This window comes from Prochlorococcus sp. (assembly GCF_965655815.1).
In the GTDB taxonomy this organism is placed as follows: domain Bacteria; phylum Cyanobacteriota; class Cyanobacteriia; order PCC-6307; family Cyanobiaceae; genus Prochlorococcus_A; species Prochlorococcus_A pastoris.
Genome location: NZ_CBFHHZ010000001.1, coordinates 515,770 through 572,012, shown reverse-complemented (window position 1 = coordinate 572,012; position 56,243 = coordinate 515,770). Strand labels below are relative to the sequence as shown.

Here is a 56,243-nt window from a genome sequence, read left to right as displayed (position 1 = left end):
ATTGTATTTTATTTCCATTTAATGAAATGGAAAGAAGAATCTTTTGAACCTTTAAAGACTCTTTGTAAGATGTTTATTGATAGAAACTTACTAAAAGCATCAGATATAAGTTTTCTCACAAAATTAAAAAGACTAGAAATTTTAGCTTTTGCCAGAAAAAAATGTAAATTAAATAATTATGATTCAGAGATATTTTGCGGAATTAAAGAAAGAGCTTTTAAAGGTTTTAAGTCTGATAATTCTCTAAAAATATGGGATGGTAAATATCAGAACCTATTGGAAAATCAATCAGATTTAATAAATACACTAATGTCTTCAAAGGATACTTCACTAATTATTTATCCAGGAGAATTTAGAAAAGAGATAGAGGATCAGATTGCAATAGAAAGAGCTAATGTATAAATGAAGTTAATTTTAAGAGGTATTGCTAATGAATTTATAAAATCATTTTCTTTCAAAAATTTTGAACTTGATCAAAAATTTTTCGACAATTTAATTACTAAAGAAGCCCCAGCTGCAGCAAATCTAATTACAGAAAATGAAAAAATTAATTCATACGAATTAGCAAAATTAAAACTTATCCTTGAAAAACATTTCATTAAGCTTTCAGATATTTATTCTAATAATAGAGAAACAGTCTTAAGTGGAAAGTCTTTAAAAATCAACTCAACGTTTTTAAAAATCAAAGACCTTGAAGAACAATTTCTACTAGATCCTTCATATCTAAAAAAGGACATACTTCACAAAGGCACGGTTAGATCAGGGGATCGAATATCTTCAAATGGTGATCTTTTTATTATTGGTGACGTAAATCCAGGAGCTATTATTTCCGCAAATAATAACGTTTATGTATGGGGGAAATTATATGGTATCGCTTTCGCCGGAAAAAATGGAAATAAAAATGCTTCTATTGCCTCGCTTTATCTAAACCCTCTACAACTAAGAATCTGCGAAATTGTAGCTATAGGTCCAAAAGAGAAGCCTAAGGGTCAATATCCCGAAGTTGCAATTTTGGAAGACCATAAAATAATTATCAAACCTTATCTTCTAAATCAAAACTTGTAGTAAATAAATATTTTGAAATAAATTTATTTATAAGTAATAAATTTAAGAATTACTTAACTTTTACAAAATTTCAATTTTTTAAAACTAGCTTATTATTTATGAAATTATTCATTTTCTGTGTCGAAAAATACTCGCACTATTTTGATCTGTTCCGGCAAAGGTGGGGTTGGTAAAACCACCCTAACGGCAAACCTTGGTATTGCCCTAGCAAATAGTGGAGCTACAACAGCTGTTTTAGATGCTGATTTTGGATTGAGGAATTTAGATCTTCTTTTAGGTTTGGAGAATCGTATTATTTATACAGCTCAAGATGTTTTAGATAAGAAATGTCGTCTTGATCAAGCATTAGTTAGACACAAAAAGGAGCCGAATTTAGCTCTATTACCAGCTGGTGATCCTAGAATGCTTGACTGGATGAAGCCTGAAGATATGAAACAAATCAGTAAATTACTTAGTGAAAAGTTTGATTACGTTTTAGTAGATTGTCCTGCAGGAGTTGAAGATGGTTTTAAAAATGCTCTTTCAGCATGCAAAGAAGCCATAGTAGTTACAAATCCAGAATTATCTGCAGTTCGTGATGCAGATAGAGTTATAGGAATTTTAAATACTTCTGATATAAAGCCAATACAGTTAGTAATTAATAGAGTTCGCCCTAATATGATGGCTAATCAAGAAATGCTCTCGATAGAAGATGTTCAAAGTATCCTTTCATTACCATTGCTGGGTATTGTTTTAGAGGATGAACAAGTAATAATAAGTACAAACAGAGGGGAACCCCTTACTCTTTCTGATAGTAAATCTCCTGCTAAAAAATGCTATTTAAATGTATCTCAAAGGCTTACAGGAAAAGATATTCCAATTATCGATCCAAAGAATGAAGGGAAAAGCCTTAAAGATAAATTCATGAGATTAATGCAAACAAAGATTTTTTAAAAATGATGACTCTCAGAGACCTAATAAACAAATTACTAGGCAGAGAAACGGCTAGTGCCAATACTGCTAGAGAAAGATTGCAATTAGTTTTAGCTCATGACAGAGTTGACATGAGTTCATTGACAACTGATCTTTTGGATAAAATGAGAAAAGAAATACTTGATGTGGTTGCTAAATATGTTGAGATTGATTTTGAGGAAGTAGCTGTAAGTCTAGAAACCGAAGATAGAATGACAGCATTAGTTGCTAATCTTCCTATAAAAAGAACCCTTACTGGAGAAATTGAATTTAAAAAAAATGAAGACACACAGAAAAAGAAATAAACGTTTTAAAATCAAAATTAATAAATTATCAAATACCACCTGGTTGTATGTAAAATAAAATTTATGCCGGCTTAGCTCAGCGGTAGAGCAGCGCTTTTGTAAAGCGAAGGTCATCAGTTCAAATCTGTTAGCCGGCATTTTCAAAGTTCTATATTTGATTCCTCTTTTTTTGTCCAAAATAGAAAAGTAAAAAGGGATAAAAGAAAAATTGGTAAAAACTTTATTTGAAATAAATCAGTTAAAAAAAATGTTAAAGGTTCAAAAATCCAGTAAGAAAAAATTTGTGTTAGAGAAATAAAAAATATAAGAAGAATCATAACTTTATACCTGGGATTGAAACTTCTCCTTCTCTTATTATTTTCCATTTACCATGATTCACCCAAGTAATTATGGTACTCGCCTTACCACTACATTTTTCCCAGGGAATTGGTCCTAAAATATTTACATTAGGTAAATTAATTGAAATTTCTTTTGCGCTTGTAGCGGTAGGCAAGCCTGATAGATTTGCACTTGATGTTAGTAGTGGTCCACTTTCCTTTAAGAGTAATTTAGCCATTTTCGAATTTGGTATTCGCAAACCTAATGTAAAATTACTGGTGGATGTAAATGATCTTCTTTTTTCAGAGCACGGAATAATGATTGTTAAGGGTCCTGGCCAATAACAAGAAGCAATATATTTGAAATCACCTAATGCCGATTCATGAACAAAATCATCAAATTCAAAATTTTCAGCTCCCATTAAAATTAAAGGTTTTTTAATATCTCTTTTCTTTATCTTATAAATCATTTCTGAAAACTTTGGTAAGCATCCAATCGCAGGTAAAGTATCTGTCTGAAAAACTATAGGGGATCCACTATTTAGTTTTTCTAAAGCTAATTTTTGATCTATGACATTCATTAAAATTATTAACTAATAATTTATTTATATCTTCCTATTGTAAATCTTCCAATCCCAGAAAAATCTTTTAAAACTTTTACAGAAGTAAATCTATTTTCAAGAAATAATTTTTTAACTTTCTCACCTTGATCAAAATGATTCTCAATCAATAACCACCCTTTATTTTTTAAATATAGGGGCGCATTTTGAACTATTTGATTGATATGATCTAGACCTTCTTTCCCTCCCAAAAGAGCAAGTTTAGGTTCAAAATTCTTTACCTCTATTGGTAAGACTTCATAAGTATCTTGCGGAATATATGGAGGATTAGCTACAGCGAAATCAATTTCACCTTTAAAATTTTCCAGAGGATCCCACCAATTCCCATTATAAAATTTTAAATTTGATTGATTAGAATTAGTTTTAAAATTTCTTGAAGCAATCTCAATAGCACTTTTATCTATATCAGTTGCAATCCCACTCCAGTTTGGATTCGCCAGTGCTAAAGCTATGCTAATAGCACCCGAACCAGTTCCTAGATCGACAAAAGTTATTTTTTCTTTCTTATTTTTGAATATGCCCGAAACGATATCAATAAAAAGTTCTGTTTCTGGTCGGGGGATAAGAATTTTATTTGAAACTTCTAATTTTAAATCTCTCCAAAAAGAAATTCCACTTAAATATTGTATGGGTATAGAAGTATTAAGGTGTTTATCCCATAAAGTCTCAATAAAATCTAAATCTAAATTTAAATTTAAAACTTTTTCTGATTTTATTTTAAGTAAATTTAATTCTATATTTGATAATCCACCTAATGAATCAATCAAAAGATTGAGAGAATGGTTATCTCCTCCTTTTGATATTTGTTTTTTTTTCCACAATGAAAATTTTTCAGCAGAAATAAGAAACATTAAGGGATTAATTTAGCGTTTTGGGCCAAGTTTACCCTTGCTAGAATCTGAATAAAAGCTTGATTTTTCTCCATCTTGGGTTGAAATAAATAGACCAATAAGGAAGATAGTTGGTATTCCTACAAATAAAAGACTTGCTACGAAACCAAAATTTGTTGTTTCCATTTAAAGATACAAATTTAATAATAATAAGACTATAGACATTCAAATAGGAATTAAGTGAAAAAAACCAAAAAGTCGACTAACTCATTAACAGTCTTAAACAATTTATCTAGGTAATTTTTTGCTTTCAGCAGATTCTTTCAAATCTTTCAAATTTGATGGAGGAGATTGAGGCTTTGTAAGTATTACCGCAGATGAATTGATGAGAGTTTGACAGGCAAGTCTCCAGTTATCAGGTCTATTATTGAGTTTTTCTTCCTCAACAACAGTTAGAGGACTTAGCGAGTTTTTCACTCCTCCTTCAACAGAAACAAAACAAGTACTGCATTGCCCAACACCACCGCAATTTCCAAGTATGCCCTTTAGTCCATAAAGTTGTAATTTCTCTCTAATTACTAACTCTCTCAAATTTTCTCCAGGTTTGCATTCGATATCTATTCCTTCACGGATGAATCTGATAATTGCCATTTTTTTTGTTATTTTTTTCTATTTTGGCGCTTTACTTTGAGAATTGTGACCAAAATATTAACATATTTTTGCTAAAAATTCCCTCAAACTAAAGTGATACAAGTTTATCTGACCAGTTTTACTAAGGAAATTAATTTATTTACAAAACTCTCTCAACGCCCAAAAAACCCTTACTATCATGATGTTTAGCTGTTTATTCAGCATTGTCACAAGAATTTAACCGATGGGATTGCCTTGGTATAGAGTTCACACAGTAGTTATCAACGACCCCGGTCGACTACTTGCTGTGCATCTCATGCATACTGCATTATTAGCCGGCTGGGCCGGTTCTATGGCTTTATATGAATTAGCCATTTTTGATCCTTCAGACGCTGTTCTCAATCCAATGTGGAGACAGGGAATGTATGTCATGCCATTCATGGCGAGATTAGGGATCACAAGTAGTTGGAACGGATGGGATATAACTGGTGCTACAGGGGTTGATCCAGGATTCTGGAGCTTCGAAGGTGTTGCAGCAGCTCACATTGTTTTTAGTGGACTTTTAATGCTTGCTTCAATCTGGCATTGGACATATTGGGATTTAGAGCTATGGGAAGATGAAAGAACTGGGGAACCTGCTCTTGATCTTCCAAGAATATTTGGGATTCATCTTCTTTTATCAGGTATTACTTGCTTTGGATTCGGAGCTTTTCATTGCGCAAATGTCGGCATTTGGATTTCAGATCCCTATGGTTTAACTGGTCATGTCGAACAGGTCGCACCATCTTGGGGAGCAGATGGATTTAATCCCTTTAATCCTGGTGGGATAGTTGCAAATCATATTGCAGCTGGCCTTTTAGGTATCATTGGTGGAATATTTCACATCACAAATAGACCTGGAGAAAGGCTTTATAGAGCCCTTAAGCTTGGAAGTTTGGAAGGAGTATTAGCTAGTGCTCTTGCCGCCGTTCTATTTGTATCTTTTGTTGTCGCAGGAACAATGTGGTACGGCTCTGCCACCACTCCTATTGAATTGTTTGGACCAACAAGATATCAATGGGACTCTGGTTACTTCAAAACTGAAATAAACAGGAGAGTTCAAACAGCTATTGATAATGGAGCAACCAAGGAAGAAGCATATGCTTCAATTCCAGAAAAGCTTGCATTCTATGATTATGTAGGGAACAGCCCTGCGAAAGGAGGATTGTTTAGGGTTGGTGCTCTTGTAAATGGAGATGGTTTACCAACAGGTTGGCAAGGGCATATTGCGTTTACAGATAAAGAGGGCAATGATTTAGAAGTAAGAAGAATTCCAAACTTCTTTGAAAACTTCCCAGTTATTTTGGAAGATAAGGAAGGGAATGTTAGAGCTGATATCCCATTTAGAAGAGCTGAAGCAAAGTATTCATTTGAACAAACTGGCATCACAGCGACTATTTATGGAGGTGATCTTAATGGTCAAACATTCACAGATCCTGCTGTAGTTAAAAGATTAGCTAGGAAAGCACAACTTGGTGAAGCATTCAAGTTTGATAGAGAAACTTATAAATCTGATGGTGTATTCCGAAGTTCCCCAAGAGCTTGGTTTACTTATGCACATTTATGTTTCGGCTTATTATTCTTATTTGGTCATTGGTGGCATGCTTCAAGAACACTTTACAAAGACTCCTTTGCTGGTATTGACTCTGAAATAGGTGATCAAGTTGAATTTGGTCTCTTTAAGAAACTTGGAGACGAAACCACTAGACGAATCCCAGGAAGGGTTTAATTTAAACTTTATTATTTTTTCTCATGGAAGCTTTTGCTTACGTTCTTATCTTAACTCTCGCAGTTGTTACTCTATTTTTTGCAGTCGCTTTTAGAGATCCTCCTAAATTTGACAGAAAATAAAGTAAAAAAACCCTCTTATAAATAGAGGGTTTTTTTTTGCCACTTTTCATAATCGTGATATTAATCTACTATTAGAGTTGAAGATAGTATTAATTCACTATATGCAGTGTCCCACCTGTCAAAATACAGATAGCAGAGTTTTAGAATCAAGATCTGCTGATACAGGGAAAAGTGTCAGAAGAAGAAGAGAGTGTTTAAATTGCAGCTTTAGATTTACCACATATGAAAGAGTTGAAACAATGCCAATTTCTGTTCTTAAAAAAGATGGGAGCAGAGAATTATTTAATAAAGATAAATTAGTTACTGGAATATCTAGAGCATGCGAAAAAACAACATTTTCGAGAGAATCGATTATTAATTTTGTTGACTCAATTGAATCGCAAATCGTACAAGACTCAAATAAAGATATTAAATCTTCTCAAATTGGAGAATTAATTCTTAAAGGCTTAAGGAAAGAAAACGAAGTTGCATATATAAGATATGCATCAGTCTATAGGAAATTTAATGGGGTAAAAGACTTTGTCTCCACTCTAGAGTCCCTAAAAGGTAATTCAAAAAATGAATTAGCTTCAATTTTATAAATTTAGCCTTCTAAAGTGTAGAATATAACTTACAAATAATTTGCTCTTTAGTTTGCAGGCTAAAAGCGTTCCTTTCTAACCATCTTAGGTGGTCTGCGTTTTAACAAATGATCAAAAATCCTTCCCAAATCGTAAAAGAAATTTCAGACGAAAAAGAAATTGAAAATACAACCCTAGAAGAAAATACTTCAGAGACTCCAAAAGAGGAAGATTTATCATTTGACCATAAAGATATTCCCTCTGCAGATTCTTCTTCAAGCAGACGAAATAATGATTTGGATACAGCAGGATTTACTCAAGAAGAGTTTGCATCATTATTAGGAAAGTATGATTATAATTTTAAACCAGGTGATCTTGTAAAAGGTACAGTTTTTGCTTTAGAGCCTAAAGGAGCAATGATAGATATAGGAGCTAAAACTGCAGCTTTTATGCCTATGCAAGAAGTTTCTATAAATAGAGTTGAAGGACTTAGTGATGTTTTACAACCTTCAGAAAGTAGAGAATTTTTTATAATGAGTGAGGAAAATGAAGATGGGCAATTAGCTTTATCTATTAGAAGGATAGAATATCAAAGAGCATGGGAAAGAGTAAGACAATTACAAAAAGAAGATGCCACTATATATTCCGAGGTTTTTGCCACAAACAGGGGTGGGGCTTTAGTCAGAGTTGAAGGACTGAGAGGCTTTATCCCTGGATCTCATATTAGTGCTAGAAAAATAAAAGAAGATTTGGAAGGAGAATATTTACCTTTAAAATTTCTTGAGGTGGATGAAGAAAGAAACAGATTAGTTTTAAGTCATAGAAGAGCTTTAGTTGAGAAAAAAATGAATAGACTTGAAGTCGGAGAAGTTGTTGTTGGTTCTGTAAAGGGAATAAAACCTTATGGGGCTTTTATTGATATAGGCGGTGTGAGTGGTCTTCTACATATTTCTGAAATTAGTCATGAACATATTGAAACACCTCATAATGTTTTAAATGTTAATGATCAGATGAAAGTTATGATAATAGACTTAGATTCCGAGAGAGGTAGAATCTCTTTATCAACCAAAGCTCTAGAACCAGAACCGGGCGATATGCTAACTGACCCACAAAAAGTTTTTAATAAAGCTGAAGAAATGGCTGCAAAATATAAGCAAATGTTACTTGAGCAAACTGATGAGAATGAGGAGCAAACAGTAGAGATTGCAGAAAGCGTATAAACTCTTATTTTTAATTTATTAAAAACTAATAAATAAATTTTAAATTATAAAAATTATTGTAATTTCAAGTTAATAACTATTGATTAATATTTACGATTTAATTTAGGATTAGTTTATTCCTAAATTAATAATAAATGAGTGATTTTATTTTTACTTCTGAATCTGTAACGGAAGGTCATCCAGACAAGATATGTGATCAAATCAGTGACGCTGTTTTAGATGCTTTATTGAGTGAAGACCCAGAAAGTAGAGTGGCCTGCGAAACAGTAGTCAACACAGGCCTTTGCTTACTTACAGGTGAAATAACTTCTAGAGCAAAGCTTGATTATATAAAACTTGTCAGAAAAGTAATTAAAGAAATTGGATATGAAGGTTCAAAAGCTGGAGGTTTTGACTCAAATAGCTGCGCCGTTTTAGTTGCTCTTGACGAGCAATCACCTGATATTTCCCAAGGAGTAAATGAAGCAGATGATATTAATGAGGACTTGGAAAATAATACTGGGGCTGGTGATCAGGGGATAATGTTTGGCTATGCATGTGATGAAACACCTGAATTAATGCCATTACCAATTAGCTTGGCTCACAGATTAGCAATACAACTTGCAAAAGTAAGACATGAAAAAGTTCTTGATTATCTTCTACCTGATGGAAAAACTCAAGTAAGTATTGATTACAAAAAAGGGATCCCAGTTTCAATAAATACCATTTTAATTTCTACTCAACATACGGCTGAGATTGATGGAATTACAAATGAAGAAGAAATTCGTAAAAAGATAAAAGAAGATTTATGGATCAATGTTGTATTGCCAGCGACAGAAGATTTAGAAATTAAACCATCAAGTCAAAAAACCAGATTCCTGGTAAACCCCACAGGTAAATTTGTAGTAGGGGGACCTCAAGGAGATGCGGGACTTACTGGTAGAAAAATTATTGTAGATACTTATGGAGGATATGCAAGGCATGGAGGGGGGGCATTCTCTGGTAAAGATCCTACTAAAGTTGACAGGTCTGCTGCATATGCTGCACGTTATGTCGCTAAAAGTATTGTTAAAGCAAAATTAGCAAAAAAAGCAGAAGTACAATTAAGTTATGCCATTGGAGTTGCCAAACCAATTTCAATTCTTGTTGAAACATTTGGTACTAGTGTTATTTCTCAAGATAATTTGAAAGAACTAATTAAAAACAACTTTGATTTAAGGCCTGCAGCAATAATTAAAGAGTTTGATTTAAGAAATCTTCCCAAAAAAATGGGTGGGGAATTTTTCAGAAAAACTGCATCTTATGGACACTTTGGTAGAAATGATCTAAATCTTCCTTGGGAACGTGTTGAAGAAAAATCAGCCCAATTAGTAGAGGCCTCAAAAATACTTTTGTAATTATTTATGCCAGATGATTTTTTTGGGGGCTTAGATTTTGGGACTAGTGGCGCAAGAATATCCATAATTAATTATAAAAAGGAATTAAAATATACGAATTCAGTTCCATATCAATATGGCTTTAAAAATCCCAACTCTTGGATTAATTCTTGTGAAAAACTTCTAGATAATTTACCTCTAGATATTAAAAAAAATATTGTTAATTTAGCAATCTCCGGTACTTCTGGAACTTTAACGGCTTGTACTTTAAGAGGGGATCCAATAGGGGAAGCTATACCTTACGACCAAGCATGCAATGAAAACAAAATACTCATTGAATCCATAACGGGTGGAGAAGATCATTTACAAACCCCATACAGTAGTTTGGCTAAAGCATTAAAACTAATAGATAAATTTGGGGAAAATATTATTTTAAGACATCAATCTGATTTGATAACTGGCTGGTTTTTGAAAGATTGGAAATATGGAGAAGAAGGTAATAATATTAAACTTGGTTGGAGTCTAATAAAAGAATCTTGGCCAAAAAGCTATCTCAAAACTTCATGGCAAAAATGCTTACCTTTAATAATTAAAAGTGGGAAAATATTGGGTCAAATCGATACTGACTTAGCCGAAAGATTCCACTTAAATAAGAAAATATTATTAGTCTCGGGTACAACTGATTCAAATGCAGCTTTTTTAGCTGCAGGATTGGGAGATGAAGAAGGTCTAACAGTTTTAGGAACCACAATCGTAGTTAAAAAAATTAATAAGACCCCGATCAAAGAAAAGGGAATTACAACCCATCGAGTAAGTGATAACTGGATATGTGGAGGGGCATCAAACGCTGGCTGTGGAATTTTATCTCAATTTTTTTCTGATTTAGAAATAAAAGAACTTAGCAGACAAATAAATCCCTCAAAAAAAACTTCCCTAAATCTTTTGCCACTTAATAGTAGGGGTGAAAGATTTCCTGTTAATAATCCTTTTTTGGAGCCAATTCTTAGCCCTAGGCCAGTAAGCGACTCACTTTTTTTACATGGATTGTTCGAGGGGTTAGCAAGAATTGAATTAAAAGGTTGGGAAAAACTATATGAGCTGACAGGATCACTTCCAAAAAGAATTGTTACTACTGGTGGAGGCTCAAAAAATCCTCAATGGAGAGCAATAAGAGAACGGATTATTAATATCCCAATAATTTCATGTAAAAAAACGACTTCATTTGGGACTGCTTTATTAGCAATTAATGCAAAATAATGCATTTCCTTCATTAAATCTTTAGTCAAGATATGAAAATTTAATAAATGGGTTTCACAAACTACACATCTTAATTTAAAGTATATAAGTTAGAGCCGGGATAGCTCAGTTGGTAGAGCAGGCGACTGAAAATCGCCGTGTCCCCAGTTCAAATCTGGGTCCTGGCACCTTTATAAACCTGTCTTTGACGGGTTATTTTTATGAATATTTAAAAATTTAAATTTTTAGTTATCAACTCTACATACTTGGCCAATCACACCCAAGATTAATTGGTCTCCATTTGGATCTTGCCAATCAGCAAGCTTATTTAAACGACTATTTTTCTCATCTGTATAGACATTAACATCTCTAAAAGATTTCTCAAAACAGTTTATGTCCATTGTATATAAGATATCTTGTGTTATTTCACTTTTAGTTTTTGGGATAAATTTGCTCAATACTCTAACAGAACCATCTTCATTCCTTTTTATACTCTTTCTATCCCATAATTGTTCACCGTATTCACTAATTGGGACTCCAACCCATTCATGAGATAAAGCATATGATTGTTTTATTAAAATGCAAAAAGAGAAAATTATATAAACAACCAAAGAAAAAATATTGACAACAATTATTGATGAAAATTTATTATTGGCTTGAATCATAAAATAATCGAATATGAGAAATCAATAAATTGAATTTTAAAATTAACAACTATATCTTAATAATTTTCAATTTTGATTCAGAATTTACAAATGAAGTTTGCTTAAAATCTATATTGAAAAAATAAGAATAAAAACTTTGTAAAAAATATTATTGATTAGTGCTTTTATTATAGAATCAAATATTAATTAAAAAAGTTAGCTCTTAAAGAATTTTCTGAAAATAATGAATAAAATTCAAAAATTCCTCTCAGTAGTTTTTTTTATAGCAATATTTATTGTATTAATTTATTTCATACAAAACTATGGCATCGAACCTCTAAGGAACAAGGTAGAGAGTATGGGAATATGGGCACCTTTTGGAATATTTGTTCTTAGAGGAGTAAGTATAATTTTACCTGCTCTACCAAGTTCGGCCTATTCACTTTTGGCTGGCTCCTTATTAGGATTCCAAAAGGGTTATTTAACAATTGTCTTTTCTGATATCGTTTTTTGCCAAGCAGCTTTCTTTATAGCAAGATATTTTGGTCGTGGCCCTGTACGTGGTTTAGTAGGCTCAAAAGCAATGAAAAGAATTGAAAGTTTTAATCAAAACCAATTAGAAGAAAATTTCTTCCTAATGACAGGTCTTCTTATGACCGGACTTTTTGATTTTCTCAGCTATGCAATCGGCATTGGAGGAACTCGGTGGAAAATATTCACCCCAGCTTTACTAATAAGTCTTCTAATCAGTGATTCAATTCTTGTTGCTGTTGGAGCTGGGGTCAGTCAGGGAGCAGGTTTATTCCTAGGAATAGCTCTCTTAGGCATGTTTGCTTTAGCAACTATTTCAGGTTTAGCAAAAAGAAAAATCCCAAAACAAGGCAAAAATTAAAAATCCTTAAACCAAGCCATAAAAGATATAACATTTTCGCAAACAACAACATTAAAATGAATATTCATGTAAGAATATAAATCTGTTGATTTTAAAAATTTTTAGATGACTCCATTTAGACCTACATCATACGATCGTCCTGGAGAACAAATATCAACAACACCTTCCGGATTAAAAGTGACTTCTGCAAAAAGACTAATGGTAGATTCTATGGTAAGGATGATTCAAAAAGCTACCAATCATTCAGTAGAAGATAAACTTGACGAAGAATCTAATAACAATTAATCAATTTATTCAAAAAAGTTTAGGAGAGTGGAAATCCATAAGAAGCACTCACTCTTTAGCTTTTCAGGAAGTTGAAAATTCAACTAGCAAAATAGAAATAAAAGAGTTAGAAAGCAATAATAAAAAGGTTTTAGGACTTTTAGAAAAATATAATTACACCTCTAAACCTTCTTTTATTGCATTATCAATAAGTTGGAAGGCAATAAGTGATTGGGAGATTGATCAAAAAATTGAACAAGATAAAACTATATTATTATTTTTACCAAAGGATAAAAATAAGGGGATTGTTCTACGTAATAAGGGATATACTGAATCCGTGATTTCATCATCAGAATATTTGATTGATGAAAATGAGAACTTAAATATTAAAACTATTTACAGTTCAACAGCTTCTGAAGAGAGAATTTGTTTTTTATCAGATCATATTAGATCCAGATATTCAGTAATTAGAAATAATGAAAACAATACCGTAATACAAACCTCACACACATCAGAGATAAGAAATATGTCTATCTTAAAAGATTGATTATTCTTTCAAATTGAAACTCTGTATTAGAAATTAAATCAGGAAGAAATTCTTTTTCTCCTTTCATAGAATTTACTGTAGAATTTAAATCAGAAATCGTTGCATCTCTCATCAACTCAAAAACTCGGATAGCATTTTTCAGAGGTACACCAAGGGCCAAATAAGTATTTTTAAGATCCTTTAAACAGTTTTTAGATAAAACTGATTCGTCATCAGAAATCAAAAGGTATGAAACAATCCTTAAAATTATTTCTCCATCTCTTAGACAAATAGACATCTTATTGGTGGTATCTAAAGATATTTTTGTATTAACTGAATCTTGATTTTCACAAATCATTGCAGTTACAGCATCAGCGGCAATTGCGTGAGAATTATTAGTTATTGAATTTATTGCATCTAATCTTGAGTTTGCAGTATTAATAAATTCTTTTATGTCTTCAATATTTTTATTACTTATATTTTCTAAACCTCTATCATTTGATAAAATTTGATTGCTCTTTGAAACTGTCATTCTTAAATTTAAAAACTTGAAATTTCTACTTATTTATAATAGACCAGAGCAAATTAAAATAATTAACACTTAAAATAAACGAAATGGTTCTTAATCAAAAACTACCTTTCGAAGTGATATTCCAAATACTGTAAATAAAAAAAATTTTTCGCTAAGATAGAATTATTATTTTTTAAAACTTTGGATAAACAAGAATTAAAATTATCAAAAAAACTTGTTACTTCTTATAAAAAAAGATTAGAAAAAGAAATTCTTAAGAGAAGTGTTAAATTAAAAATGCCTCAGAATAAGTTCGAAGAAATTATCAATAATAATAATGAACTAATAAACCTAAAAAAAGCATTACAACAATTAGAGACTAACCCTCAATCTTCAAATTAAAGTAAGGTAAAAATTTTTAATAATACAACCTATAAAAAGTGCATCAAACTAACAACTTCCTTTTTAAATCCTTAAATAATGCACAACTAAAAGCTGTAAATCATATCAATGGGCCACTGCTAGTTGTAGCAGGTGCAGGTAGTGGAAAAACCAAGGCTCTTACTCATAGAATTGCTAATTTAATTGAGAATAACTCTGTAGATCCATATAACATTCTCGCAGTAACTTTTACAAATAAAGCTGCTAAAGAAATGAAAGCAAGACTTCAAGTACTACTTGCGCAAGAAATAGCTTTAAATCAATTTGGGCAGCCTTGGTCAACCCTCAAGGAATTTGATCAGAATCAATTAAGAACAAATATTGATCAAGAGAGACTGAGGGACCTATGGATCGGAACTTTTCATGCATTATTTTCAAGACTTTTAAGATACGATATAGAAAAATATCAAGATCCTGAAGGCCTAACCTGGACACGGCAATTTTCTATTTATGACGAGACAGATTCTCAGACCCTAGTAAAAGAAATTGTTGGTCAAGATATGAGTCTTGATCCAAAAAGATTTGATCCTAAGAAAATTAAGAGGGCTATTAGTAACGCAAAAAATCAATGTTTTACAGCTAACGACCTTGACGAAAAAGCTGATAATCATTTTGATAAAATAATTGCAGATGCTTACAGAAGATATAGGATATCTCTCTCAAAAAATAATGCTTTAGACTTTGATGATCTTCTACTACTTCCTGTGTTTTTATTAAGGCAAAATGATTTAGTTAGGGATTACTGGCATAAAAGATTCCAGCATGTATTAGTTGATGAATATCAAGATACAAATAGGACACAATATGAACTGATTAAATTAATTACGGCTGGGAATACTGAACCAAACAAATTTTGCGAATGGAATGATAGATCAATTTTTGTTGTCGGAGATGCGGATCAAAGTATTTATAGTTTTAGGGCAGCAGATTTCAGAATATTAATTGGATTTCAAGAAGACTTTAAAAATTCATCTAATAATGATCAGAAAGCCTCTCTAGTTAAATTAGAAGAAAACTATAGATCTTCATCAAATATTCTTACCGCTGCAAACTCTTTGATTGAAAATAATACTGAAAGAATTGATAAAGTTTTAAGGTCTACAAGGGAGGAAGGAGAACTTTTAAAGTTGCTTAGCTGCGATGATGAGATATCTGAAGCTGAGGCAATAACAACAAAATTAAGGTCTCTAAATAATTACAATAAGCAACCAATCTGGAAAAATTTTGCAATCCTCTATAGAACTAGGGCTCAGTCTAGAGTATTAGAAGAATCTCTTGTAAGGTGGAGAATTCCATATACAATCTTTGGCGGATTACGATTTTATGACAGAAGAGAAGTAAAAGATGCTGTCGCTTATTTAAAAGTCTTAGTAAATTCTTCAGATAATATAAGCCTTTTAAGAATAATAAATGTCCCAAGAAGGGGAATAGGAAAAACAACTATTCAAAAGCTTAATGAGCTATCAAATAAGTTGAACATTCCTTTATGGGAGGTCATAAATGACAAACAAAGCTTAGATGAGACTATAGGCAGATCATCAAAAGGCATTAATAAATTCACAGAGCTTATGAATGACCTTCTTTGCTATATAGAGAACTCGGGGCCTTCTCAAATTCTTCAATTAATTCTAGAAAAAAGCGGTTACTTAAGTGATTTATTAACAAGTGGTTCAGAGGAATCTGAAGATAGAAGAAATAATCTTCAGGAATTAATAAATGCTGCTACTCAATTTGAAGAAGAGACCGAGAACCCAGATGTAGAGGGATTCTTGTCAACAGCAGCTTTAACAACAGACAATGATACAAAAAAAAATCATCCTAACTCTGTCACTTTAATGACTCTCCATAACAGTAAAGGATTAGAATTTCAAAATGTATTTATAACTGGACTAGAACAAGGTTTATTTCCAAGCCACAGGTCAATTGATACTCCTTCTCTTCTAGAAGAAGAAAGAAGATTATGCTATGTAGGCATAACAAGAGCTAAAGAGAGAGTTTTCTTATCACATGCAAGAGAGAGAAGATTGTGGGGAGGCATGCGAGAAGCAACAATTCCTTCAATATTTCTCTCAGAAATACCAGAGGAACTAATTGACGGGGAATTACCTCAATCAGGTGGTGCTTCTATCAGAAGGGATCGTCATCTTGACCGTTTAACAAGAGTGGATAGAAAAGATTCAAATGAATTTATTAATAGACCTATAAATGCAGTAAGAAAACTATATTCAGGACCCAGTAAAGGAAAAAGTTGGTTGGTTGGAGATAAAGTAATTCACTCTAAATTTGGCAAAGGTGAAATTATACATATTTTTGGCAGTGGCGAAAAAATATCCTTAGCAGTAAAGTTTGGTGATAAAGGGAGCAAAATTTTAGACCCAAGATTAGCTCCAATAAGAGCAATAAACTGAAATTTGCATGAATGATATTTCTGCTTATATAAATTCAGCAATATTAAAAATTCCTTTTAATTTATTTAATATAATTTCTCAGTATATTGAATTGAATAGTAGCGTTAAAGTTGCAATTGTGGGTGGCTATATAAGAGATTTATTAATCACTAAAATTCATAAAAAGAATTTTTTCAATCCACTTGATATTGATATAGTTACAGAAGGATCTTCTGTTGATTTAGCAAAATTCATAAAAAAAAATATCTCAAATGTTGAACTTTGTTTGATAAAAGAATTTGAAATATACGACACTGTAGAACTAAATATTAATGATTTAAAAATTGATATAGCTTCTGCAAGAACAGAGAAGTATGAGGCTCCAGGATTAAATCCAATCGTAAAACATGCAAATATTAAAGAGGATTTAAAAAGGAGAGATTTTAGTATAAATGCAATAGCTTTTGAATTCTCAAAGCAAGAAATTTATGATTTCTTTGATGGTATAAAACATATACAAGAAAAAGAATTGCATTTGCTGCATGAAAATAGTATTCAAGATGACCCTAGTAGATTAATAAGGTGCGCAAGATATGCTTCAAGATTAGATTTTAAAATTTCAAATAAATCACTTCAACAATCGCAAAAAGTTATCCAAAGATGGCCCTGGGTTATGATGAAGGATGATGTTAAATCTAAATTTCCGCCTGGAATAAGTATAAGAATCAGGATGGAATTGGCAGAAATATACAAATACGATAATCTCGCAAAAATAGTTTCTTTATTAAATGATTGGGAAATTATTTCTATTCTAAATAAAAATATTAGTATAAATAAAAAATTTTTAAGAGGTTTAAAGTGGATTAAAAAACTTAAAGGTAATTATATTCTCTACCTATTAAAAAATTCAGAAAATTTAGAGCTTACTTGTCAAAGATTTTTTATTAATAGCAAGGAAAAGAAGATTCTCAAAGATTACTTAAATATCACAAATCAATTAGATAATGAAAAAGAAAAATTTCTCTATTTAACTCCCTCGCAATGGACTGAATTTATTGAAACAAAAAATCTAGATGAAGAGACAGTGAAATTATTAATTTGCAATGAGGGTTTATTTTGGAAATCTTTTTTTAAATGGCTATTTGTTTATAAATTTATTAAGTCAAAAAAAAGTGGGGAATTTTTAAAAAGTGAAGGATGGCAACCGGGTAAAGAAATGGGGGATGAAATTAAAAGGTTGAGATATATAGAGATCGATAAGACCAAAAAGAAATAACTATCAATTTATTACTTCTCCAACCTTATACCATTCATCCTTTAAAAATTTTTCATACTTAGGAGCACAACATATCAAAAGCGGTCCACAAGTTTGTGGATCTAATAATAATGATATTATTTCTTTAAAGCTGTCACTATTAACTTTATTTTTTTTTGAAAATGCGATAATTCTATCATTACTTTTTTCTGCAATAATTTGATCAAATATTTCTTTATTCGATTCGAATAGAGAACTTTTGATTCCTTTGTGTATTAAATCAAATACTCCTGGATAAGCTTTAAATGCAAATAAATCTAATAAAACCCTAATAGGTTTAAGCTTATTATCTTTCCTTAATAAATTAGATGAATCGATCATCTCTTTAAGGTGACCTATAAATCCATAGCCAGTTACATCAGTAGCTGCATTTATAAATGTTTCTCCAAACTTATCTTGAAGCAAATAAATTTTATCAATTAATGGTTGCTGACTTGTAACTAAATTTCTCATTATCTCCTCTGAACTATCTTTCAAATTGATATTTTGCATTTGAGCAGCAAAAAAAACTCCCACTCCTAGAGGTCTTGACATTAGTATAATATCTCCTTTTTTCATACCGGATTTTAACCATGGTTTTGCTCCATTTTTCAAAACTCCCTGAACAGTTAAAGAAATATCTATTCCTAAAGAATAAGGTTGATCAACTAAACTTCTTGACTCAAAAGTATGCCCTCCAATTAACTTACCCCCTTGTTCTTCAACTGTTGTTTTTATCCCTTTTAGACAATGAGAAAAAAGGTAGCTTTGAAAATCTTTTCCTACTTTTGGAAGAGATATTAAGGCCTGTACAGATGAAAGTTTTACTCCGCAAGCCCATAAATCTGAACAAGCATGCAACACAGTAATTTTTGCATTTAGCCAAGGATCGCTTATCAACGCTGGAAATCCATCAACACTTTGAAGAATAATATCTTGATTATTTTTATAAATTTCAACAGAATCCTCAGGAGAAGTTGCAAAATTTTCAAGTTGAGCACTTCTTAAGGATTTATTTAAAGTGCTTTGAGGAATTTTAGCGGCACACCCTCTACATTCTTCCATCCCACCTTCGTTGACTTTTTGACTCATATTCGAATCTAAAATACGAAATTTCTTTATGAAACCTTCATCAATTTTATTTTTAAGGTACCAAATCAGAAAAGAAGGCCCAATAACAACATCCCTATAAAAAGCAAAAGCTTTCGGAAGCTTTCTAGGATAAGAATTTACTATTTGCAATCCAAATTTTTGAGGAGACCAATTTTTTAATGATTCACCTTTTATTTCCTTCTGAATATTAGTTGCCAATATATTTAACACTTTTACTGCGAATATTCCAGAAGAAGGTCTTTTAGAGGTTTTTATGACTGCGCAATCACCAGTTGCAAAAGTTCCGAAAAAATTTTTCAACCTTAATTTCTGATCTGTAAAAAATCGTCCTTTTGAATCCAATTCTGAATTATATTTTTGTACCCAATATGGTGATGAATTTCCTGTACATAAGAGAATCTTTCCATATTCAACAGGAAGTTTACCAACTACTTCTATATTCGATTTGTAAAAAGTTTTTAAGATTTTATCGTTTACTTTATTTGATTTGCATAGAATTTTTAAAGATCTTTTTTTCCATCTTTTTCTCAAGGCAAAAACAACTTCAATTGCTGCGAGTCCACTTCCTACAATTACAAAAGATTGTTCAGTTTCAGAATCATGCTTATCTTCGTTTTCAATTAACTGATAAGCCTTAAAAAAAGGTTTAATTGGGAAAGCAATTTGATTATTGACTAAATCTTCAAATTCTCCTGAAATTTTGGTTTGACTTCCATAATTAAGCACTAATTTTGAGTAACAAATTGATGGTCTATTTTTTAAAAAAATTTTTTTTAACTGAAAATCAATATTAATTACCTCTCCTTTTATGAAAGCTACTCTTGACTTTTTAGCTAAAGATCTAATATTGATTAAGCTTTCATCTAAAGAAATTGATTTAGAAATAACAGAAGGGAACATAGCTGAATAAACTAAATGAGTATCTCTGGATATAATTGATATAGGGATTTCTGGTATTAATTTCGGATACATCAACCATTTTCTCATCAAAAGAACATTTGTATGTCCGCCTCCAATTAGTACTAGATGATTAATAGTCATTTCATTACAATGAATAAACAGCATTTATTACCCATTAAAGAATCAAAATTAGGAGTAATTGGTGGGAGTGGTTTCTATTCAATTGACAAAATAGAATGTCATGAAGAAATCGAGGTCAATACACCTTATGGTAAACCTTCTGATTCAATTAGGCTCTTTAAAACTGGTAATTTAGAAATAGCTTTTATAGCGAGGCACGGTAGAACACATAAAATGAATCCGACAGAAATACCATACAAAGCTAACATTTGGGCTCTCCGATCAATTGGTGTGAGGTGGATAATCGCTCCATCAGCAGTTGGCTCACTTCAAGAACAAATCAGGCCTCTTGATATTGTTATTCCAGATCAATTTATTGATCGAACTCATAAAAGACCAGCAACATTTTTTAATGAAGGAGCAGTAGCTCATGTAACTATGGGGGATCCTTTCTGTATGAACTTGTCAGGAATTTTATGCAATGTTAGCGAAGAAAATATCCCGGGAGGAAGACAATTACATAGAGGAGGAACATATCTAGCAATGGAGGGGCCCGCCTTCTCTACTAGAGCCGAATCTAATTTATATAGAAGTTGGGGTTGTTCAATTATAGGTATGACTAATCACACTGAAGCAAGATTAGCTAAAGAAGCTGAGATAGCTTATTCTTCTCTTTCTATGGTTACTGATTATGATTGCTGGCATCAAACTCATCAGGAGGTATCAGTAGAGATGGTTTTGGAAAATCTCAGAGCAAATACTGAAGTTGCTAACAAAATTGTCTTTGAAATCGCTAAAGTTATCGATAAAAAGAGACCTCAAAGCAAATCCCATAGTTCTTTAAAGGATGGTTTAATAACTCAAAAAGAAAATATCCCTAATTTTACAAAAGAAAAACTAAAGATATTTACAGATTCTTATTAAAACTAGATACTAAATAGTTAAAAAGGAATAAAAGGTTTAACCTGCACCTACTCCTTGGTATGAACCGTAGAAAAATATACCTAAGACGAAAATAACAGCTATTCCTCCCGCCGTAGCAACTAGCCAAAGGGGAAGGGTTCCTTCTGTCCATCTTCTTTCCCATGCCACAGCTGGTCTACCATCAGGTAATCTATCGGGAATTCTGCCATCAGGGCCTTTTAATTTACTCATAATTTTAATTTAGTTGAAAAAGTAACTGGAAAATAAAATTCCTAAAACAAATACTGCTAATAAGCCTAAATAAAGGCTTGTACGATTAAGTTCTACTGGAACTTTATTCGGATTTTCGTTTACTTGCATAATTAATAAATTTATCTTAAAAATTGCATAGCTGCTATAGCACCTAAGAAGAAGACTGAGGGAATCGCAAGAGCATGAACTGCTAGCCAACGAATGGTAAAGATCGGATAAACGCGGACTTCAACAGCCTGCATTGGAGCTTGAGAATTTGACATAATTATTTTGTTCTTAAATCCAATTGAGATTTAGCGTCATATCTTTGCGTTACAACAGGTGCTTTTGATTCAGAAGCCTGGAAATAACTATCCGGACGTGGAGTCCCAAAAGCATCATAGGCTAAACCTGTATATACAAATAGGAAGCCCGCTATAAAAATAGCTGGAAGTGTTACTGCATGAATAATCCAGTATCTGATACTGGTGATTATTTCAAAGAATGGGCGTTCACCCGTTGAACCTGCGGCCATAATCACAATTATTTACCCTTTGATCTTACAAGGAAAAATCCTAAGTTTGTGAAGAAATTTACAGCTTGGTTACAGACAGTTGTTAAATTACAAGAAAATTAAGGATTTTTTTATTTTTTAATTAGCTTGAACTTAACCGTTCCACCTCAGGATGTAACCCCTTTCTCCAAGAATAAAACCTTTTTTATCATCTAATTCATCTTTTTCCAAGAATTGAATCTTGATAAAGTTAGTTGGCAAACTTGAAGCAACAGGATCAGAATCCCATGTTTTACCATCATCTTTACTAACTATCAAAGTCCCATTACCACCTCCGGCCCAGATATTTCCTTCAGGGTCCCAACCCATATCTAAATAGTTATAGCCATTTAGAATTGGAACTATTGGTTTAGTCCAACTTTCCAAATCATTACTATCGTCATTAAATCTTATCTCAGCACCTCGAGATAACATCCATAAATTTCCGTCTGGATTAAATCCTATACCTTGTACTCTCTTACTACTCGCTCTTTGATGAGCTATCCAAGTATCACTTCCACTTTCGAGAGTAGAGAAAAAATTACCAAGACTACTTACACTTACATAATCTCCATTAGATGTTCTTCTTAAATCTCTAATCCCTCCCTGCTCGGAAGGGTCTGATACCTTAGCCTCCCATGTTTCACCACTATTTGAAGTTGTATAAATAGCAGCTGAGGTTGTTGCCAATTCAGCAACCCCATCATCAACAGTTGAGACTAAAAAAGGCTGGCCAGGGAGCTTACCTAGTGATAACCTTGTCCAATTCTTACCTTCATCAGTCGTATGCATAACTAAAGAGGGTTGTCCTATCAACCAACCTTCAGAACCCCTAAAATCTATATCAAGTAAACGAAAATTCTCCTCTGCAGCAATATCTAACGATCTTTTTTCCCATGATTTTCCTCCATCATTAGATTCCATAATTAGCCTATTTGATCCAACTAAAAATCCATGATTATTGTCTATGAAATCTATATCTAATGCATTTGACTGATCTTCAAATTGAATTGTTTCCCAGGGACTACTCTCGCTCATTTTTACACCTGTTGAAGAACAACTACTTAAAACAAAGCAAAGTGTAAAAGTTAGAAGAAGGTTTGGAATACTAGTTAAAAATTTTTTCATGGATATATTTTAGTGCAAAGAGTACAAAGAAAGGAAACATGCAGCTGCAAATGCTAAACCACCAAATATTAAAATATTTTTCTGACCAGGTGGCAAACTATTGAATCCAAAGCCATAAGTTAAATTCTCTTCAAAACCACTAGGTTTTTCTCTTGGTCCTATATCTTTATATAAATTTTTACCTGCTCTACATACTGGACAAGCAAAAGTATTTCCATCTATTGCCGAGAAAGGAGTATTTTTAGGTATGTTAAGTTTCTTGTTACCTTCTATAGGATCATAAATGTATCCACAACTTCTACATTCGAATCTATTTTGTTCTAAATTATTAATGAGTTCTTTATCTTTAAATTCTAGAAGTTTTTCAGAAGATTCTTTATTTGTTAAATCCTCAACTATTTGGTTTTCCTCAGAAGATGGTTGAATGTTTTCACTCACGATTTAGTATCTAACTTTAGAGACTCTAAAAGATTTTGCTAAATTAAGCGAATTTTCCAACAATTTTTTTTAAATGTTTTCATTACCAGGCTACGAATATTTTTTAGGTTTTTTAATAATTGCTGCGGCAGTTCCAATTTTAGCCTTAGTTACTAACCTAATAGTTTCTCCCAAAGGAAGAACCGGCGAGAGAAAACTCACCTATGAATCAGGGATGGAGCCTATTGGGGGGGCTTGGATTCAATTCAATATTAGATATTACATGTTTGCATTAGTATTCGTTATATTTGATGTAGAAACAGTATTTCTTTATCCTTGGGCGGTTGCATTCAATAGACTAGGCTTACTAGCATTTATTGAGGCTCTAATATTTATTACGATATTAGTAGTTGCTCTTGCTTACGCTTGGAGAAAAGGAGCTTTAGAATGGAGTTAAAAAGTTGAACAATTCACTTTCACCAAAAGCAATAAGAGAACTTAGAGAAGAAACTTGTAATCCTCTGGGTGCCCCCCAAGTCACAACTGACTTGAGCGAAAATATTATAATGACAAGTTTAGATGATCTTCATAACTGGGCAAGATTAAGTAGTCTATGGCCACTTTTATACGGAACTGCATGCTGTTTTATAGAATTTGCAGCACTCATAGGGTCTAGGTTTGATTTTGATAGATTTGGCTTAGTACCTAGAAGCTCCCCAAGACAAGCAGACTTACTAATTGTTGCTGGAACAGTCACAATGAAAATGGCACCAGCATTAGTAAGATTATATGAACAAATGCCAGAACCAAAATACGTCATTGCCATGGGAGCTTGTACCATAACTGGTGGAATGTTTAGTGCAGATTCAACAACAGCAGTAAGAGGAGTTGATAAATTAATCCCAGTTGATTTATACCTTCCAGGATGCCCCCCTAGACCAGAAGCTATTTTTGATGCCGTTATAAAATTAAGAAAAAAAGTTGCTAATGAGAGTATTCTTGAGAGGAGTAAAGCTGAGCAAACTCATAGATATTTAACTATAGATCATGAGATGAATCTTGTTTTTTCAGAAAATACTGGTGAATATTTAAATAAAAAATCTGAAAAGTCAATTGAATCTTCTAAACTTAATCAGATAGAAGAAAGTAGTGAAAATATATATGAAACAAATTCTATAGATGAAGAAATAAAATAATGGAAAATAATAGTTCACCTGAATCTTCAGAAAAAATTGTAAAACAAAATGGGATAGTAAGTAATCAGCTTTCTGAAGATGGAATTACCAACGAATCTTTAGGGAATGATCATATAGGTGTTGAGATACTTTCAGTCAAACCAGAAAAATTGTACGAAGCAATATCTACTTTAAGAGGGTATGGCTTTAACTACCTTCAGTGTCAAGGAGGTTACGATGAAGGGCCAGGAAAATGTCTCGTAAGTTTTTATCATCTAATCTCACTTGGAGATATTCAAGATATAAAAGAGATTAAAGAAATTAGAGTAAAAGTTTTTTTAAATAGAGACTCAGATTTATCTGTACCTAGCCTTTATAAAATTTTTAAGGGAAGTGATTGGCAAGAAAGGGAAACCTATGACATGTTTGGAATCAATTTTGCTGATCACCCAAATCCCACAAGACTTTTAATGCCAGAAGACTGGAGAGGATGGCCATTAAGAAAAGATTATATACAACCTGACTTCTATGAATTACAAGATGCTTATTAGACAAATTTATTAATTTAATTTCTTCATTTTTTTATTAATAAACATTACTGCCCTTGCAAGTCTTCGGGGGTCATGTCTAAGTGTTGGTGTTATCTTTCTTGAATAAAGGGGAGCTTGCAAGACATAATATCCATCTGAAATTAATTCTTCTTTATTACAAATCACTGGCATGGCACCTCTACTTTGGTAGTAATCAACAAGCGGTGACTTTTCAAATTTAATTTGAGAAAGTATTGCATTAAATATTCGATTTTTTACACCAAAATTTGATAATTGCTTTTCTATTGCTTTGATATGTTGATATACGTCAAGATTATCCGTTTCCCCTGGTTGAGTCATCAAATTACTTATGTAAATTTTGGGAGCATTACTTTTCAGAAGAGCATCTACAATTTCAGGGACCAGTAAATTAGGTAGCAAAGAAGTATAAAGACTTCCTGGACCAAGTATTATTAGGTCTGCTTCTTTAATAGCTTCAAGAGCGCTAGGAAGAGCTGATGGATTTTCGGGCAGATAACCAATCCTGGAAATCACCTTTTTTGATTGACTTATTTTACTTTCACCAAATATTTTCTCACCGTCTTCAAGTTCTGCCCAAAGCATTACATCTGTATTCGTTGCTGGCAATACTTGCCCTTGTACTGCCAACACTTTACTGGAAGCCTGAACCGCCTTTTCTAAACTCCCCGTAATTGTTGTTAAAGCAGATAAGAATAAATTGCCAAAACTATGTCCCTCTAATCCACTACCTCCAGAAAATCTGTATTGAAACAATCTTGTTAATATTGGTTCTTCATTTGATAAGGCTGCCAAACAATTTCTGATATCTCCTGGAGGTTGAACTCCTAATTGTTTTCTTAAAACTCCACTACTACCTCCATCATCTGAAACTGTAACTATTGCAGTTATATTACTGCTGTAGTTTTTTAGGCCTTTCAATAATGTTGACAAGCCTGTTCCTCCTCCAATAGCAACAATATTCGGGCCTCTATTTAATTTACTTTTAACTCTTAGTGCATCTACTAAAAATGTATTTTTTTCTGGAACAAGAGCTTTTTGTATAGAATTAATACTTCTATTTTGCCCAATACCAATCAAGAGAAGGCCAAACAAAAGGATTAATGGTCCCAAAACTGAAATAGGCAAAATTTTTGTTACCACGTTCATTATCGAGAAAAAGACTTCTATTAACCAATAAAGAGGTCTTAAATTAGTCCAGATTGCAATCCCTAATAAAGAAGTTAATAATCCAATAGCAGAAGTTATCATCCATCTTTTGATTACTAACCCTGGCAATAACCAACTTAGAATTCTTATAATTTTATTTATCAAACCTAAATTTGATTTTTTAAAATAAGATAAAGTTCTCTTTATTCTTTTTTTCTTCTTCTGCATCAAAATCCTCTTAAATTTCTTAAGATTTAAATATATACATTGATTATAAATCAAATACATACATCCTTTTTTATTTTTAAAAAGTAGGCAATATGTATTTAAAGACAAATTGCTTTATATACATTTTGAAAAAAACAAAACATGTCGTAGAAACCAATAATCTCTCAATTAGTTGGGGAGAACTTAATGTACTAAATAAAATCAATTTAAAACTATATGAAGGCGAAAAATTAGCTATTGTTGGCCCTTCAGGTTCTGGGAAATCAACTATATTAAAAATCTTGGCAGGTTTGCTTTTACCCACTGCGGGTGAATTAAGTATATTTGGACAAAAACAAACTTACTTAAGATTAGATCAAACTAACCCTCCAGATGTAAGGTTAGTTTTTCAGAATCCTGCTTTATTAGGATCTTTAACGATTGAAGAAAATGTAGGCTTCCTACTTCAAAAGAATAAAAATTTATCCAAGAAATTTATTCAAGAAATTGTAAGAGAATGTTTGGAAGAAGTGGGATTATTTAATGTTGAGAAAAAGCTGCCAAATGAATTAAGTGGCGGTATGCAAAAAAGAGTAAGTTTTGCAAGAGCATTGATTACAGATCAAGATTTAGATAAAAAAAGTCAACCATTATTACTTTTTGATGAACCTACTGCTGGTCTTGACCCTATTGCTTCATCAAGAATTGAAGACTTGATTAATAATACAAATAATAAAGCCAATGGATCATCTATTGTTGTGAGTCACGTTCTTAGTACTATAGAAAGGACTTCAGAAAAAGTTGTTATGCTCTATGGAGGTAAATTCAGATGGGCTGGTTCTATTGATGAATTTAAAGAGAGTAATGATCCTTATGTTTTCCAATTTAGAAATGGGAACCTTGCAGGACCAATGCAACCAAAAGACATTTAAAAATTATGCGTAGAAGCTTAAGAGATTCAATAGTAGGATTTTCCTTATTAGGAGGTTTATTAGTATTTACATTTTTTTCATTCTGGTTAAGAGGTGTAAAGCTGTCTTCGAAAAATTGGTATCTTTTTGCAGAATTTAACAACGCAAGTGGTTTATCAAAAAAATCTCCAGTAACTTACAGAGGGATCTTAGTAGGTTCAATTGAGGATATTCTTTTTACTAATGAATCAATCAAAGCAAAAATTGTTTTAAATAATCCAGACATTGTTCTTCCCAAACCTGCATTCGCAAGAGTTGTTACGAATTCATTTTTAGGGGGAGATGTTCAAGTCGCATTAGAAACTAGTGAAAAAACAATTCCGAAGAATACTCCAAAAGCCATATCAGACAAATGTGATAGTAAATTAATTATTTGTCAAGGAGACACTATTACTGGAAAGCAACTATCGAGCCTTTCAAATATCACTAACAGGATAAATCAACTACTTAAAGAATCAAATCAAGAAAATTTAATTGAAAATGTAGTTAATTCAATAGATCAATTTGATAAAACACAAGAAAATCTTGATGAACTAATTTATTTGTCAAAGCAAGAAATTATTAGAGTTAAACCTCTTATAAAAGAGGTAACCATAGCAGCAGGTCATTTAAACAATATTTTGTCCACTATAAATGACGAAGAAACTCTAAAAGATATTAAATTAACAATCGAAGCTGCCGAATCAATATCAGGCAAATTTGATAAAATGAGTGATGATTTTGAACAACTAACGAAAGATAAAGAATTTACTAAATCCATAAGAGATTTAACAATTGGACTATCAAAATTTCTTAACGAGATTTACCCATAAAAAATTTAAAATTCATTAATTGCATTTAAGGCCATGGCGGCAATTGTCTTATCAGTAGCTTTAGGCAATTGAACATATTTTCCTTGTGCAGCTTCTGCAAGTTCTTTTCCAAAGCCACTAGCTATAAATTTCCTTTCTGTATCTATAATTAATAACTTTATTCCTAACATGGGGTATTTAGCGGCAATATCTAATACTTCTTGTTTTAAATCCACATTTTCGTTTTCGTTAACTTCTGCTTGACCTAATGATGTACCTAGAGGGACATTCCCCCTACCATCAGTTATTCCAACAACAATGACCTGACCTATATCTCCTGTAGAAAGAGCATTTTTTGCTACTTTTGCTGATTGAGTTAACCCATGAGCTAAAGGAGATCCACCTCCACATGGCATAGTCTCTAACCTTCTTTTTGCTGCAGTAATAGATCTTGTTGGTGGCAAAAGAACCTCTGCTTGATTCCCTCTAAATGGTATGAGAGCGACTTCATCTCTATTTTCATAAGCCTCAGTCAAAAGTCTTATGACAGCACCTTTAGCACTTTGCATTCTATTAAGTGCCATAGAACCACTAGCATCAACTAGAAAAATAACCAAAGCTCCTGCCTTTTTTTGAAGGAGCTTTGCCCTAAAGTCATTTTCTTCAATAATTATAGTTTTATCAGGATACTTTAATCTTCTAGATTTCTGATATGGAGCAGCGGCTCTTAGAGTTGCATCAACAGCAATTCTTTTTACTTTACCTCTTGGAATTAAAGGTCTGACATATCTACCTCTGCTTTGACTTAGAATTACTGATCTGCTTCCACTATTTCCTGATTTAGATTTTGCTGATGAAAAAAGCAATAAATCAGGATCTACCATGCATGATTCAGGATCAAGAATAAATTCTTCTGGAATATCAGGAGTAGAATCTTCTTCCCCATCAGAATTATCTTGTTCTTCTTCTTGATTATCCTCATTTTCGTTAGATTCAGGTTCAGAATCTTCATTATTTGACTGAGGTGGGGGTGGGCTTTGATCCTCAGGCGGTGGTGGTTGAATATCATCATCCTGAGGTGGTATTTGCGTAGCTCTTGGAAGAATTACTAACCTTACTGCAATCTTTAAATCATCAGAATTAACATTCTCATCACCTCGAAGGGCTGCATTTGCTTTGGCAACTTTTACTGCAAACAACTCAGATCTATGTCCTTCGACACCACCTCTAAGGGCTTCATTTACTAAATAAGTTATTTGTTCTTTAGTAATTTTTACATCCTTTAACCATTGCCTAGCCAAAATTAACTGAGTGGATAAATTATCAGATTCTTCAGACCATTTTTCTGAAAACTTGATATTGTTTTCAGCATGAGATAATACAGATTTGGTTATTTCAACTCTTTGGTTATTATCTATCGATTGATCCGCAGAAAGAACAATTGCAAATCTATCTAATACATGATCTCTTAAAGCTCCTTCTTCAGGATTATAAGTTGCAATCAACAGTGATCTGCAAGGATGAGAAAGACTTAATCCATCTCTTTCAATATTATTTTGTTCTCTACCAGTAGCTTCAAGAATTAAATTTACAATCCCGTCATCCAATAAATTAATATCATCAACATACAAAACACCCCTATGAGCCTCTGCTAAAACTCCGGGCTGAAAAACTTGCTCGCCTGTATTCAATGAAGCAGAAACATCTATAGATCCAACTAGTCTGTCTTCCGTAATTCCAATTGGAACTTGAATAAATGGAGCCTGTACAACCTTGCTTGGAATACTTTCAATTTGACTAAGGTAATCAATACCGATAATTTTCGCTATTAATTGTTTAATATTTTTATCCCATTCCTCAGGTTTAGTTGGATCTAAATTTCTACTTATAGGTCTGAAAGAAATCTTATTATCAGTTAATTTCTCGCGTATTAATTCATTATCTATTATTTCAATCGGTGGTATTAAGGAATGCAAACCTCTTGCCAATACCGACTTACCAGTACCTCTACCACCTGCAATGATTACTCCTCCTAAACTAGGATCGACAGCTGCCAAAAGTAAAGATAATTTTAATAAGCTGTGACCTGTAATTGCAGCTAATGGAAATGCTCTAAACGAATCCTTCTTTTGCATTAAATCCTTTATGTCTTCTTTACCTTTTAACTTTTGTTCCAAAATCACTTTAAAAATCCCTGATATAGAATTTATCCAATAACTTAGTTTTTTGTAGTGGAATTATCAAATCTTAATATCAAAAATGGACTATGTATATCCCTGGGAGCAAATATTGATAGTAAATTCGGAAGCCCTCTTGAGTCATTATTACTTTGCAAACCAAAAATAGAAGAAATAATAAATGAGTGGGGAGATCTTTACAACAACAAAAAAGAAGAGAAAAGAAAATTTCATGCAAACTTTTTTTGGTCATCAATTTATGAGACATTACCTCATGGAGTTGAAAATGAGCAGCCAAATTATTTAAATACTCTATTGCTTATAAAAAGTAATTCTTTTCCTAAACCATCAAATAAAAACGCGAAATTACTTTTAAAAGAGCTAAAAAAGTTAGAGAGGTTTTTCGGACGAAAAGAGACGCCAAAGGGTAAGAAATGGCTATCAAGATGTCTCGATTTAGACATTCTTTGGTGGGAAGATTTTTATACGGTTGACGAGAAATTAACATTACCTCACCCTAGATTCATGAATCGGAATTTCGTTATTACTCCACTATCTGAAATCTTAAGTAGAAGCCAAAAAATTAAAAAGTTTGATGCCCCAAAATGGTCTATATAAATGATTTACAAAACCAAAAAATAACTGTTAGGCTGTCTTTATTTAAAAATTATGGGCAACAAAAACTTTATAAAAAAATCCATTTTTAAAGAAAAAATATCTGAGTTAAAGTCAAAAAAATTTAGTTTCGAAATAAATAGAATTGAGCTTCCAAATGGACATGAAGGTGAATATGGATACATTAAGCATCCTGGTGCAGCATTAGCCGTACCTATTACAAAAGACAATAAAGTTATCATTCTTCGGCAATATAGATTTGCTGTTTCAAGGTATTTATTAGAATTTCCAGCAGGTACATTAGAAATAGGTGAAACACCTATTAATTCAATTCAAAGAGAAATACAAGAAGAGACTGGATTCAGTGCAAACAAATGGGATGAACTAGGAACTCTTGTCCCTGCTCCTGGTTATGCAGATGAAGAAATTTATTTATTTTTAGCTCGTGATTTAAACAAACTCAATTCCGAGGTTAAAGGAGATTTAGATGAAGATATAGAAGTATTAATTTTAGACCCCGACGAACTAGATAATCTTATTTCTAGTGGGGATGAAATTCTTGACGCAAAAACCGTTACGGCTTGGTTTAGAGCTAAACAATTTTTGGAAAATTATGAATAAACCTAGAATACTTTTTTGGCATAGAAAGGATTTAAGAATATTTGATAATCAAGCTTTAATCAAAGCATTTTCATTATCAGATGCTATTACTTCAACTTATATATTTGATAAAAATTACTCACACGATTTCAATGCAAGTTCAAGAGCTTGGTTTCTAGGAAATTCGCTTCAAGAATTAGGAAATAATTGGAAAAAAATGGGTAGTAGATTAGTTTTGGAAGAAGGAGATCCGGTATTAATAATTCCTCAATTAGCAAAGAAAATAGATGCTAAATTTGTTTTTTGGAATAGATCTATTGAACCTTATGAGATTAATCGAGATTTAGAAATAAAAAATAATTTAAAAGAACAAAATATTCAAGTTATTGAAAATTGGGATCACTTATTAATAGAACCTTTAAAAATATTTTCAGGGAATAATAATCCTTATTCAGTTTATGGACCTTTTTATAAAAACCTTAAATCAAAAATGAATTTATTAGGTTCATTTGAACAAGATAAAGTTGTTTTCCATTTTAAAGACATAGATAATAAATTCAAAGAAAATAAGACAATAAATTCATCTGATTCGGTTCTAGAGAAATTTATCAAAAATATCAAATTTCCTGGTTCGAATATTTGTCCATGTAGACCTGGAGAGAATGCTGCGCAAACATTATTAGAAAATTTCATTAACGAAAAAAAAATATATTCTTATAATTCTGCAAGAGATTTTCCTTCACATAATGGGACATCATTTCTAAGTGCATCTCTCAGATTCGGCACCATCAGCATTAGAAAAGTTTGGAACGCCACATTAAATTTAAATTCAGATTTTGCAAATCAAGAAAATTACCTATCAATTGAAACATGGCAAAAAGAACTTGTTTGGCGTGAATTTTATCAACATTGCTTATTCCATTTCCCAGAGCTAGAGAAAGGTCCATATAGAAAAAAATGGGATCACTTTCCATGGCAAAACAATAATGAATTGTTTCAACATTGGAGCAACGGAGAGACCGGAGTACCTATAGTTGATGCTGCAATGCGTCAACTTAATAGTACTGGCTGGATGCATAATAGATGTAGGATGATAGTCGCTTCATTTCTTGTAAAAGATCTTATATGCAGTTGGCAAATGGGCGAGAAAAAATTTATGGAGACGTTGGTTGATGGAGACTTAGCTGCAAATAATGGGGGATGGCAGTGGAGCGCCAGTAGCGGTATGGATCCAAAACCACTTAGAATTTTTAATCCATATACCCAAGCAAAAAAATTTGATCCTATTTGCGAATATATAAAATATTGGATTCCTGAATTATCTAGAGTGTCAAATTCAGAATTATTAAATGGGGAGATATCTAATTTAGAAAAAAATAATTATTCAAGCCCTATCGTCAATCACAACATACAACAAAGATTATTTAAATCACTTTATGCTGAAATTTGAATTTCCTCTATACAATTCTTTAAAACTTTATTTAAATTTTCTGCTATATAAACTTGCTCTTCATAAGAAATTTCAGGAAACATTGGGAGACTAAGAACTTCTGTACAAATTCTCTCTGTATTTATGAGTTTTGTTCTAGAAAAATTTTTATTTTTGTAAGCTATTTGTGCATGTATTGGAATTGGATAATAAATAATTGAATTAATACCTTTTTCAAAAAGTTGTTGTTTCACCAAATTCCTTAAGGAATAGTATTTTTTGCAATCAGTATCAAATAAATTTGAAAAATCTTCATTTAAAAAATATTTATCGTTTCTTAATTTGATGACAAATTGATTCCAAGAATGGGAAATTAAATCAGAGCTAATTTTTGGAAAACTAATAAATGGATTTTTTCCTAATAAATCAAGGTAATTATTAGCAATTTTTTGGCGATTATTAATCCACTTAGAAATATATTTAATTTTAATGTTTAATATGGCAGCTTGAATGGTATCAAGTCTGCTGTTATATCCAATTTGGGTATGGTGATATCTTATTGGGCTGCCATGAACAGCCAGTTCTCTAATTTTATTGGCAATCTTCTGATCTGAAGTTGTTACTGCTCCACCATCTCCAGCAGCTCCTAAATTTTTAGTAGGGAAAAAGCTAAAACAACCTATATCACCGATACTACCAACTTTAGAATTATCCCACATTGTGCATGTTGCCTGGGCACAATCTTCGATTACTTTTAAGTCATATTTGTTGGCCAAAGATTTTATTAAGTTCATATTCACTGCATTCCCAAATAAATGAACTGGCATAATTGCCTTGGTATTAGAATTTATTTCTTGTTCTATTAGTTCAGTATTAATGAGATAAGTTTCTGGATCTATATCTACCAAAACAGGATTAGCACCAACTGCACTAATAGCCTCTGCAGTCGCAAAAAAGCTAAAAGATGAGGTAATAACTTCATCACCCACACCAATATCTAATGCACGCAAAGCTAATACTAAAGCATCAGTTCCACTATTACATCCAATAGTATTTTCAACACCAATCAGACTAGAAAAACTCTCCTCAAATTTGGCAATTTCTTGTCCTCCAATATACTGACCCCCTTTTAAAACTTTAGAAACCTCGCTCTCAATTTCTGAGCCAATTTCTTGGTACTGCCTATTTAAAGTAAATGGAGGTATCTGCATATTGAATATATTAACCCTAAACCATATTTCTATGGGTAAAAAAATTTTTTAATTCATTTAAACCAACTCGGTTCTTTTCCAGGAGTCCATTTTATATTGCAACCTAAAGAAGGAATCTGATTTGAAGGATAAGAATTATCTTGATTCAAATCTTTTACAGCAGAGCGCAAATCTTTTCCAGACAGGGGGATATTATTACCTGGTCTACTATCATCTAATTGGCCATGATAAAACAATACAAAATCACCATCTCCTTCATTTGAAAAAAGATAAAAATCCGGGGTGCAAGCCGCTTTTAATTCCTTAGCAAAATTTTGATTTTCATCATATAGATAAGGGAAACTCCATCCCTGTGATTGTGCTTGTAATCTTAAATGGTCAGGAGAATCTGAAGGATGAGTGACAATATCATTACTAGAAATTGCAACTGTTTGAACTGTATTTTCAATTTCTTTACTTAAGGTGAAAATTTGATTCTCAATATATTTAACAAATGGACAATGGGCACAAATAAACATTAAAAGTAAATGCCGATTATCTAGATTATGAGAATTAAAATATTGATTGTTAGAAGAATTAGCATTTAACATTTTGAAATTAGGTAATTGAAAACCTAATTCCAAAACCATAGAATTTGTTTTGACCATGTTTAAGTTGAATATTCTTTGATATTTGAAAATTATTGTATATTTTGCAGTAATCCGTAAAGATAGGTACTTTGATATAGGAGAATATATAGAAATAATAAACAAAATGCTTCTAAATCTATCTGGCAAAAAAATTCTGGTTACGGGAATTGCCAATAACCGTTCAATAGCATGGGGTATTGCTCAACAACTTTCAAAAGCTGGCGCAGAACTTGGAATCACATATTTGCCTGATGATAAGGGAAGATTCGAATCTAAAGTTAGAGAACTAACTGAACCGTTAAACCCATCCTTATTTTTGCCTCTTGATGTTCAAAATCCAGCTCAAATTGAAGAAATCTTTAAAAATATAAAAGACAATTGGGGTCAAATTGACGGATTAGTTCACTGCCTAGCATTTGCAGGACGCGATGAATTGATTGGAGATTATAGTGCCACCACTTCAGAGGGTTTTGATAGGGCTCTTAATATAAGTGCGTATTCGTTAGCACCTTTATGTAAAGCAGCAAAACCACTTTTTAGTGATGGTGCTGGCGTTGTCTCATTAACTTATTTAGGATCAGAGAGGGCGATCCCTAACTACAACGTGATGGGAGTTGCAAAAGCAGCTTTAGAAGCTTCAGTAAGATATCTTTCTGCAGAACTTGGGCCCGAAAAACAAGTCAGAGTTAATGCAATAAGTGCTGGACCTATAAGAACACTTGCTAGTTCTGCTATAGGTGGCATTTTAGATATGATTCACAATGTTGAAGAAAAGGCTCCTTTACGCAGAACAGTCACTCAAACGGAAGTAGGTAATACTGCTGCTTTTTTATTAAGTGATCTCTCTAGCGGCATTTCAGGCCAAACAATTTATGTTGATGCGGGTTACTGCATTAATGGAATGTAAACTAAATTTTTTGCATAAAAATGTCATCTCTAAGGCAATCTGAAATAAAAAGAAAAACGAATGAAACAGATATTTCTGTATTTATAAACTTAGATGGGAATGGGATTTCCGAAATTGAAACCGGGATACCTTTCTTAGATCATATGCTTCATCAAATATCCAGTCATGGTTTATTCGATTTAAAGATAAAAGCAATTGGAGATACCCATATTGATGATCATCATACAAATGAAGATGTAGGAATCGCGTTAGGCAAAGCATTTTCAAAAGCCTTGGGAGAAAGAAAAGGAATCAGTAGATTTGGACATTTCTTTGCCCCATTAGATGAAGCATTAGTTCAAGTTACTTTGGACTGTTCCGGCAGACCACATCTATCTTATGATCTTCAATTAAAAGCTCCTAGAATTGGCAATTATGATACTGAATTAGTAAAAGAGTTTTTTATCGCCTTTGTAAATAACAGTGGTATTACTCTGCATATTAATCAAATAAGAGGTAGCAATTCACATCATATAGTTGAGGCTTGCTTTAAAGCTTTTTCACGAGCAATGAGAATGGCTACCGAAATAGATCTAAGAAGATCTGATTCAATTCCAAGCAGTAAAGGAATGCTTGAAAATCAATAAAATAGGAATTTTTTCGAATCAGCCACAATTCAGTTGATTTTTGGCGAAGATAGATAAAGTTATTATTTTGTTGTGACTAATTTACAAGATAAAAAAATTGATAAACCTAAAAGTTTTAATAAAGAAGATTGGTCAAGTGCGTATCAAAATGTAGAAAAGGAGCTTACCAATGAGCCTCTAAAAATCAGCAAAGGTAATAATATTAATAATTTAAATGGAACATTATTAAGAAATGGACCAGGAATATTAGAGAGAGGTGGACAATGGGTTCATCATCCATTTGATGGAGATGGAATGATAACATCCATAAAATTCGAAAGTGGTCAGCCGTTCTTAACAAATAGATTTGTTAAAACTAAAGGCTATTTGGAAGAAGAAAAAATAAATAAATTTATTTATAGAGGTGTTTTTGGTACACAAAAAAATGGAGGAATTTTAAATAATGCATTAGATCTAAAATTCAAGAATATCGCTAATACACATGTCGTTAAATTAGGAGATGAAATTCTCGCTTTATGGGAAGCAGCCGGTCCACATGCAATGGATCCTGATAGTCTGGACACTATTGGTTTAACAACATTAAAAGGGGTACTCAAGCCTAACGAAGCATTCAGTGCACATCCCAAAACAGACCTAAACTCAAATGCATCTTCAGAACTTTTAGTCACGTTTGGAGTACAAACCGGGCCAAAAAGTACCATTAGATTAATGGAATTTAATAATGCTGGTTTAAATTCTGGAGAGCTCATTTTCGACAGAAAAGATACCTTTAATGGCTTTGCATTCCTTCATGATTTCGCAATTACAACTAATTGGGCAATATTTTTGCAGAATGCTATTGATTTCAATCCTCTTCCATTTGTAATGGGTCAAAGAGGAGCAGCACAATGTCTAAAGTCAAACCCAAATAAAAAGGCAAAGTTTTTTATCATCCCCAGAGAAAGTGGATTATTTAGAGGTCAGCCACCGTTAACAATAGATGCTCCAGAAGGATTCGTTTTTCATCATGTAAATGCATTTGAAAAAGATTCCAAAATCGTATTAGATAGTATTTTTTATGATGATTTCCCATCAGTTGGTCCAGACGAGAATTTTAGGGATATTGACTTTGATAAATATCCAGAAGGAAATCTGAAAAGATCATTTATCGATCTAAAGAAAAAAACTTGTGAACTTGAAACTTTAAGTGAACAATGTTGTGAATTTGCTGTTGTTAATCCTAAAAACTTAGGACTAACAGCAACTTTTAGTTGGATGGCAAGCACATCTCAAAAACTTGGGAACGCTCCACTTCAAGCAATAAAAAAAATAAATTTAACTTCTAAGGAAGAGATTTCTTGGTCAGCAGGTCCAAGTGGATTCGTTAGTGAACCAATTATGGTTCCATCAGAAAACTCTTCAAAAGAAGATGAGGGATTTTTATTTATACTTCTATGGAACGGAGAAAGAAGAGGAAGCGATTTAGTGATATTAGACGCAAAAGACTTAAAAGAATTAGCTGTTTATGAATTACCTATTTCGATTCCACATGGCCTTCATGGATCTTGGGTTAATTGAAGTCAAGAAAAAATTTCAAGCAAGTCTGGAATAATTTTTTTTAGTGCTTTACCTCTATGACTACAAGAGTCTTTAATAACATTATTCATTTCTGCGAAAGTTAATCTGGTAGATCTCTCCTCAAAAATTGGGTCATACCCAAAACCCCCTTTTCCTCTAGGGCTTAGAATAATGTTTCCAAAACATTTAGCCTCTGATTCTAATATCACATCTCCACAAGGAGAGCAAACACAAACATTTGCAATAAAGAAAGCACCTCTATTTTTTTCTCCATCAAGTTCATGTAAAACTCTTTCTATTCTTTTTTGATCATTTTCTGCATATCTTGATGAGTAAATTCCTGGCCTACCGTCCAAAGAATCAATACATATTCCTGAATCATCTGCGATAGCATAATTCCTCGTTTTTTTAGAAACTTCACTTGCTTTTTTGATTGCATTCTCCCTAAATGTTATCCCATTCTCCTCAACATCTATTGATTCTGGTTGAAGCAATAATTGGCAATTTACATTTAATAATAATTTTTTATATTCTTCAATTTTACCTTGGTTTTTGCTTGCTAAATATAATTTTTTCATTTTATATTTTTTACTTTATTTATGTATTTTTGACTCCATTCCAAAACCTCATTTAAATCATTTTCAGATTTTGCCTCACAATACAATCTTAAAAGAGGCTCTGTTCCTGAGAACCTAAATAATAGCCAAAAATTATTATCCATTCTCAATTTTATGCCGTCGATATTTGATACACTTTTTATACTATAGCCACATATTTTTGAAGGAATATTATTTTTAATATATTTTTCAAGAATTTCTTTTTCTGATTGATTTGGAAATTTAACATCTATTCTTCTATAAAAACTTGGACCAAAATTTTCTTGAATTTGATCCAAAGTTTCATATAAATATTTTGATTTTTCTGCGATTCCATTTAGTAAAATCATAGCTGCATATAAAGCATCTCTCTCCGGCATAAAGTCTCCAAAACCTACCCCTCCTGATTCCTCTCCTCCAATAAATATTTTTTCTTTAATCATTTTTTTTGCGATATATTTAAAACCAACCGGTAGTTCGAAAACCTCTCTATCTTGATTTTTTGCGATATTACTAATTATGTCTGAACCACTAACAGTTTTAAGTACTGGATATAAATTCTTATTCTTTTCTCCCAAATAACTAATAAAGAAAGGTAATAAAACTTGAGTACTACAAAATCTTCCTTTTTCATCAATTACAGCAATCCTATCGCCATCCCCATCAAAAATTATGCCTAGCGTTTTAATACCATTTTTAGAAGTTTTTGTTAATGTTTCAGTTAAATTATCTAAATATTTTAGCAGTGGCTCTGGAGGATTTCCTCCAAATAAAGGATCATAATCTGCTCTAATTTCAGTAAAAATTTTTGAATCATAACCTTCAAAGATCTGACTAAGGCAATTTGCTGCTGAACCATGCATAGAGTCAACAAAAATATGCAAATTCATTTTCTTTAAATTATTAGCAATAAAATCAATATTAAAATTAGATTTAATTTGATCTAAATGAAACTTCTTAATATCAACTTTTTCATATGCACCTTCCAATCTTTCAATTGAGTTTCCCAGAAGTAACCTTTTTTCAACTTCCTTTGTAAAAGATTCATCCACAGAACATCCTTTAAAACTTTTAATCTTTAAACCCAGCCAATTATAAGGATTATGACTTGCAGTAATAACTAAACAACCTAAAAACATAAATTTTTTGGCGTATAGGCTGCAGGAAGGGGTGGGCACATAACTAGTAGAAAGAATGGGTTCAAAACCACACCCTTTAACAAAAGATGCTATCTCTTTTGCGAACTCATTTGCCATGAATCTACGATCGTACCCTATAAGAATTTTTTTAGAATTTGTTTCTTCGAAGTATTGATAATATAATTCCTGACAAGAAGCGACTACAACTCTTGAGAGATTTGATAGATTGAAATCAAAACCAATTATTCCTCGCCAGCCATCAGTTCCGAATTTTATTTCATCTAGTTCATTTGAAGACAAAGTAAAATAGTTCCTTAATTTCCAATAATTATCTATATTAATTTATATAAGTAAAAATTTAAACTGCCTTTGCAAAAAAATTTGAATAATCTTTATTTAAAAAGTTTTATAAGATGCAAAAGAAAAGCTTGGCTCGATTATCAGGGCAATAAGTCTCAAAGAATTTGGTCACCACATCAATCTATAGAAATAATTAAACGATACAAAACCTTTTACAAACTAAGTGATGGAGATTTATATTCTGGGGAAAAAGCCTGTAAGAGGGGTTCAAGTGGAGTAATCGGATTAAAGGCAAGATCTAAAGTAATCAATAATATAAATACAGAAATGCAACCTCAATTACTTAAAAAAGTAGGTGGTCATAGCAAATGGGGCGAATATAAATATATACCTGTTGTATATAAGTTAGGCCATAGAACAACAAAAGAGCATCTATTCGATTTAGCTTTTTCTTCGATATTATTAGAACCCTTTCAAGAAGCAAAAATTGAAAAAGGATTGGTAATTTCAAATTTTTCAAATCGAATTAATATTGAAAAAATTGATTTAAATCCAGGCTTAAGAAAAAAAGTAATGCATACCTTTTTAAATTTAAATGAATATCTAAAAAGATCTATTCCAGATATTACTGAAGACAGGAAAAAATGTACGATATGTTCATGGCAAAAGTTTTGCGATACAGAAGCAAAAGATAATGGATATCTAACTGATATAGATGGTATTGGTTCTAAAACAGCCTTGTTTCTCCAAAAAAATGGGATATCTAATATTAAAGAACTAGCTGCTACCAAGAAAATCGATTTAGGAAAAAAACTTTTTCAATTTAAGGAGCAAAGATTTGAAAAAGCTTCAAAGTTTATAAAGCAATCAAAAGCATATTTATCAGGAATACCAATTCAAATTTTGGAAAATAAAAACTTATCTTATCTTTTAAAAAATAAAGATTCGGGATTCTTTATTTTTGATATTGAGTCAAATCCAGATGATAAACATGATTTTTTATATGGATTTTTAAAAGTAAATAGTTTGTTTGAAAATATTGAAGATGATTTTTATGATCCAATATTAAACCTTAAAAACAATGCTAAAAAATCTAATCAAGAAATTATTCAAAAACTTTTTTCTCAAAAATACTGGCCAGTTTTACATTATGGAGAGACTGAGAAAATTGCAATTTTAAATTTAGCTAGGCAATCAGATCTCGATGTAAAAGAAATTGAAATCCTAAATTCCAGATTTATAGACTTACACTTAATTGTAAGAGGATCGTGGATATTACCTATTAGAAACTATAGTTTAAAAACAGTTGCTAATTGGATTGGATTCAAATGGGAGCAAGAAAATGTAAGTGGATCAAAAGCTTTATATTGGTGGATCCAATATAAAAGTACCTTAAATGATATTTTCCTAAAAAAAATAATTAAATATAATCGAGATGACTGTTTGGCTACACTTCAAATCGCGAAGTGGTTAATCAAAAAACATGAAAAGGTTAATTAAAGAAAAGTTGAACCTAAAGATTTCTCTAATGAAATTTGGCCAAAATTATCAGAGAAAAATGGATTTCCCTTATCTAAATATTTTCTCTTTATCATTGCTAGGCCTTTTATTATTCGAGACTCTAATACATAAATGCTGGTAATATAACCAACTGATTTTTCTTTATTCTGATTATTAAAAAGAATTTTATTCACAGATTCTAAATTCACATCTTTATCTTTAGCCGTCCATACTCTGATCTCCTGCTTTAAAGAAGAAACATTCTTGATTTTTGACATTGTTTCTTGACCCAAATAACAACCTTTATTGAAGTCTATAAGATCTGTTAATCCTAATTCAAGTGGATTATTTTTTCCATTAATTTCACTATTTAAAGATGGTATAGCCTGATTAATCTTCCACAATTGCAAGTCATTAGTATTCATTGTATTTGGATTATTTTTATAAAAATCATATTTTTTATCTTCATTTTTTAAAAAAATAGGTTGAGTGATTCTCCAAGAATTCATATCATCAACTTGCTGAAGTCTATTTATTGAAAAAGTATCACTTAATGAAACATCGTCAGACGGAAAAATAATGTCATTAAAGTATTTTCTAATCTCACTAGTATTTCCTACTAAGACAATTACTTTTAATGCATTTTCTGAGCAATTAATTTCAAGTAATGATTTTAAAATTCCATTTGGGGATAACCAGCAAGATTTTAAAACCTTGTTATTTAAATCAACAATATTTCCTGTAGTTATTCCATTTAAGAATCTTTTACTATCTTTTCCAGTAACAGAAAAGCAATCAAATTTTTCAAGCCAAAATTGTTCTTTATTTTCTTTAATTTTTGACATTATTTATAGAAAGTCTTCTATTGAAAATAAGCTTTTTAATTGTATATTTTGTTCTTTCAAGGCCTCATATCCTCCTTCTCTTCTATCGACAATAGACAAAACTTCTTTAACTAAAAGATTATTTTCTCGTAACTTATTAATTGCTTTAATAGCTGATCCAGCAGTAGTCACAACATCTTCTAAGACAGTTACTTCAGTTCCTTCTTTTAATGTAGGCCCCTCTAACCCAGCCTTTGTTCCATATTCTTTTATTTCTTTTCTGATGATTAAAGCATCTATTAATAACCCTTGAGAAGCAGCTGTTACGATTAAACCACTAACTAAAGGATCGGCTCCTAAAGTCAACCCAGCCACAGCTTTTGAACTTGGATCCATTAACTCCAAAAACAAATTGCTAATTAATTTCAACCCTGTGCCATTTAAAGATACAGGTTTACAATTTAGATAATGAGCACTTTTTTTGCCAGATGCCAAAGTAAAGTTTCCTTTCTTATAAGACTTTTCAATTAAAAGTTTTAACAAATTCTCCTTATTTAATTTATTCTTCTGCGAGAAATTGTTCATTAATAGAGGTTAAGCTTATATTTCAAGATTAGGAGAAAAAAAAGAAATCTCACAAAAACTTACTAAGTTGGTGCTTTTTGAAATATTATTTTTATATTGTATGTAAATCGAATGTAATTAATCATTACTGCAGAAAATCTGGGGGTGTAGCAATCTGGTGAATGCACCAAACTCATAATTTGGCTTAGGCGAGTTCGATCCTCGCCACCCCCATCACTAATTTGTTATTGAATGAAAATAACTTTACTATTCTTACTTTTGATATTTCCAGCTTTTTTTGCTGCGAGTGAACTTTCGTTTTTATTAATAAGGCCAAGTAAAGTTTTAAGACTGATAGAAGAGAAAAGAAAAGGAGCATTTTCCATTTTAAAAATTCAAAAAAGATTCAGATCTTCTTTAATAGCATCTCAATTTGGCGTGACAATTTCTCTTATAGCTGTTGGTTGGTTAAGTAAAGGTTTGGCTAATGATTTTTGGAACGTAAATAAATTTTCAAATCGAATATATGATCTCTTATTATTTTTATTTATTGTACTTATAGTCACCCTCATATCAGGTCTTATTCCTAAAGCATTAGTAATTAATAATCCAGAGTCAGCCGCTTTGAGATTAACTACAATTTTTGATGCAGTTCGAAAAGGAATGCAACCTATTGTTTCTGTAATTGAATTTTTTGCAAGTGCTTGTTTAAGGTTATTTAATCTAAACAACAAATGGGATTCATTAAATTCAGTATTATCGGCAGGTGAATTAGAAACATTAATAGAAACAGATAATGTCACGGGATTAAAGCCTGATGAGAAAAACATCTTAGAAGGTGTTTTTGCTTTAAAAGATACTCAAGTCAAAGAAGTAATGATTCCAAGATCTGAGATGGTAACTTTGCCAAAAAATATTACGTTTGCTGAACTTATGAAACAGGTTGATAAAACAAGGCATGCTCGTTTTTTTGTAATTGGTGAGTCTCTTGATGATGTTTTAGGAGTTTTAGATTTACGTTACTTAGCAAAACCAATTTCTAAAAGCGAAATGGGAGCAAATACATTATTAGAACCTTTCCTTTTGCCAGTAACAAAAGTAATAGAGACATGCTCACTAGCAGAAATATTACCTATCGTTAGAGATTACAATCCATTTTTACTGGTTGTTGATGAACATGGTGGGACTGAGGGACTTATCACTGCAGCTGATCTTACTGGCGAAATTGTTGGGGAAGAAATGCTAAATAGCAGAGTATATTCTGATATGAAAATGTTGGATAATTTCTCTAAGAAGTGGTCAATTGCTGGTAAAGCAGAAATAATAGAAATCAACAAAAAGTTGGGATGTTTTCTTCCAGAAGGAGCTGATTATCATACACTCGCTGGATTTCTTCTTGAAAAATTTCAAATGGTCCCAAAAATCGGAGATAGTTTAGAATTTAAAAATATTAAATTTGAAATAATTTCAATGTCAGGTCCCAAAATAGATCGTGTAAAAATATTTCTGCCAAAAAGTTAAAATTGACATCCAATGAAGGATAATAACTAAATATACATGGACTATAAGATATGAAACCAACCTCATCCTCAGTAAAGGTTGGAGTAATCGGTATAGGAAATATGGGATGGCATCATGCTCGAGTGCTTAGTTTGCTAAAAGATGCAGATTTAGTTGGAGTTGCCGATCCAGATGAAAGCAGAGGTAAATTAGCAGTAGAGCAATTTCAATGTGAGTGGTTTAAAGATTATCATGATCTTATTTCTAAAGTGGATGCAATTTGTATTGCTGTCCCTACACTTCTCCATCACAAAGTAGGCCTAGATTGTCTTAAGGCAGGTGTTAATGTTCTTATTGAAAAACCTATTGCAGCTAATGAGCTAGAGGCTAAATCTTTAATAAATGCCTCTAAAATTAGTAACTGTCTTCTACAAGTTGGACATATTGAAAGATTTAACCCTGCTTTTAGGGAGTTAAATAAAATAGTTCAAAATGAAGATATTGTTGTTTTAGAAGCAAGAAGGCACAGTCCTCATGCTGACAGAGCAAATGATGTGTCAGTAGTTATGGATTTAATGATTCATGATATTGATCTAGTGCTTGAATTAGTTAATTCAAAGATACAGAAATTAGCCGCCGTCGGAGGAAGGAATAGTGATGGCTTAATAGATTATGTAAATGCTACTTTGGTTTTCAAGAATAATATTATTGCAAGCCTAACTGCCAGCAAAATGAGTCATAAAAAAATTAGGAATTTAAGCGCACATTGCCAAAATGGTCTAGTTGAAACAGACTTCTTAAATCATTCTCTACAAATCCATAGAAAAGCTCATGAATCCTATACAGCAGAGCATGGAGAATTAGTTTATCGAAATGATGGTTATGTTGAAGAAGTAAGCACAACCTCTATCGAACCTTTATATGCAGAATTAGAACATTTTCTTAAGTGCGTACAAGGTAAAGAATCCCCAGAAGTTGATGGGGAACAAGCCTCAAGAGCGTTAAAAATTGCAGATTTTATTGAATGTGCAGTAGAAAACTCTGGTGATGCAATATCCCTTGAAATACCCTTCTGAATCATAAATAGATTTTATTTAAACCCTACTGCAGCTTGCCAAACAAAAACTAATAAAAAGAAAAATAAAGGTATTAAAGGAAGAACGTCAACGGTTGGAGCGAAAGCCTTATATGCTTCAGGCAATTCAGCGAATGTATTTAAAAGAGTGAGCACCTTCTTAATAAATTAATTAATTATGTTAAGACGTTACCACGTATGGTGAGCAATAGAGGATCTTTTCCATGGAGCGAAATCTATTGTAAAACAATTATCTTTAATTGCAGCAGAAATTGCATTTGTAAATCGAATTAGATGAGAAATATTATGTAGGCTTATAAGCGTTAGGCCTAATATTTCATCATTTCTTACTAAATGATGTAAGTAAGCACGAGAGTACGATTTACAAGTTTCACATTTACAAGTTTTATCTATTGGAGAAAAATCATTTTTAAAGCGGGCATTACGTATATTCCATCTTTCATCGTTAAAAAATGCAGTCCCATGTCTTCCCAGTCTTGTAGGCAAAACACAGTCAAATATATCGAATCCTTTTGCAACAGCTAAAGAAATTTCTCTTAGAGAGCCAATTCCCATTAAATATCTTGGTTTATTTATTGGTAAGAATTTCGGGACGTAATTAATTACACTATGTATTTCTTCGACTGCCTCTCCAACACTGACACCTCCTACCGCTATTCCAGGTAGATCAAAAGAACTTGTAAATTTTGCGCTATGTTCTCTTAATCTTGGATACTTACCACCTTGAACTATTCCAAATAATGCTTGATTTGATTTCTTATGAGTCTGAACACATTTTTGCAACCATGAATGAGTTCTTTGTAAGGAGTCCTCAATATCATTTTCGTTAGCTGTGTGCGGAGGGCAATGATCAAAAGCCATAGCAACATCAGAACCAAGATCCATTTGAATCTGCATTACTTTTTCAGGTGATAAAAATACATGACTACCATCTCTTGGATTTTTAAATTCCACACCTTTATCAGAAATATTATTTAATTTGGCCAAACTAAAAACTTGATATCCACCTGAATCAGTAAGAATAGGTTTATCCCAATTCATAAACTTATGAATTCCACCAGATTCTTTAACTAGTTTTTCTCCAGGTTGCAGATGAAGATGAAAGGTATTCGAAAGAATCATTTCCGATCCTGTAGAGATTAACTGCTTAGATGAAATTCCTTTAACCGTTGCCAAAGTACCCACAGGCATAAATCTTGGAGTGTTTACCTGACCATTTGGGGTATGAAATATACCAGTTCTTGCCTCTGTATTACTACAATTCGATTTAATTTCAAATTCAAACACGATAATTTATAAAATTTTTTGATCCTTTTTTAATAATCTACCCTATTATTTAATATTGAATCTATTTTTATCTCATCAAAAAATATTTAATAAAAAATTTAGCTGGATCTTGGATTTTCTATACGACATTTCCAAAGATACCTTTAATTAATCCCGAATTTAAAAATATTGCACAATTTGCGCCGCCTTTGGGATTTTTTATTGGAACAATACAGAGTTATATTTTTATTTTTTTAAGCGTAAACTCTTGGTCTATTTATGCATCTACTTTAATCTGTTTAGCTTCAGGATATTTAATTACAGGAGGTCTACACATCGATGGTTTAATGGATACTTTCGATGGTATTTTCGCGGGTAAAAAGAAACGTTTAAAAGCTATGAAAGACAGTAAAGTTGGATCCTTTGGTGTTCAATCTTTATTTTTTATAACTTTAATTCAGATTGCTTGCATACTCAAAATTCAAAACCAAATAATTATTGTTTTGCCAATATGCTTATTTTGGGGAAGATTTTCAAATTTATTTTTTATAGAAAAGTTTAAATATAGGAGTTACAAGAAAAAATCTATTAGTCACAAACAGTTTTGGAATGGATTTAAAAAAGAATCTTTGATTTCCATTGTTTTTCTTTTAATTTTCATCGCATACCAATTTGTTTCAATTACATCCCAAGCAATATTAATTAAATTTTTATTTCTAATTTTAATTGGTATTTTTTTTAGTTATTCTATTCCAAACATACTTGGGAATAAAATTGGAGGCTTCAATGGAGATGCTTGTGGTGCGAGTGTTGTACTAGTAGAAACTACAATGTTATTTATGAATGCAATTCTTTTATAGGAAGTTCTAAATAGAAAATATTCTTCTTCTTAAGACTTTTTAATTCCTTTACATCATTAATTGAGGAGTTTTCAAGCAATCTCAACTCTCCACCAATTTGTTTTGCTAATTTCCTCGCTAAAAAAAGTCCAACACCAGTACCATCCTTCTTCTTAGCCGCAGATCCTCGAAAGCCTTTTTGAAAAATCTTCTCATTTTCAATTTTGGTTATTTTTTTACCATCATCAAATATGCACAGACCTTTACTCATAATGGTGAGTCCAATCTCAGCATCTTTTTGGGCGTATTTAAACGCATTTTCTAATAAATTAGCCACAATTTCAGCAATTACAGCATATTTAGACTTTAATGGCGATAAAGTCCAATCTGGCCAAAGAGAAGGTTCCGTCCAATCTCTATTCTCTAAGTTCGCATTAGCTTGACCCCTTTCTAAAATTGGCCTCAATAAACTCTGGACAGTTATTAGCTTTTTGTTATCTAAATTTGGTGGTAATAATAATCTTTCCTCTCCAATTTCTAGAGGAAGTTTAATAGCTGAATTTAATTGAGCAAAAGAGTCCATATAATTATTAATTTGTTTTTGCTCTGTTATCATGCGTTCGACTATTTCAATAGAGTCATCATCTGAACCAAGTCTTTTTATTAGTAATTTTGCATATGTCCTAAGAGCAGCCAATGGATTCCTCAATTGATGGATTATGACATTGACCTGATTTTTTAAATAATTAATTTCTTCATTTTTATTTTGACGCTCTAATTCGATAGAAACGCATTTAGCTAAAGATAGTGAAAGTGCTTTTAATCTAGAGTCAAGAGATACTGGCCAATTCCCTTCTTTTAAATCAGTTTCTACCCTAAGGACACCAAGTAGGATATCGTTTTCTTGAAGCGGGTACCATCTTCTATTAGGAGAAGAAACTTTTAGTGAAGGATCATCTTCTACTGATATCAGAAGCCTATCAATTTGTGGCCATTGACCAATCATTTCAAAAGATGCTTTAGTTCCTTGCTCCGTTGAAGCAAGATACATAACCAAATGAGTCACCCCCATTGAGCAACCAAAGCTCTCTAGCTGTTTTATGATTAATTCTTCAAATTTTTTTGAGAGCTTCATAATTAGTGAAATTTAAAAAAAAATCTGAAAAAGGACTTGTAAAATATGAAAAAAGTATTAAGATATATAAAGAGGTCTGACTTTAGCCAGCCTTAAATATGAACATTTAATCATATTTTAAGCTACATCAGGGGTTGATGGGTCCTCTATGTAATTTAAGTGAATTCAAAATCACAGATATAAGATTAGTAAAAATAAATAAGACTAATCTCATTAATAATTCTAGGAGTACCAATCAATGTCAAAAAAGAGAAAAAGAATCAGCAGAAGAAGGTTGGCTGGCCAAAGAGTAATGGCACATGTACCTATTTATCATATCGAAACTGGCAAACATAAACCAGTTACAGCTGCAAGAAGATTTATAGCTGAAAATGCTTTGTCTGCCCCTTCAGTTTTCAATGTTCGAAGAAATGAACATACCACTGATAGGTTTTTTTGGGGTGAAAAAGGTTTATTTAGCGCCCAATATGCTGAAGAAAATCATTTTCTATTTCCATCACTAAAAGTCGTAGTTGAGGGAATTGGTGAAGAAAAAATATTTGAAGGTCTAGAACTTACTGCAGATGATTGGGAAGAGATTGAAGAATACGAATATGCTTTCGTTTAAAAAAAATTATTTATATTTGAACTTATAAAATCAATTAAATTTGGATCAATTTGATGGGATCCATTAAATTCTATTAATTCACAAAATTTAGAAGAATTACTTTTTACCGTTTCATGAATAATTCTTGAAGCATCTATAGGCACCACGTCATCAAATAAACCATGACTAATAACTAATGGTGGGCATTTTTCTCCTGGAGCCCAGTTTGGGTGGGGATAACCACTACAAGCAACTATTAATCCTAATTTTAATTTAAATCCTGCATCAATTGCCATAGCTGCCCCCTGAGAAAAACCCAACAAAATTGTATTTCCTATTGAAATCTGATCAGTATCAAATTTTTTTAATGTAGCTAAAAGTTTATTTACTTCAACCTCAGCCCCCTCCCAATCATGAGGGTACAATTGATACCACTGTCTTCCCTGACCACTTGGATGTAATCCAGAAGCCCTCAAAGAAATTACTTCAAAATCAAGATTTATTTTTTCTATAATCTCCTTTCCAAGCGTTAGAAGGTCATCTGCATCGGCTCCCCAGCCATGTAGCAAAATTATTCTATGAGTTGCGGTTTGAGAACTAATCCCGACAAATTCATGATCAATATCATATTTCATGTTTATATTCTTAAGTAAGCAAACTTTTCAATAATGTCACCATTAGCTCTTGTAAGTGTCTCGGATAAAAAAAATATAATCCCATTTTGTAAAGAATTGGTAGAAAAATTTAATTATAAAATTCTATCAAGTGGAGGCACTGCCAAACATCTAATGGAGGCAAAAATTCCAGTTATTAAAGTCGCAGATTTTACTAATTCTCCAGAAATACTTGGAGGAAGAGTTAAAACTTTACATCCGAAAATTCACGGAGGAATATTAGCTAAAAGAACAGATGAGGAACATAAAAAAGATATAGAAGCTTACGATCTTGAACTAATTGAATTAGTAGTTGTCAATTTATATCCTTTTAAGAAAACTGTTGAGAAGGGATCCAAATGGGAAGATGCTATTGAAAATATTGATATCGGAGGACCATCAATGATTCGTTCTGCGGCTAAAAATCATAAAGACGTTTCCGTTTTAGTCGATCCTAGTCAATATCAAGAATTTCTTGAAGAGAGTAAAAAAGGGGAGTTAAAAGCAACATATAAAGCAAAATTAGCACTTGAAGCTTTTCAACATACAGCTGACTATGACACTGCGATATCTAATTGGATAAGAAAAGAAAGAGGTTTACAATCTTCCAAATATATTGAATCTTATCCACTAATCAAAACCTTAAGATATGGGGAGAATCCTCATCAAAAAGCTTTTTGGTATGGTTTGAATAATAGTGGATGGAACTCAGCAGAGCAGTTACAAGGGAAAGAGTTAAGTTATAACAATCTATTGGATCTTGAGTCGGCACTTTCAACAATTTTAGAATTTGGCTATGAAGGAAAAGATGAACCTATAACAGACACATTTGGAACTGTCATTTTAAAACATAATAATCCTTGTGGTGCTTCTATTAGTAATACAGCCTCTCAAGCATTTTTGAATGCTTTGAAATGTGACTCAGTTAGTGCATTTGGAGGAATAGTTGCTTTTAATTCAAATGTAGATAGTGAAACCGCAATTAAACTCAAAGATGTTTTCTTAGAATGCGTCGTAGCTCCATCTTTTGATGCAGAGGCTTTAGAAATTTTAAAAATCAAAAAGAATTTAAGAATTTTAAAATTTTCAAAAGATCAAATCCCAAAAAAGAACCAAACTTCTACTAAATCAATAATGGGAGGATTACTCGTTCAAGATACTGATAATAATGAAGAAAAAAGTGAAAGTTGGATTCCAGTTACTAAAAAAATTCCAAGTACTCAAGATTATTTAGATTTGAGTTTTGCCTGGAAAATTTGCAAACACGTTAAATCAAATGCCATTGTGATTGCAAAAGATCAACAAACTCTTGGCATAGGAGCTGGACAAATGAACAGGGTTGGGGCTTCAAAAATAGCTTTGCAAGCTGCTAAAGAGAATGGTAAAGGAGGCGTTTTAGCAAGCGATGGTTTCTTCCCATTTGCAGATACAGTAGAGCTTGCTAATGAATATGGAATAAGTTCAATTATTCAACCAGGGGGAAGTATAAGGGATGAAGAAAGTATTGAAATGTGCAATCTAAAAGGTATTTCTATGGTATTTACAAAGAAGAGGCATTTTCTGCACTAAATCAATTTGATTTTGGATAATAAGTGATTTTATTTGTCTTACGAAGAAGTGCTAATCTTCCTGGTCCTGCACATAAGAAATAAAGAGAGATAGCTCCGTATATGAATGAAAGTTCAAAAGCATAATTATGACCTTCAACTACTGCTAATGGAAACCCCTCTAAACCTGTATCTAAAAGGTGAAAATAAACAGCAAATGCCATCGTAGAGAAAAGTCCAAGAGAGCTAAGTCTTGCAAAAATTCCTAATGCTAATCCTAATGGGCAAACTAATTGAGTAATAGCGGCTCCATACGTCCAGAGGACAGGATCTCCTGGTAAGAATGGGAAATATTTACCTACAACAAATTCTCCAAAGCCTTGAGGATCTTGAAGCTTTTCCAAGCCATGATGAATCATCAAAACACTAAAACCAATCCTTAAAATAAATATTGATAATTCACCTAATATATTGACCTCTGAATTCGTAGAGGGATTAGCTACAACAACTTCCACCTTTTGAGGAGCCTTTGAAGCATTCATTTTAGCTGTTTGATCTCGATTAGATTGTGTTGTGTCTTCCATACTTCCAAATTATTTTTGGTTATTCTAGGTAATAACGAGGATCTTTTGGTGATATGTATTTAATAAAGTTAAAAATTATGCAGAAAAATTAATATTTACTTAGTAATAGCAATTAACTTTTCAATAACATCAGCGACTATCTTATCTGGAGTAGAAGCTCCAGAAGTAATACCTACTTTAATTTCTCCCTCAGGAATAAAATTCTTTTTCAAAACCATTTCAGATTTAAGTGGTTTATGGAGAATAGAATTTTCCTTAACTGAAATCCTTTCAGGTGTATCAATATGAAAAGAAGAAATATTTTTATTTATAGCTATCTCTTGCAAGTGAGTTGTATTTGAAGAATTATATCCACCAATTACCACAAGGATATCTAAATCTTCATCAACTAATGAAAACATCGCATCTTGTCTTTCTTCTGTAGCATCACAAATAGTATTGAAAGCTAAAAAGTGACTATTTAATTTTTCTGGACCAAATTTATGCAGCATTGTTTTTTCAAAAACTTTTCCTATCTCCTCTGTTTCGCTTTTTAACATCGTTGTTTGATTAGCAACTCCAACTCTATCTAAATCATTATCTGGATCAAATCCATGGGAAAAAGCCTGAGCAAATTTATTAAGAAAATGATTTTTATTCCCTCTACCAAGAATATATTCTGAGACATAATTTGCCTCCTCAAGATTAAGTACTACAAGATATTTATCCGCAAATGAACTAGTAGCAAGAGTTTCTTCATGCTTAAATTTACCGTGAATAATAGATGTAAAAGTATGTTTTTTATGTTTTTCTACCGTATGCCACACCTTTGAAACCCAAGGGCACGTTGTATCAATAATATGACAACCTTTTTCATGAAGAAGTTTCATTTCTTGAACAGTAGCACCAAAAGCTGGCAAGATAACCACATCTCCATCTGAAACCAAAGAAAAATCCTTAATACCATTTTTTGCTGAAATGAATTTAACATTCATTTTTCTTAAATGATCATTAACTGAGGGATTATGAATTATTTCGTTTGTTATCCAAATATTCTCATTAGGATAATGTCTTCTAGTTTCATAGGCCATTGCAACAGCTCTTTCAACTCCCCAACAAAAACCAAATGCCTGAGCTAATTTTATCTTTAATCTCCCTTTTTTATATGTAAAACTATTATTTCTAATTGAGTTGATTAAATCACTTTGGTAAGCTTCTTCTAAAGCTTGGGCTCTTTTAGTGGGAGAGTCAAAACCTCTTCGGTTATATCTGTCCGAATGATGAAGAGATCTTCTAAAAGCTTGAGTGTCCATATTTTTGATATTACAACATTTTTAATAATTTATTGCAAAAAAAAAGAAACCTGACATAAGTCAGATTTCTTTAATTTACTTAAATTTAGTTTATTTAGCAGATGCAAAGTCTGGATATGATTCCATACCATGCTCTGAAATATCTAAACCTTGAGTCTCTTCTTCTTCAGATACACGAATTCCTCCGAATAATCCTCCGATGATAGACCAAGCGATCCAGCAAGTAACTAGTGTCCAGATAGCATAAGCTGCTGCACCAAGAGCTTGAACAAGAAGTAGATTAATACCACCACCATTGAACAAACCCATACCTGCTCCATCTCCTTGAACTGCAGTTCCCCAAAGACCAATAACGAGGGTACCCCATACACCACAAACTCCGTGAACAGAGAATGCACCAACAGGATCGTCAATTTCAGCTGCATCAAGTGCTGCAACGGAGAATACAACGATAATACCGCCAACTAGTCCAGCGAACCAAGCTCCCGCAAGAGTCATGTCACCACAACCTGCAGTAATACTTACCAAACCAGCAAGAATACCGTTAATGATCATAGTAAGATCTGGCTTTCCGGAAGTTAAAGTAGAAACAATAGTTGCTCCAATAGCCCCAGCTGCAGCTGCAAGAGTAGTAGTTACAGCGACATATGGAACCCATTGATCCATAGCAAGTTGAGAACCAGGATTAAATCCGTACCAACCTATCCATAGAATTAAAGCACCTAAAGTAGCAATAGCCATATTGTGACCAGGCATAGCCTGTGGCTTTCCATCGGAGTATTTACCGATTCTTGGTCCTAGGAGCATAGCCCCCACTAAACCTGCCCATGCTCCAACTGAGTGAACAATTGAAGAACCTGCAAAGTCAACGAAACCAAGAGAATCAAGCCAACCACCATTCCACTTCCAGCTACCAGCAATTGGATAAATAAATGCTGTTAATACAATCGCAAAAACAACAAATTCACCAAATTTAACTCTTTCAGCAACAAGACCAGAAACGATAGTTGCTGCAGTACCTGCAAAAGCAGACTGGAATAAGAAATCAACTGTTGGAACTAATCCAGCATCAGTAACCATATCGGCTGTTACTGTGGGATCAAAAAATAAGCCTCCAAAATATAGCCATCCGTCAGCAACACTTCCTCCGTACATTAATGAGTAGCCAATAAACCAATAAGAGGTTACAGCTAAAGCAAATACGAAAAGGTTTTTAGCAAGAATGTTGACGGCGTTTTTAGACCGACACATACCCGCTTCAACCATAGCGAAACCGGCGTTCATGAAGATCACTAAAATTGTAGCGATCAAAAGCCATAAATTGTTAGCTAGAAAAGCTGCATTCAACTCAGGTAAATCAGCTGCGTGAGCTGAAAGATTAAAGATACCTAAACCAAACAAAGCTAGAGGGACAGTTGCAAGCCACAACATTGAGCGATTTGAACTGAACCCACGAATACTCCTCAAAAGGAGCATAGGTCCATTAACAAGACTTGCATCTTGAAGCTTGGACCTAGAGCGCCTTTGAGGCGTTTGCAAAGCAGTGGTCATAAATAAAAAATTAGTCTGCAAAAAAACAGGAGGTCCTGTTTCCTTTCATATATAATTTTGCTCAGAAAACTTATGTATGTCTAGTAGTCGTTTATACCAATTTAATTGTTGCATCCCAAAAAATCTTTGTTAAATTTAGGTATTTTTTCTAAATCAACTTAAAAATCCCAAAAAATTAATTTAATTTTAAGGGTTTAAATCCTTTCCAAGCTACATGATCTGAATGAAACTCAAAACAGCATGGCATCAGTAACATACCTGCACTAATTGATTCTCGAAAAAGCAATCCATACAATGGATCTGATTCATCTCCAGGGGCAAAATAATCTATATCATTTCTTGTAATGCAAGGAACTAAAACACTTTTACTTTCAGGAATTAAGCCTTTTAATTCTATTAAATGTTTTTGTCCTCTTTTCGTCTCCGTATCAGGGAAAAGAGCTACATTATTTTTTGTCCAAGTAGTATTTTTAACCTCAACATAAATGTTACGATTATCAGGATTTGAAGATTTTGGAGTTAAAAGAAAATCAATTCTACTTTTTTTATCTTTGCCATAAGGTACTTCAGACTTGATTTTAGCTATCTCCCCGAGTTTATCTTTGAATAGGTTTTGTTCAAGAACTTTTCTAATCAATTTATTTGCAAATAATGTATTTATCCCAACCCAAACCTCTTTGTTATCACTTCCTGTTACTTTTACTTGTTCCCAAGTCCAAGGTAGCTTTCTTGTAGTTGATGAAGAAAAGCTAATTCTTACTTTAGCTCCTTCGTTTAAAAGACCCTTCATCGGGCCTGTATTAGCACAATGGGCAGTAACTATTTCTCCATTTGCAATCTGAATATCAGCGAGAAATCTTTTATATCTTTTAATTAAAATACCTTCAATTAATGGTTCAAATTCAATTATTCGATCATTCATAAAGTGTGAACTAGATTAGAAACAAAATATAATGGAATCTAAATCTTCTTGAAAAGATTTAACTCAATATCAAATGCATTCATATTTTAAAAATAATGTGGCTTCAATTTCGTTTGCCACATCTCTAAGTAAAGTTGCGGGTTTTATAAGACAAATATTTATCGCTGCAGCCTTTGGAATTGGAATAACATACGACGCCTATAACTACGCCTACATAATTCCAGGTTTTTTACTCATTATTATTGGTGGAATTAATGGCCCATTACATAATGCAGTTGTAGCAGTACTAACTCCACTTAAGAGTAGAGAGGGGGGCCTCGTATTAACAAAAGTAATTATTAAACTAAGTTTGTTATTTTTTATTCTAGGAGTAGTTGTATATTTTAATTCAGGTTTTCTAATAAACTTTATA

Annotated in this window: 64 protein-coding genes and 3 tRNA genes (2 of these 67 only partly in view); 38 read left to right on the top strand and 29 right to left on the bottom strand. The window is 32.3% G+C overall.

Annotation, left to right across the window (positions count from 1 at the left end):
* The 5 genes from ACTF45_RS03030 to ACTF45_RS03010 all read left to right on the top strand — a co-directional run.
* Positions 1 to 402, top strand: partial view of an HD domain-containing protein gene (locus ACTF45_RS03030; protein WP_288348081.1) — the 3' end only. Its footprint begins 858 nt before the window's first position; 402 of the gene's 1,260 nt are visible here — the last part of the coding sequence; its start codon lies beyond the left edge, outside the window; its stop codon occupies positions 400 to 402.
* Complete coding sequence (locus ACTF45_RS03025; protein WP_438949320.1) at positions 403 to 1,065, top strand: septum site-determining protein MinC; 663 nt, start codon at positions 403 to 405, stop codon at positions 1,063 to 1,065.
* A gap of 117 nt (positions 1,066 to 1,182) precedes the next feature.
* Complete coding sequence (gene minD / locus ACTF45_RS03020) at positions 1,183 to 1,998, top strand: septum site-determining protein MinD (RefSeq protein ID WP_288348083.1); 816 nt, start codon at positions 1,183 to 1,185, stop codon at positions 1,996 to 1,998.
* 2 nt (positions 1,999 to 2,000) lie between these two features.
* Entirely contained in the window at positions 2,001 to 2,321 is a 321-nt protein-coding gene (gene minE, locus ACTF45_RS03015) for a cell division topological specificity factor MinE (protein ID WP_011131957.1), read from the top strand.
* Between the two features lie 65 nt (positions 2,322 to 2,386).
* A tRNA-Thr gene (locus ACTF45_RS03010) sits at positions 2,387 to 2,458 on the top strand.
* Positions 2,459 to 2,634: 176 nt separating this feature from the next.
* On the opposite strand, the gene ACTF45_RS03005 is transcribed toward ACTF45_RS03010, so the two are convergent.
* From ACTF45_RS03005 to ACTF45_RS02990, 4 genes are all read right to left on the bottom strand, one after another.
* Positions 2,635 to 3,219: an L-threonylcarbamoyladenylate synthase gene (locus tag ACTF45_RS03005; RefSeq protein WP_288348084.1), complete on the bottom strand. Its 585-nt coding sequence runs from the start codon at positions 3,217 to 3,219 to the stop codon at positions 2,635 to 2,637.
* A gap of 20 nt (positions 3,220 to 3,239) precedes the next feature.
* Positions 3,240 to 4,109 (bottom strand): peptide chain release factor N(5)-glutamine methyltransferase, encoded by an 870-nt coding sequence (prmC, locus tag ACTF45_RS03000; RefSeq protein ID WP_438949319.1) that lies wholly within the window; start codon positions 4,107 to 4,109, stop codon positions 3,240 to 3,242.
* Positions 4,110 to 4,121: 12 nt separating this feature from the next.
* Entirely contained in the window at positions 4,122 to 4,274 is a 153-nt protein-coding gene (gene psbM, locus ACTF45_RS02995) for a photosystem II reaction center protein PsbM (protein WP_011131954.1), read from the bottom strand.
* A 102-nt stretch (positions 4,275 to 4,376) separates the two neighbouring features.
* Positions 4,377 to 4,739 (bottom strand): 2Fe-2S iron-sulfur cluster-binding protein, encoded by a 363-nt coding sequence (locus tag ACTF45_RS02990; RefSeq protein ID WP_288346475.1) that lies wholly within the window; start codon positions 4,737 to 4,739, stop codon positions 4,377 to 4,379.
* A 223-nt stretch (positions 4,740 to 4,962) separates the two neighbouring features.
* Here ACTF45_RS02990 and psbB point away from each other — a divergent pair, with 223 nt between their 5' ends.
* From psbB to ACTF45_RS02955, 7 genes are all read left to right on the top strand, one after another.
* Positions 4,963 to 6,486, top strand: coding sequence for a photosystem II chlorophyll-binding protein CP47 (gene psbB / locus ACTF45_RS02985; protein ID WP_288346476.1), 1,524 nt, complete (start codon positions 4,963 to 4,965; stop codon positions 6,484 to 6,486).
* Between the two features lie 23 nt (positions 6,487 to 6,509).
* Positions 6,510 to 6,608, top strand: coding sequence for a photosystem II reaction center protein T (locus ACTF45_RS02980; RefSeq protein ID WP_011131951.1), 99 nt, complete (start codon positions 6,510 to 6,512; stop codon positions 6,606 to 6,608).
* 101 nt (positions 6,609 to 6,709) lie between these two features.
* The gene (gene nrdR / locus ACTF45_RS02975; protein WP_288346477.1) at positions 6,710 to 7,189 is read left to right on the top strand and encodes a transcriptional regulator NrdR; all 480 of its coding nucleotides are present in this window, start codon (positions 6,710 to 6,712) and stop codon (positions 7,187 to 7,189) included.
* Between the two features lie 107 nt (positions 7,190 to 7,296).
* Positions 7,297 to 8,388, top strand: a complete 1,092-nt coding sequence (locus ACTF45_RS02970) for a 30S ribosomal protein S1 (protein WP_288346478.1) — start codon at positions 7,297 to 7,299, stop codon at positions 8,386 to 8,388.
* A gap of 134 nt (positions 8,389 to 8,522) precedes the next feature.
* Positions 8,523 to 9,764: a methionine adenosyltransferase gene (metK, locus tag ACTF45_RS02965; RefSeq protein ID WP_288346479.1), complete on the top strand. Its 1,242-nt coding sequence runs from the start codon at positions 8,523 to 8,525 to the stop codon at positions 9,762 to 9,764.
* A 6-nt stretch (positions 9,765 to 9,770) separates the two neighbouring features.
* Positions 9,771 to 11,000 carry an FGGY-family carbohydrate kinase gene (locus ACTF45_RS02960; RefSeq protein WP_288346480.1) on the top strand — a complete coding sequence of 410 codons (1,230 nt, stop codon included), beginning with the start codon at positions 9,771 to 9,773 and terminating at the stop codon, positions 10,998 to 11,000.
* Between the two features lie 94 nt (positions 11,001 to 11,094).
* Positions 11,095 to 11,167 (top strand) — tRNA-Phe (locus ACTF45_RS02955).
* Positions 11,168 to 11,224: 57 nt separating this feature from the next.
* Here ACTF45_RS02955 and ACTF45_RS02950 read toward each other — a convergent pair.
* Positions 11,225 to 11,644, bottom strand: coding sequence for a hypothetical protein (locus ACTF45_RS02950; protein WP_438949318.1), 420 nt, complete (start codon positions 11,642 to 11,644; stop codon positions 11,225 to 11,227).
* Positions 11,645 to 11,867: 223 nt separating this feature from the next.
* Here ACTF45_RS02950 and ACTF45_RS02945 point away from each other — a divergent pair, with 223 nt between their 5' ends.
* From ACTF45_RS02945 to ACTF45_RS02935, 3 genes are all read left to right on the top strand, one after another.
* Positions 11,868 to 12,515, top strand: coding sequence for a TVP38/TMEM64 family protein (locus tag ACTF45_RS02945; protein ID WP_288346482.1), 648 nt, complete (start codon positions 11,868 to 11,870; stop codon positions 12,513 to 12,515).
* A gap of 105 nt (positions 12,516 to 12,620) precedes the next feature.
* Positions 12,621 to 12,800 carry a hypothetical protein gene (locus ACTF45_RS02940; protein ID WP_011131944.1) on the top strand — a complete coding sequence of 60 codons (180 nt, stop codon included), beginning with the start codon at positions 12,621 to 12,623 and terminating at the stop codon, positions 12,798 to 12,800.
* Positions 12,775 to 13,326, top strand: coding sequence for a phycobiliprotein lyase (locus ACTF45_RS02935; protein ID WP_288346483.1), 552 nt, complete (start codon positions 12,775 to 12,777; stop codon positions 13,324 to 13,326). The genes ACTF45_RS02940 and ACTF45_RS02935 overlap by 26 nt, the downstream gene beginning before the upstream one ends.
* Here ACTF45_RS02935 and ACTF45_RS02930 read toward each other — a convergent pair.
* Entirely contained in the window at positions 13,310 to 13,837 is a 528-nt protein-coding gene (locus ACTF45_RS02930) for an R-phycoerythrin subunit beta (RefSeq protein WP_288346484.1), read from the bottom strand. The two genes, ACTF45_RS02935 and ACTF45_RS02930, sit on opposite strands and share 17 nt — an antisense overlap.
* Positions 13,838 to 14,017: 180 nt before the next feature.
* On the opposite strand from ACTF45_RS02930, the gene ACTF45_RS02925 reads away from it, so the two are divergent.
* The 3 genes from ACTF45_RS02925 to ACTF45_RS02915 are packed head-to-tail and all read left to right on the top strand — an operon-like array spanning position 14,018 to position 17,920.
* Complete coding sequence (locus ACTF45_RS02925) at positions 14,018 to 14,218, top strand: hypothetical protein (protein WP_288346485.1); 201 nt, start codon at positions 14,018 to 14,020, stop codon at positions 14,216 to 14,218.
* A 38-nt stretch (positions 14,219 to 14,256) separates the two neighbouring features.
* Complete coding sequence (locus tag ACTF45_RS02920) at positions 14,257 to 16,665, top strand: UvrD-helicase domain-containing protein (protein ID WP_288346486.1); 2,409 nt, start codon at positions 14,257 to 14,259, stop codon at positions 16,663 to 16,665.
* 7 nt (positions 16,666 to 16,672) lie between these two features.
* Positions 16,673 to 17,920, top strand: a complete 1,248-nt coding sequence (locus ACTF45_RS02915; RefSeq protein ID WP_438949317.1) for a CCA tRNA nucleotidyltransferase — start codon at positions 16,673 to 16,675, stop codon at positions 17,918 to 17,920.
* Between the two features lie 3 nt (positions 17,921 to 17,923).
* Here the strand turns inward: ACTF45_RS02915 and selD are convergent, their stop codons facing one another.
* On the bottom strand, positions 17,924 to 20,092 hold the full coding sequence (gene selD / locus ACTF45_RS02910; protein WP_288346546.1) for a selenide, water dikinase SelD: 2,169 nt from the start codon (positions 20,090 to 20,092) through the stop codon (positions 17,924 to 17,926).
* 9 nt (positions 20,093 to 20,101) lie between these two features.
* Between selD and mtnP the strand changes: the two genes are divergently transcribed.
* Entirely contained in the window at positions 20,102 to 20,995 is an 894-nt protein-coding gene (gene mtnP, locus ACTF45_RS02905) for an S-methyl-5'-thioadenosine phosphorylase (protein ID WP_288346488.1), read from the top strand.
* A gap of 36 nt (positions 20,996 to 21,031) precedes the next feature.
* Here the strand turns inward: mtnP and ACTF45_RS02900 are convergent, their stop codons facing one another.
* From ACTF45_RS02900 to ACTF45_RS02875, 6 genes are all read right to left on the bottom strand, one after another.
* The gene (locus ACTF45_RS02900; RefSeq protein ID WP_011131937.1) at positions 21,032 to 21,226 is read right to left on the bottom strand and encodes a photosystem II reaction center protein J; all 195 of its coding nucleotides are present in this window, start codon (positions 21,224 to 21,226) and stop codon (positions 21,032 to 21,034) included.
* 9 nt (positions 21,227 to 21,235) lie between these two features.
* On the bottom strand, positions 21,236 to 21,355 hold the full coding sequence (locus tag ACTF45_RS02895) for a photosystem II reaction center protein L (RefSeq protein ID WP_288346489.1): 120 nt from the start codon (positions 21,353 to 21,355) through the stop codon (positions 21,236 to 21,238).
* An 11-nt stretch (positions 21,356 to 21,366) separates the two neighbouring features.
* Positions 21,367 to 21,510, bottom strand: a complete 144-nt coding sequence (gene psbF, locus ACTF45_RS02890) for a cytochrome b559 subunit beta (protein ID WP_011131935.1) — start codon at positions 21,508 to 21,510, stop codon at positions 21,367 to 21,369.
* Between the two features lie 2 nt (positions 21,511 to 21,512).
* On the bottom strand, positions 21,513 to 21,761 hold the full coding sequence (gene psbE / locus ACTF45_RS02885) for a cytochrome b559 subunit alpha (protein ID WP_011819648.1): 249 nt from the start codon (positions 21,759 to 21,761) through the stop codon (positions 21,513 to 21,515).
* A gap of 132 nt (positions 21,762 to 21,893) precedes the next feature.
* Positions 21,894 to 22,907 carry a photosynthesis system II assembly factor Ycf48 gene (locus tag ACTF45_RS02880; RefSeq protein WP_288346490.1) on the bottom strand — a complete coding sequence of 338 codons (1,014 nt, stop codon included), beginning with the start codon at positions 22,905 to 22,907 and terminating at the stop codon, positions 21,894 to 21,896.
* A gap of 9 nt (positions 22,908 to 22,916) precedes the next feature.
* Positions 22,917 to 23,345 carry a rubredoxin gene (locus tag ACTF45_RS02875; RefSeq protein WP_288346491.1) on the bottom strand — a complete coding sequence of 143 codons (429 nt, stop codon included), beginning with the start codon at positions 23,343 to 23,345 and terminating at the stop codon, positions 22,917 to 22,919.
* A 73-nt stretch (positions 23,346 to 23,418) separates the two neighbouring features.
* Here ACTF45_RS02875 and ACTF45_RS02870 point away from each other — a divergent pair, with 73 nt between their 5' ends.
* From ACTF45_RS02870 to ACTF45_RS02860, 3 genes are read left to right on the top strand one after another with little or no spacing between them, the layout of a single operon-like run.
* Entirely contained in the window at positions 23,419 to 23,781 is a 363-nt protein-coding gene (locus ACTF45_RS02870; RefSeq protein ID WP_288346492.1) for an NAD(P)H-quinone oxidoreductase subunit 3, read from the top strand.
* Between the two features lie 4 nt (positions 23,782 to 23,785).
* Positions 23,786 to 24,520, top strand: a complete 735-nt coding sequence (locus ACTF45_RS02865; protein ID WP_438949316.1) for an NADH dehydrogenase subunit K — start codon at positions 23,786 to 23,788, stop codon at positions 24,518 to 24,520.
* Positions 24,520 to 25,050 (top strand): NAD(P)H-quinone oxidoreductase subunit J, encoded by a 531-nt coding sequence (locus tag ACTF45_RS02860; protein ID WP_288346493.1) that lies wholly within the window; start codon positions 24,520 to 24,522, stop codon positions 25,048 to 25,050. The genes ACTF45_RS02865 and ACTF45_RS02860 overlap by 1 nt, the downstream gene beginning before the upstream one ends.
* Before the next feature lie 9 nt (positions 25,051 to 25,059).
* On the opposite strand, the gene ACTF45_RS02855 is transcribed toward ACTF45_RS02860, so the two are convergent.
* Positions 25,060 to 26,445 (bottom strand): gluconeogenesis factor YvcK family protein, encoded by a 1,386-nt coding sequence (locus ACTF45_RS02855; RefSeq protein WP_288346494.1) that lies wholly within the window; start codon positions 26,443 to 26,445, stop codon positions 25,060 to 25,062.
* A 92-nt stretch (positions 26,446 to 26,537) separates the two neighbouring features.
* Between ACTF45_RS02855 and ACTF45_RS02850 the strand changes: the two genes are divergently transcribed.
* Complete coding sequence (locus ACTF45_RS02850) at positions 26,538 to 27,356, top strand: ABC transporter ATP-binding protein (RefSeq protein ID WP_438949315.1); 819 nt, start codon at positions 26,538 to 26,540, stop codon at positions 27,354 to 27,356.
* Between the two features lie 5 nt (positions 27,357 to 27,361).
* Entirely contained in the window at positions 27,362 to 28,207 is an 846-nt protein-coding gene (locus ACTF45_RS02845) for an MlaD family protein (protein ID WP_288346496.1), read from the top strand.
* A gap of 5 nt (positions 28,208 to 28,212) precedes the next feature.
* On the opposite strand, the gene bchD is transcribed toward ACTF45_RS02845, so the two are convergent.
* The gene (gene bchD / locus ACTF45_RS02840; protein WP_288346548.1) at positions 28,213 to 30,321 is read right to left on the bottom strand and encodes a magnesium chelatase ATPase subunit D; all 2,109 of its coding nucleotides are present in this window, start codon (positions 30,319 to 30,321) and stop codon (positions 28,213 to 28,215) included.
* 96 nt (positions 30,322 to 30,417) lie between these two features.
* Here bchD and folK point away from each other — a divergent pair, with 96 nt between their 5' ends.
* From folK to ACTF45_RS02825, 3 genes are read left to right on the top strand one after another with little or no spacing between them, the layout of a single operon-like run.
* Complete coding sequence (gene folK, locus ACTF45_RS02835; protein ID WP_288346497.1) at positions 30,418 to 30,981, top strand: 2-amino-4-hydroxy-6-hydroxymethyldihydropteridine diphosphokinase; 564 nt, start codon at positions 30,418 to 30,420, stop codon at positions 30,979 to 30,981.
* Positions 30,982 to 31,032: 51 nt separating this feature from the next.
* A complete protein-coding gene (locus ACTF45_RS02830) occupies positions 31,033 to 31,599 on the top strand; it encodes an NUDIX hydrolase (RefSeq protein WP_288346498.1) in 567 nt (188 codons plus the stop codon).
* Positions 31,592 to 33,028, top strand: a complete 1,437-nt coding sequence (locus ACTF45_RS02825; protein ID WP_288346499.1) for a cryptochrome/photolyase family protein — start codon at positions 31,592 to 31,594, stop codon at positions 33,026 to 33,028. The genes ACTF45_RS02830 and ACTF45_RS02825 overlap by 8 nt, the downstream gene beginning before the upstream one ends.
* On the opposite strand, the gene ACTF45_RS02820 is transcribed toward ACTF45_RS02825, so the two are convergent.
* Entirely contained in the window at positions 33,013 to 34,218 is a 1,206-nt protein-coding gene (locus ACTF45_RS02820; RefSeq protein WP_288346500.1) for a DegT/DnrJ/EryC1/StrS family aminotransferase, read from the bottom strand. The two genes, ACTF45_RS02825 and ACTF45_RS02820, sit on opposite strands and share 16 nt — an antisense overlap.
* 53 nt (positions 34,219 to 34,271) lie before the next feature.
* Positions 34,272 to 34,865 (bottom strand): thioredoxin family protein, encoded by a 594-nt coding sequence (locus ACTF45_RS02815; RefSeq protein ID WP_288346501.1) that lies wholly within the window; start codon positions 34,863 to 34,865, stop codon positions 34,272 to 34,274.
* Between the two features lie 106 nt (positions 34,866 to 34,971).
* Here ACTF45_RS02815 and fabI point away from each other — a divergent pair, with 106 nt between their 5' ends.
* From fabI to ACTF45_RS02800, 3 genes are all read left to right on the top strand, one after another.
* Positions 34,972 to 35,754 (top strand): enoyl-ACP reductase FabI, encoded by a 783-nt coding sequence (gene fabI, locus ACTF45_RS02810; RefSeq protein ID WP_288346549.1) that lies wholly within the window; start codon positions 34,972 to 34,974, stop codon positions 35,752 to 35,754.
* 20 nt (positions 35,755 to 35,774) lie between these two features.
* The gene (gene hisB / locus ACTF45_RS02805) at positions 35,775 to 36,380 is read left to right on the top strand and encodes an imidazoleglycerol-phosphate dehydratase HisB (RefSeq protein WP_011131918.1); all 606 of its coding nucleotides are present in this window, start codon (positions 35,775 to 35,777) and stop codon (positions 36,378 to 36,380) included.
* 72 nt (positions 36,381 to 36,452) lie between these two features.
* On the top strand, positions 36,453 to 37,937 hold the full coding sequence (locus tag ACTF45_RS02800; RefSeq protein ID WP_288346502.1) for a carotenoid oxygenase family protein: 1,485 nt from the start codon (positions 36,453 to 36,455) through the stop codon (positions 37,935 to 37,937).
* 2 nt (positions 37,938 to 37,939) lie between these two features.
* On the opposite strand, the gene rdgB is transcribed toward ACTF45_RS02800, so the two are convergent.
* Together rdgB and ACTF45_RS02790 are read right to left on the bottom strand one after the other, a co-directional pair.
* The gene (rdgB, locus tag ACTF45_RS02795) at positions 37,940 to 38,515 is read right to left on the bottom strand and encodes an RdgB/HAM1 family non-canonical purine NTP pyrophosphatase (protein ID WP_288346503.1); all 576 of its coding nucleotides are present in this window, start codon (positions 38,513 to 38,515) and stop codon (positions 37,940 to 37,942) included.
* Positions 38,512 to 39,972 (bottom strand): phosphoglucomutase/phosphomannomutase family protein, encoded by a 1,461-nt coding sequence (locus ACTF45_RS02790; protein ID WP_288346504.1) that lies wholly within the window; start codon positions 39,970 to 39,972, stop codon positions 38,512 to 38,514. The genes rdgB and ACTF45_RS02790 overlap by 4 nt, the downstream gene beginning before the upstream one ends.
* A gap of 81 nt (positions 39,973 to 40,053) precedes the next feature.
* Here ACTF45_RS02790 and ACTF45_RS02785 point away from each other — a divergent pair, with 81 nt between their 5' ends.
* A complete protein-coding gene (locus tag ACTF45_RS02785) occupies positions 40,054 to 41,472 on the top strand; it encodes a TM0106 family RecB-like putative nuclease (protein WP_438949314.1) in 1,419 nt (472 codons plus the stop codon).
* Here ACTF45_RS02785 and ygfZ read toward each other — a convergent pair.
* Together ygfZ and pyrE are read right to left on the bottom strand one after the other, a co-directional pair.
* Positions 41,469 to 42,317: a CAF17-like 4Fe-4S cluster assembly/insertion protein YgfZ gene (gene ygfZ, locus ACTF45_RS02780; protein ID WP_438949313.1), complete on the bottom strand. Its 849-nt coding sequence runs from the start codon at positions 42,315 to 42,317 to the stop codon at positions 41,469 to 41,471. The two genes, ACTF45_RS02785 and ygfZ, sit on opposite strands and share 4 nt — an antisense overlap.
* Before the next feature lie 3 nt (positions 42,318 to 42,320).
* Positions 42,321 to 42,881 carry an orotate phosphoribosyltransferase gene (gene pyrE / locus ACTF45_RS02775; protein ID WP_288346506.1) on the bottom strand — a complete coding sequence of 187 codons (561 nt, stop codon included), beginning with the start codon at positions 42,879 to 42,881 and terminating at the stop codon, positions 42,321 to 42,323.
* Positions 42,882 to 43,021: 140 nt separating this feature from the next.
* Here pyrE and ACTF45_RS02770 point away from each other — a divergent pair.
* The 3 genes from ACTF45_RS02770 (at position 43,022) to ACTF45_RS02760 (ending at position 45,436) form a co-directional block, all read left to right on the top strand.
* Positions 43,022 to 43,094: transfer RNA gene (locus ACTF45_RS02770), tRNA-Ile, on the top strand.
* Between the two features lie 18 nt (positions 43,095 to 43,112).
* Positions 43,113 to 44,381, top strand: coding sequence for a hemolysin family protein (locus tag ACTF45_RS02765; protein WP_288346507.1), 1,269 nt, complete (start codon positions 43,113 to 43,115; stop codon positions 44,379 to 44,381).
* Positions 44,382 to 44,431: 50 nt separating this feature from the next.
* A complete protein-coding gene (locus ACTF45_RS02760; protein WP_288346508.1) occupies positions 44,432 to 45,436 on the top strand; it encodes a Gfo/Idh/MocA family protein in 1,005 nt (334 codons plus the stop codon).
* Between the two features lie 14 nt (positions 45,437 to 45,450).
* Here the strand turns inward: ACTF45_RS02760 and ACTF45_RS02755 are convergent, their stop codons facing one another.
* Positions 45,451 to 45,591 (bottom strand): photosystem II reaction center protein K, encoded by a 141-nt coding sequence (locus ACTF45_RS02755; protein WP_011131909.1) that lies wholly within the window; start codon positions 45,589 to 45,591, stop codon positions 45,451 to 45,453.
* 33 nt (positions 45,592 to 45,624) lie between these two features.
* The gene (gene tgt / locus ACTF45_RS02750) at positions 45,625 to 46,743 is read right to left on the bottom strand and encodes a tRNA guanosine(34) transglycosylase Tgt (protein WP_288346509.1); all 1,119 of its coding nucleotides are present in this window, start codon (positions 46,741 to 46,743) and stop codon (positions 45,625 to 45,627) included.
* 89 nt (positions 46,744 to 46,832) lie between these two features.
* On the opposite strand from tgt, the gene ACTF45_RS02745 reads away from it, so the two are divergent.
* Complete coding sequence (locus ACTF45_RS02745; protein ID WP_288346551.1) at positions 46,833 to 47,582, top strand: adenosylcobinamide-GDP ribazoletransferase; 750 nt, start codon at positions 46,833 to 46,835, stop codon at positions 47,580 to 47,582.
* On the opposite strand, the gene ACTF45_RS02740 is transcribed toward ACTF45_RS02745, so the two are convergent.
* Positions 47,560 to 48,696, bottom strand: coding sequence for a sensor histidine kinase (locus tag ACTF45_RS02740; RefSeq protein WP_288346510.1), 1,137 nt, complete (start codon positions 48,694 to 48,696; stop codon positions 47,560 to 47,562). The genes ACTF45_RS02745 and ACTF45_RS02740 overlap by 23 nt on opposite strands.
* Positions 48,697 to 48,934: 238 nt before the next feature.
* Here ACTF45_RS02740 and ACTF45_RS02735 point away from each other — a divergent pair, with 238 nt between their 5' ends.
* Positions 48,935 to 49,303 (top strand): DUF3155 domain-containing protein, encoded by a 369-nt coding sequence (locus ACTF45_RS02735; RefSeq protein ID WP_011819620.1) that lies wholly within the window; start codon positions 48,935 to 48,937, stop codon positions 49,301 to 49,303.
* On the opposite strand, the gene ACTF45_RS02730 is transcribed toward ACTF45_RS02735, so the two are convergent.
* Positions 49,300 to 49,917, bottom strand: coding sequence for an alpha/beta hydrolase (locus ACTF45_RS02730; RefSeq protein ID WP_438949312.1), 618 nt, complete (start codon positions 49,915 to 49,917; stop codon positions 49,300 to 49,302). The genes ACTF45_RS02735 and ACTF45_RS02730 overlap by 4 nt on opposite strands.
* Positions 49,918 to 49,950: 33 nt before the next feature.
* Here ACTF45_RS02730 and purH point away from each other — a divergent pair, with 33 nt between their 5' ends.
* Positions 49,951 to 51,504 (top strand): bifunctional phosphoribosylaminoimidazolecarboxamide formyltransferase/IMP cyclohydrolase, encoded by a 1,554-nt coding sequence (purH, locus tag ACTF45_RS02725; protein WP_438949311.1) that lies wholly within the window; start codon positions 49,951 to 49,953, stop codon positions 51,502 to 51,504.
* Between the two features lies 1 nt (position 51,505).
* Here the strand turns inward: purH and ACTF45_RS02720 are convergent, their stop codons facing one another.
* The 4 genes from ACTF45_RS02720 to sfsA all read right to left on the bottom strand — a co-directional run bounded on the left by ACTF45_RS02720 (position 51,506) and on the right by sfsA (position 55,831).
* A complete protein-coding gene (locus ACTF45_RS02720) occupies positions 51,506 to 52,066 on the bottom strand; it encodes a DoxX family protein (RefSeq protein WP_288346513.1) in 561 nt (186 codons plus the stop codon).
* A 95-nt stretch (positions 52,067 to 52,161) separates the two neighbouring features.
* Entirely contained in the window at positions 52,162 to 53,358 is a 1,197-nt protein-coding gene (locus ACTF45_RS02715) for a 4-hydroxy-3-methylbut-2-enyl diphosphate reductase (RefSeq protein ID WP_288346514.1), read from the bottom strand.
* A 90-nt stretch (positions 53,359 to 53,448) separates the two neighbouring features.
* Positions 53,449 to 54,909: an ammonium transporter gene (locus tag ACTF45_RS02710; protein ID WP_011131900.1), complete on the bottom strand. Its 1,461-nt coding sequence runs from the start codon at positions 54,907 to 54,909 to the stop codon at positions 53,449 to 53,451.
* Positions 54,910 to 55,084: 175 nt separating this feature from the next.
* Complete coding sequence (sfsA, locus tag ACTF45_RS02705) at positions 55,085 to 55,831, bottom strand: DNA/RNA nuclease SfsA (RefSeq protein ID WP_288346515.1); 747 nt, start codon at positions 55,829 to 55,831, stop codon at positions 55,085 to 55,087.
* A 73-nt stretch (positions 55,832 to 55,904) separates the two neighbouring features.
* On the opposite strand from sfsA, the gene murJ reads away from it, so the two are divergent.
* On the top strand, positions 55,905 to 56,243 hold the 5' end (the start) of the coding sequence (gene murJ / locus ACTF45_RS02700) for a murein biosynthesis integral membrane protein MurJ (RefSeq protein ID WP_288346516.1). The gene runs 1,242 nt beyond the window's last position; 339 of the gene's 1,581 nt are visible here — the first part of the coding sequence; it begins with the start codon at positions 55,905 to 55,907; the stop codon falls past the right edge of the window.

Bases quoted from the DNA above. Each gene is read 5' to 3' on its own strand.
- ACTF45_RS03025 (WP_438949320.1), top strand. From the start codon at position 403: ATGAAGTTAATTTTAAGAGGTATTGCTAATGAATTTATAAAATCATTT.
- minE (WP_011131957.1), top strand. From the start codon at position 2,001: ATGATGACTCTCAGAGACCTAATAAACAAATTACTAGGCAGAGAAACG.
- ACTF45_RS03005 (WP_288348084.1), bottom strand. From the start codon at position 3,219: ATGAATGTCATAGATCAAAAATTAGCTTTAGAAAAACTAAATAGTGGA.
- prmC (WP_438949319.1), bottom strand. From the start codon at position 4,109: ATGTTTCTTATTTCTGCTGAAAAATTTTCATTGTGGAAAAAAAAACAA.
- psbM (WP_011131954.1), bottom strand. From the start codon at position 4,274: ATGGAAACAACAAATTTTGGTTTCGTAGCAAGTCTTTTATTTGTAGGA.
- ACTF45_RS02990 (WP_288346475.1), bottom strand. From the start codon at position 4,739: ATGGCAATTATCAGATTCATCCGTGAAGGAATAGATATCGAATGCAAA.
- psbB (WP_288346476.1), top strand. From the start codon at position 4,963: ATGGGATTGCCTTGGTATAGAGTTCACACAGTAGTTATCAACGACCCC.
- ACTF45_RS02980 (WP_011131951.1), top strand. From the start codon at position 6,510: ATGGAAGCTTTTGCTTACGTTCTTATCTTAACTCTCGCAGTTGTTACT.
- nrdR (WP_288346477.1), top strand. From the start codon at position 6,710: ATGCAGTGTCCCACCTGTCAAAATACAGATAGCAGAGTTTTAGAATCA.
- ACTF45_RS02970 (WP_288346478.1), top strand. From the start codon at position 7,297: ATGATCAAAAATCCTTCCCAAATCGTAAAAGAAATTTCAGACGAAAAA.
- metK (WP_288346479.1), top strand. From the start codon at position 8,523: ATGAGTGATTTTATTTTTACTTCTGAATCTGTAACGGAAGGTCATCCA.
- ACTF45_RS02960 (WP_288346480.1), top strand. From the start codon at position 9,771: ATGCCAGATGATTTTTTTGGGGGCTTAGATTTTGGGACTAGTGGCGCA.
- ACTF45_RS02950 (WP_438949318.1), bottom strand. From the start codon at position 11,644: ATGATTCAAGCCAATAATAAATTTTCATCAATAATTGTTGTCAATATT.
- ACTF45_RS02945 (WP_288346482.1), top strand. From the start codon at position 11,868: ATGAATAAAATTCAAAAATTCCTCTCAGTAGTTTTTTTTATAGCAATA.
- ACTF45_RS02940 (WP_011131944.1), top strand. From the start codon at position 12,621: ATGACTCCATTTAGACCTACATCATACGATCGTCCTGGAGAACAAATA.
- ACTF45_RS02930 (WP_288346484.1), bottom strand. From the start codon at position 13,837: ATGACAGTTTCAAAGAGCAATCAAATTTTATCAAATGATAGAGGTTTA.
- ACTF45_RS02915 (WP_438949317.1), top strand. From the start codon at position 16,673: ATGAATGATATTTCTGCTTATATAAATTCAGCAATATTAAAAATTCCT.
- selD (WP_288346546.1), bottom strand. From the start codon at position 20,092: ATGACTATTAATCATCTAGTACTAATTGGAGGCGGACATACAAATGTT.
- mtnP (WP_288346488.1), top strand. From the start codon at position 20,102: ATGAATAAACAGCATTTATTACCCATTAAAGAATCAAAATTAGGAGTA.
- ACTF45_RS02900 (WP_011131937.1), bottom strand. From the start codon at position 21,226: ATGAGTAAATTAAAAGGCCCTGATGGCAGAATTCCCGATAGATTACCT.
- ACTF45_RS02895 (WP_288346489.1), bottom strand. From the start codon at position 21,355: ATGCAAGTAAACGAAAATCCGAATAAAGTTCCAGTAGAACTTAATCGT.
- psbF (WP_011131935.1), bottom strand. From the start codon at position 21,510: ATGTCAAATTCTCAAGCTCCAATGCAGGCTGTTGAAGTCCGCGTTTAT.
- psbE (WP_011819648.1), bottom strand. From the start codon at position 21,761: ATGGCCGCAGGTTCAACGGGTGAACGCCCATTCTTTGAAATAATCACC.
- ACTF45_RS02880 (WP_288346490.1), bottom strand. From the start codon at position 22,907: ATGAAAAAATTTTTAACTAGTATTCCAAACCTTCTTCTAACTTTTACA.
- ACTF45_RS02870 (WP_288346492.1), top strand. From the start codon at position 23,419: ATGTTTTCATTACCAGGCTACGAATATTTTTTAGGTTTTTTAATAATT.
- ACTF45_RS02860 (WP_288346493.1), top strand. From the start codon at position 24,520: ATGGAAAATAATAGTTCACCTGAATCTTCAGAAAAAATTGTAAAACAA.
- ACTF45_RS02855 (WP_288346494.1), bottom strand. From the start codon at position 26,445: ATGCAGAAGAAGAAAAAAAGAATAAAGAGAACTTTATCTTATTTTAAA.
- ACTF45_RS02850 (WP_438949315.1), top strand. From the start codon at position 26,538: ATGTATTTAAAGACAAATTGCTTTATATACATTTTGAAAAAAACAAAA.
- ACTF45_RS02845 (WP_288346496.1), top strand. From the start codon at position 27,362: ATGCGTAGAAGCTTAAGAGATTCAATAGTAGGATTTTCCTTATTAGGA.
- bchD (WP_288346548.1), bottom strand. From the start codon at position 30,321: ATGCAAAAGAAGGATTCGTTTAGAGCATTTCCATTAGCTGCAATTACA.
- ACTF45_RS02830 (WP_288346498.1), top strand. From the start codon at position 31,033: ATGGGCAACAAAAACTTTATAAAAAAATCCATTTTTAAAGAAAAAATA.
- ACTF45_RS02825 (WP_288346499.1), top strand. From the start codon at position 31,592: ATGAATAAACCTAGAATACTTTTTTGGCATAGAAAGGATTTAAGAATA.
- ACTF45_RS02820 (WP_288346500.1), bottom strand. From the start codon at position 34,218: ATGCAGATACCTCCATTTACTTTAAATAGGCAGTACCAAGAAATTGGC.
- ACTF45_RS02815 (WP_288346501.1), bottom strand. From the start codon at position 34,865: ATGGTCAAAACAAATTCTATGGTTTTGGAATTAGGTTTTCAATTACCT.
- fabI (WP_288346549.1), top strand. From the start codon at position 34,972: ATGCTTCTAAATCTATCTGGCAAAAAAATTCTGGTTACGGGAATTGCC.
- hisB (WP_011131918.1), top strand. From the start codon at position 35,775: ATGTCATCTCTAAGGCAATCTGAAATAAAAAGAAAAACGAATGAAACA.
- rdgB (WP_288346503.1), bottom strand. From the start codon at position 38,515: ATGAAAAAATTATATTTAGCAAGCAAAAACCAAGGTAAAATTGAAGAA.
- ygfZ (WP_438949313.1), bottom strand. From the start codon at position 42,317: ATGTCAAAAATTAAAGAAAATAAAGAACAATTTTGGCTTGAAAAATTT.
- pyrE (WP_288346506.1), bottom strand. From the start codon at position 42,881: ATGAACAATTTCTCGCAGAAGAATAAATTAAATAAGGAGAATTTGTTA.
- ACTF45_RS02765 (WP_288346507.1), top strand. From the start codon at position 43,113: ATGAAAATAACTTTACTATTCTTACTTTTGATATTTCCAGCTTTTTTT.
- ACTF45_RS02760 (WP_288346508.1), top strand. From the start codon at position 44,432: ATGAAACCAACCTCATCCTCAGTAAAGGTTGGAGTAATCGGTATAGGA.
- ACTF45_RS02740 (WP_288346510.1), bottom strand. From the start codon at position 48,696: ATGAAGCTCTCAAAAAAATTTGAAGAATTAATCATAAAACAGCTAGAG.
- ACTF45_RS02735 (WP_011819620.1), top strand. From the start codon at position 48,935: ATGTCAAAAAAGAGAAAAAGAATCAGCAGAAGAAGGTTGGCTGGCCAA.
- ACTF45_RS02730 (WP_438949312.1), bottom strand. From the start codon at position 49,917: ATGAAATATGATATTGATCATGAATTTGTCGGGATTAGTTCTCAAACC.
- purH (WP_438949311.1), top strand. From the start codon at position 49,951: ATGTCACCATTAGCTCTTGTAAGTGTCTCGGATAAAAAAAATATAATC.
- ACTF45_RS02720 (WP_288346513.1), bottom strand. From the start codon at position 52,066: ATGGAAGACACAACACAATCTAATCGAGATCAAACAGCTAAAATGAAT.
- ACTF45_RS02715 (WP_288346514.1), bottom strand. From the start codon at position 53,358: ATGGACACTCAAGCTTTTAGAAGATCTCTTCATCATTCGGACAGATAT.
- ACTF45_RS02710 (WP_011131900.1), bottom strand. From the start codon at position 54,909: ATGACCACTGCTTTGCAAACGCCTCAAAGGCGCTCTAGGTCCAAGCTT.
- sfsA (WP_288346515.1), bottom strand. From the start codon at position 55,831: ATGAATGATCGAATAATTGAATTTGAACCATTAATTGAAGGTATTTTA.